We start from the raw sequence: 55,141 nt of genomic DNA, 5'->3' as shown, positions 1-55,141 counted from the left end.
GACGCACTTCTACGGCGCCGTGGTGGCGGCGCAGCTCAAGTTCGGCGAGTCGCGCACGAAGCTGGAGCTGTCCGGCGGCTTCGGCCGGGCGCACTCGGGTGACACCAGCTGGAACGCGCCCGTGGCGGGCGTACGCGGAGGACGCTGAGCATGGAAGCCCTGGACCTGTGGGTGCGCAACACCTCCGAAGTGCTCACCGTGGAGGGCACCCACCGCGAGCCTGCGGAAAGCGCCCTCACCCCGCGCCCGGGAGCGGGCATTGGCGTGAAGGACGGACGCGTGGCCTACGTGGGCCCGGAGTCCGGCCTGCCGAAGGGCGCGCTCACGGACGCGACGGAGATCATCGACGCAGAGGGCGGCTTCGTGGGCCCGGGCTTCGTGGATCCGCACACGCACCTGGTGTTCGCGGGCGAGCGCTCCGCCGAGTTCGACCTGCGCAACCAGGGCGCCACGTACCTGGAAATCGCCAAGGCCGGCGGAGGCATCGCCAACACGGTGAGCGCCACGCGCGCCGCGAGCGAGGAGGAGCTGGCCACGCTCGCCCTGCCCCGCCTGGAGCGGCTGCTCTCGCAAGGCGTGACGACCGCCGAGGTGAAGAGCGGCTACGGACTGAATCTGGCGGACGAGCTGAAGATGCTGCGCGCGGTGCGCCGCTTGAGCGCGCAGTCACCGCTGGAGCTGGTGCCCACGCTGCTGTGCGCGCACTCGGTGCCGCCTGAGTACAAGGACCGCCGCGCCGAGTACCTGGACCTCTGCATCAACGAGATATTGCCCGCCGTGGCGCGCGAGGGCCTGGCGCGCTTCTGCGACGTCTTCACCGAGGACAGCGCCTTCACCGTGGATGAGTCCCGCAGGCTGCTCAACGCGGGCAAGGCGCTGGGCCTCACGCCGCGCCTGCACGCGGATCAGCTCACCGCGTGTGGCGCTTCGGCGCTCGCCGCGGAGGTGGGCGCCGCCAGCGCGGACCACCTGGAGCAGGTGACGGACGAAGGCATCCGCGCGCTCGCCGCCGCGAACGTCACCGCCGTACTCGTGCCTACCTCCACCCTCTTCCTGCGCATGCGCCCCTACGCGCCCGGCCGGAAGCTGCGCGATGCGGGCGTCAACGTTGCTTTGGGTTCCAACGTGAATCCCGGCTCATCCATGACGGAGAACCTGGCCCTGGTGCTGGGGCTCGCCTGCCTGGAGAACGGCCTGTCAGCCGCGGAAGCCTACTGGGCCGCTACCCGAGGGGCCGCGCAATGCTTGGGGTTGCAACGGCAGGGGCGGCTGGCCGTGGGTGATGCGGGCGACCTGGTGGTGTTCGCCTGTCGCAGTTACCGGCATCTGCCTTATCATCTGGGTATCAGTCACGCGCGCGTGGTGGTGAAGGGCGGACGTGTGGTGTTTCGCGCGCGTATGAATCACTGTCCCTGAGTGGATGCCGCTGAACAACTGGCATCGGCCGAGGGGGCAGGTGGAACTTCCCTCGTGGGCCGGCCGTTGTAGAGATCAGCTGCCACCATGTGCCGATTATTTGGATTCAGGAGTGCTGTTCCCGCCGCTGTCCATACCGCCCTGGTGACGGAGAGGAATTCCCTCCTCATCCAGTCGCGTGAGCACAAGGACGGTTGGGGTATCGCCACGTACGGGCAGGAGTCCTCACCGCTCGTCGCGCATGGCGTGGGCCCCGCGCACTGCGACCCCGACTTCGAGCGTGTGTCGAGCCAGGTCTCGGCGCGCACCGTGGTGGCGCACATCCGCCTGGCGAGTGTGGGGGCGGTGGAGCTGCGCAACTCGCACCCGTTCCACTTCGGCCGCTGGTCCTTCGTGCACAACGGCACGCTGCGCGAGTTCGCGAAGCACAAGGCCACCGTGGAAGGGCTCATCCACCCGGAGCTGCGCGTCAACATCAAGGGCACCACGGACAGCGAGCGCTGCTTCTATCTGTTCCTGTCGCGGCTGTCGGCGCGCGGGCCGCTCGACGGCACGGTGAGCGTGGAGGCGATGGCGCAGGCGCTCGCGGAGACGATGACGCTGGTGTCCACGCTGACGGACGTGCCGGGAAGCCGCGAGCCGAAGGAGCGCTCCGCGATGAACTTCCTCGTCACGGACGGAGAGGCGATGGTGGCCACGCGCCGCAACCGCACCCTCTTCATCTCCTCCGGAATCAGCGGCTGCCCGGAAGCCCTGCGCACGCCGAACACGGGGGTGCCGCTCCAGCAGTTCCTCGTCTCCAGCGAGTCGCTGTGCGGCGGGCCGCACTGGGTGCCGGTGGATGAAGAGGACGTGGTGGGCGTGGACTCGCGGCTCACGTTCCACCGCTGGAAGGTGCAGACGCTGGCGGACGGGGTACTGAACCCGCGGCCGCCAGAGCAGCACGCCCTGGTCTGACTCAGCCCAGCCACGCCTCGAGCAACGCGGCGGGACGCGCGCCGAAGGCCTCCACGTCGAGGCTCCGCGCGTCCTCTCCCTCATGGCGGAGCGTGACGCGCAGGAAGTCGCGCGGCGCGGCCTGGGGGATGCGGTCCAACCACTCCACCAGCATCGCGTGGTCACCGCCCACCAGGTCCAGGAACCCGGTGGCGTACAGCTCGTCGTAGTCCGTCAGGCGGTACAGGTCCGCGTGGTACAGCGGGATGCGGCCGGCATACGGGTACACGATGGCGAAGGTAGGGCTGGCCACCTCCGACTGCGCCACACCCGCCCCTTCCGCCACGCCGCGCACCAGGTGCGTCTTGCCCGCGCCCAGGTCGCCAATCAGCCCCACGAAGTCCCCGGGCTGGAGCAGCAGTCCCAGCTTCACGCCCAGCCGGTGCGTCTCCTCCGGTGACGGAGACACCAGCCGCCGCGAGCGCGTGGGCTGCGCATCTCCGCTCATCGCGCCCTCCGCGCCGCGACAAGGCCGCGGCCCACGAGCACGTCCGCCTGGTGCGGAGCCATGAGGCGCGACATCAGCGCGCGCATCGCGCCCTCCGAGCCGAGCATCGGGTCCGCCGCGCCGTGTTCAGGCCGAGGCCCACGTGCACGTCTTTCAGGCGCCGAGGCATGAAGTGCCGCGTCCGCGCAGCTCATCGCTCCCACCGCGTCCAGACGTCGCCCAGGCCCACCAGCAAGTCCGTGGCGATGAGGCCCATCAACCCGCGCTGCTGCGCCATCAGGTCGCCCGCGAGCCCGTGCGCATAGACGGCCGTCCACGCGGCCTTGGGCAGCGGAATGCCCTGCGCGAGCAGCGCGCCGCACACGCCCGACAGCACGTCGCCCGTGCCGCCGGTGGCCATGCCCGCGTTGCCCGTAGGGTTGATGAACACGCGCCCACCCGCTTCCGCGATGAGCGTGCGCGAGCCCTTGAGCACCACCGTGCAGTTGAGCGACGTGGCCAGGTTGAGCGCCACGCCCACGCGGTGCGCCTGCACGTCCTTCGTCGTCCGGCCCCACAGCCGCGCCATCTCCCCGGGATGCGGCGTGAGCACCACGGGCCCCTTCGCCTCCCGCAGCACCTTGAGATCCTCCGCGACGGCATTGAGCGCGTCCGCGTCCAGCACCGCGGGCACCTCCACCGCCGCCAGCAGCTCACCAATCAGCGCGCCCGTCTCCGGCCCGCGGGGGATGCCCGGCCCCATCACCAGCGCGTCCTTGCCCTCCAGCGCGGACTTGAGGGCCTCCAGGTCGCCCTTCCCCAGCGGGCCTTCACCCGGCAGCGGAATGCCCATGATCTCCGGCGAGTGCGCCATCACCCACGGCAGCGCCGCAGGCCGCGTGGCCACCGTGACGAGCCCCGCTCCGCTGCGCAGCGCGGACAGGGCCACCATCGCCGCGGCGCCCGTCTTGCCCGGGCTGCCCGCCACCACCAGCACGTGACCGTAGGTGCCCTTGTGCGAATCCGCGCGGCGCTTGGGCAGCGCCTCACGCGCATCCTTCTCCTCCACGCGGAACAGCTCCGCGCCGGACACCGCGCGAGTGGACTCACCCCCCAGGCCAATGTCCACGCGCCGCACGTCGCCGCACAGCGAAGCGCCGGGCTCCAGCTCATGCGCGGGCTTCACGAAGCCGAAGGCCACCGTGACGTCCGCCTCCACGCAAGGCGAGAAGGGCTCCGCCGTGTCGCTCTGGAGTCCCGAAGGCACGTCCGCGGCCACCACCTTCGCCCCCGCGCGCCGCCACCGAGCCACCGTGCCGATGGCGTCCGCGAAGACGCCCTCCGGCGCGCGCTTCAGGCCGGTGCCGAAGAGGGCATCCACCACCACGTCGCCCGGGCCCGCCTCCGGCAGCGCCTCAAAGGCGCGCGGCGACTCACCGAAGCCCTCCAGCGCCTGGAGGTTACGCTTCGCCTCCGACGTGAGCTTGCCGGTGTCCCCCACCAGCGACACCACCACCCGGGCGCCTCCCTCCAAGAGGAAGCGCGCGGCGACCAGGCCATCCCCGCCGTTGTTGCCGGGGCCGCAGAGCACCGTGAAGCGCCCGCCCGCGCCCGCGATGCTCCGGGCCGCTTCCGCGAGCGCACGGCCCGCGTTCTCCATCAACAGCCCGGACGGCATCCCGTGCTGGTCCTGGGCGGCCTTCTCGGCCTCTCGCATCTGGTTCGCGGTGAGCACGCGCTGCATGGCTTCCAACCTCCCTACTTCGTCTGGAGCACCACCGTGGCAGCGGCCACGCCGGCATCATGGGTGAGCGCGAGCATCGCGTCCCACCCCCGCGCTTCCATCACTTCACGGGCCACGCCGGAGAGCACGAAGCGCGGCGGGCCGCCCTCGCGCACCACCTCCATGTCCCGCCACTTCACGCCCGGAGGCACGCCCATCGCCTTCACCAGCGCCTCCTTCGCCGCGAACCTCGCCGCGTAAGCGCTGGCCGCGTCATGCCGGGGCGCGCAGTACGCGCGCTCACCGTCGGTGTACACGCGCTGAAGGAACGCCTCCGCGCGCGGACCTTCGAGGATGCGCTGGATGCGCTCGATGGAGCAGAGGTCCAACCCCAGTCCGACGATGGGCATGCGGGCCTACCCCGGGTCGCGCATCAGTTCGAGCATCTCACGCACCGCGCGCTCGAAGCCCACCAGCACCGCGCGCGCCACGATGGCGTGCCCGATGTTCAGCTCGTCGATCTCCTGGATGCGAGCGATGGCCTGCACGTTGTCGTAGTTGAGCCCGTGCCCGGCGGCCACGCCCATGCCCAGCTTGGCGCTCGCCTTGGCCGCGTCCACGATGCGCGCCAGCTCCCGCGCGCGCTCCTTCTCGTTGCGCGCCTCGCAGTAGCGGCCCGTGTGCAGTTCAATCCGGTCCGCGTTCACCTTGTGCGACGCGCGCACCTGGTCCAGGTCCGGATCGATGAACAGCGAGACGGCGATCTCCCCGTCCTTGAGGTTCTTGATGATCTTCGCGATGGACTCGCGCTGGCCCGCCACCTCCAGGCCGCCCTCGGTGGTGAGCTCCTCGCGCCGCTCGGGGACGAGCGTCACCACGTCCGGCTTGTACTCGTAGGCGATCTTCACCATCTCCGCGGTGGCGGCCATCTCCAGGTTCAGGAGCGTCTGCACCGTCTCACGGAGGATGCGCAGATCCCTGTCCTGGATATGGCGCCGGTCCTCGCGCAGGTGGATGGTGATCTGCCGGGCGCCGGCCAGCTCCGCCATCGCCGCGGCCGTCACCGGATCCGGATACACGGTGCGCCGCGCCTGCCGCAGCGTCGCCACGTGATCCACGTTGACACCCAGTCGCTGTCCCATCGTCCCGCTCCTTGCGCTGGCGCGGTGCGGGATTGTCCAGGGACCCGGGCCCGCGCCGGCCCCTCTATTCGTGGCCGGCGTCCGGAAGTCAACCGCTGTCGCTAGCCGTTGAGCGCCTTGGACAGCGCCTCGACGATTTCGCGGGCGTACGCCTCGTTGCGCGCCGCGTCCTCGCCTTCAATCAGCACGCGGGCCTTGGGCTCCGTGCCGGAGAAGCGCACCAGCACACGGCCGTTGTTGCCCAGCTTCTGCTCCACGTTCTTGATGGCCTTCATCACCGTGGGCAGCTCACCCAGCTCGCGCTTCTGCTTCACCACGACGTTGAGCAGCGTCTGCGGCACCGGCTGGAAGATGGAGGCCAGCTCCGACAGCGGCTTCTGCTGGCGGCACATCACGGCCAGCAGTTGCAGCGCCGCGAGCGTGCCGTCGCCCGTGGTGGTGTGGTTCAGGAAGATGAGGTGGCCGCTCTGCTCGCCGCCCAGGCTGTAGCCATTGCGGCGCATCTCGTCCACGACGTGCCGGTCGCCCACGCGCGTGCGGACCACCTTCACGCCCCACTGGGACACCGCGCGCTCCAGGCCGATGTTGCTCATCACCGTGGAGACAAGCGTCTTCTTCTTCAGCTCCTTGCGCGCGACGAGCTCACCCGTGCAGATGGCCATGATGGCATCGCCGTCCACGACGTTGCCCTTCTCGTCCACGACGATGAGGCGGTCCGCGTCTCCGTCCAGCGCGACGCCCAGGTGGGCACCGTGCTTCACCACCGCCTTGGCCAGGCCCTCCGGGTGGAGCGCGCCGCACTTGTGGTTGATGTTCTTGCCGTCCGGGGACACGCCCAGCGCGATGACCTTCGCGCCCAGCTCCTCCAGCACCGCGGGCGCCGTGCGGTACGCCGCGCCGTTGGCGCAGTCCACCACGATGGTCATCCCCTCCAGCGTCAGCTCCCGAGGGAATGTGGCCTTCAGGTAGACGATGTAGCGGCCGCGCGCGTCGTCCAGGCGGATGGCCCGGCCAATCTTGGTCGCCGTGGGGCGGATGTTGTCGATTTCGCCGCTGGAGACCAGCTCTTCAATCTTGGCTTCCGTCTCGTCCGGCAGCTTGAAGCCGTCGCGCCAGAAGAACTTGATGCCGTTGTCCTGGTACGGGTTGTGGGACGCCGAGATGACGGCGCCCGCGTCCGCGCGCATGGAGGTGGTGAGGTTGGAGATGCCGGGCGTGGGCAGCGGGCCCACCTGCTCCACGTCGACGCCCATGGAGATGAGGCCGGCGGACAGGGCCTGCTCCAGCATGTAGCCGGAGAGGCGCGTGTCCTTGCCCACGATGACGCGGTGGCGGTGCGGACCGTTGCGGATGAGGTACGCCAGGGCGCGGCCGAGCTTCATCGCGACCTCGGCCGTCATCGGATAGACGTTGGCCACGCCACGAACGCCGTCCGTGCCGAACAGCCGCTCCGTCTTCTGAGCTTCCTTGGGGGGCATGTCCATCCTGTACGCCATGTGTGCCGCTCCACCTTTCCCATTGCCGGAAGGGCTCCGGCCACTCGCGTCCGGGGCTTATACCCCGTCCGGCACGTGGGCCCGAAGCTAGGGATGCGGTGTCACCCAGGCAAGCGCCCAGGCGTGCGGACCTGGCCTGTTTACGACGTTGGGGCTTGCCCCCGTCAGCCGCCGTACAGGTCGCCGCCACCCCGAGCCCGCCGGATGGCGTCCGCCACCGCCAGCGCGTCCCGCGCCTCGCCCACATCGTGCACCCGCACCACGTCCGCGCCGCCCAGGATGGCCATGGCCGCCACGGAGCCCAGGGTGGCCGCCAGGCGCTCCTGGGGGTCCTTGCCGCCCGTCAGCTTCCCGAGGAAGGACTTGCGGCTGGTACCCACCAGCAGGGGCTGCCCCAGCCCCCGCAGCTCCTCCAGGCGGCGCAGCAGGAAGAGGTTGTGCTCCAGCGTCTTGCCGAACCCGATGCCCGGGTCCAGGAGGATGCGCTCGCGCGGGATGCCGGCCTCGGTGGCCTGGAACATCCCCTCCTCCAGGTAGTCCATCACCTCGCCCACGACGTCCTGGTAGCGGGGGTCCTGCTGCATCGTCTTCGGCATGCCCTGGGTGTGCATGAGGCAACACGCGGCGCCCGCGGCGGCCACCACGCCGGCCAGCGCCGGCTCCGAGTGGAAGCCGGTGACGTCGTTGATGAGGTGGGCGCCGGCCTTGAGCGCCTCCTTCGCCACCGCCGCCTTCGTGGTGTCCACGGAGATGGGCACGGTGGAGCGGCGCTTGATGCCCTCCACCACCTGGAGGATGCGCGAGAGTTCTTCGTCCGCGGACACCGGGAGCGAGCCCGGCCGGGTGGACTCGCCGCCCACGTCGAGGATGTCCGCGCCCGCGTCCACCAGCTTCATCGCGTGCTCCACGGCGCTGATCGCGTCCGGGAAGATACCGCCGTCGGAGAAGCTGTCCGGCGTCACGTTCACCACGCCCATGAGGTACGTGCGCGTGCCCCACTCGAACCGGCGCCCGCTCAGGGTCAGCGCCGGCATGGGCGCGGGGGACAGCGCTTCCTCCAGCACGCGCGCCAGGCCGTCCGTGCGGGGGGATTTGCGGGCGAGCGAAATCAGCCGGTCGAACTGCTGGCGGCTGCCGGACAGGAGCACCTCGCCCGGGTGGTCCACATGTCCACCCGGCGTCCAGGTGGGCAGCTTCTCCCGCTCCTTGGAGCCGTACGGCGGCACCAGCTCCTCCTCGTAGGAGGGACGGCCCCCGGTGACGAGCACATGCGCGTAGCCCAGCTCGCGCGCCAGGTGCTCGCGGTTGCGAGGAGACAGGTTCAAGCGGCGGAGGACCAGCGACAGGTCGTCGGGGCGGTCGCGGGAGATGAGGCGTGCGCGCAGCACGGTCAGGACCCCTTCAAAGCGTGTGGACGGCGGTGAATCAGTGTCGCCGCTTCGCCGGGTCCAGGGAAGGGAGGACGACAGGAACGCGCATGGCGTCACGGCGAAAAGCAGAAGGCCCTCCCCGGTACGCGGGAAGGGCCTTCGTCACTTCAGGACGGAACCTTGAGAGGCGTTACGCCTTCTTCGGCTCCATGTTGGGCAGGCCCTCGAGCGCGTCGAGGATCTTCCGCTTGTCCTTCTTCTCCGTCGGCTTCGGCGAGGAGCTCACGCGCGGCGCCGGGCGCTCACGGGTGAGCTGGCCACCCTGGAGGATGATGTTCACGTCCTCGGCGTCGAGCGTCTCGTACTCCACCAGGGCGTCGGACACGCGCTGGAGCACGTCCAGCTTGTCCGTGAGCAGCTGCTTGCCGGTGGTGTAGCAGCCCACGACGATGCTGCGGACCTCCATGTCGATCTGCCGGGCGGTGTCCTCGGAGTAGTCCTTGGACGAGTTGAAGTCGCGGCCCAGGAAGACCTCGCCGTCGCTCTTGCCGAACGCCAGCGGGCCCATCTTCTCGCTCATGCCCCAGCGGCACACCATGGCGCGCGCCGTCTCCGTCGCACGCTCGATGTCGTTCGCCGCGCCGCTGCTCATCTCGTTGAACATGAGCTCTTCGGCGATGCGGCCACCCATGGCCATGGTGATCTGGTCGAGGATCTGCTTGCGGTAGCCGTTCACCTTGTCCTCGGTGGGCAGGCTCCAGGTGACGCCCAGGGCCTGACCGCGCGGGATGATGGTGACCTTGTGCAGCGGGTCGCAGCCGGGCAGCAGCTTGGCGAGGAGCGCGTGACCGGCCTCGTGGACGGCCGTGTTCCGCTTCTCCTTGTCGGTCATGATCATGGACCGGCGCTCCGGGCCCATGAAGACCTTGTCCTTCGCCTGCTCGAAGTCCGCCAGGTCCACGCGCTCCTTGTTCTGGCGCGCGGCCATCAGGGCCGACTCGTTGACCAGGTTCTCCAGGTCCGCGCCCGTCATGCCGGGCGTTCCGCGGGCGATGACCTCCAGCTCCACCTCCGGAGCCAGCGGCACGCGGCGGGTGTGCACCTTCAGCACGCCCAGGCGGCCCTTGAGGTCCGGACGGGGAACGATGATGCGGCGGTCGAAGCGGCCCGGGCGCTGGAGCGCCGGGTCCAGCACGTCCGGACGGTTGGTGGCGGCGATGAGGATGACGCCGTCGTTGGACTCGAAGCCGTCCATCTCCACCAGCAGCTGGTTGAGCGTCTGCTCACGCTCATCGTGACCGCCGCCCAGGCCCGCGCCACGGTGGCGGCCCACGGCGTCGATTTCGTCGATGAAGATGATGCAGGGGGCGTTCTTCTTGCCCTGCTCGAACAGGTCGCGCACGCGGCTGGCGCCGACGCCCACGAACATCTCCACGAAGTCCGAGCCGGAGATGGAGAAGAACGGGACGCCCGCTTCACCGGCCACCGCGCGGGCGAGCAGCGTCTTGCCCGTACCCGGAGGGCCCATCATCAGGACGCCCTTGGGGATGCGGCCGCCCAGCTTGGTGAACTTCTTGGGGTCCTTGAGGAAGGCGACGATCTCCTCCAGCTCCTCCTTGCACTCGTCCACGCCGGCCACGTCCGCGAACGTGACCTTGTTGTGGCTCTCGCTGAGGAGCTTCGCCTTCGACTTCCCGAACGTCATCGCCTTGCCGCTGCCGCCCTGGAGCTGGCGCATGAAGAAGATGAAGAACAGGAACAGGAAGACGACCGGCATCCACTGCCCGAGGATGGTCAGCCAGAGGCTGTTCTGCTCCTCGCGCTCGTACTTCACGTCCACGCCGGAGGCGCGGAGCTGGTTGAGCACGGCCACGTCCGGCGCGGGCCCCGTCGTCCGGAACTTGTCGTTCGAGTCGCTGAACGTACCGGAGTAGGTGTTGCCCTTGACGGAGACGGCACGGACCTTCTTCTCCTCCACCTTGGTCAGAAGCTGGGTGAAGGTCGGTTCCTGCACCTGCTCGTTGCCTTGCGAGAAGAAATTGTAGAAGGCGACGAAGAGGACGATCAGGATGACCCAGAGCCCGATGGTCTTGTAGGTCGAACGCACGTTTCAGCTGCCCTTTCGGTACTCGGCGGGATGAGGGCCGTGCCAGGAGGAACCCTGGCGAAGTTCGTCATGTGCCCGGCGCCCGCCCGTGTGCAGGCCAGCGACGGACCGTATCAGCAACAGCAAAAAGCCCTCAACTATTTAGGGGACCGCGACCATCCCCCGTTTCGAAGCTTCGACTCTATAACGGAGGGGTCTTCCGTTCGCTCGTGAGCGGAGGAAAGGCCCACAGCGAGTGTCGGGAAGCCATCTCGCGCGAAGCCGCACCCGGTTCGACGAAGCGCGGCAGGACGCCGGGAAGCCACAGCGGTTCCCCGCGCGCGTCCACCACCACCGGCTGCGCGTCGCGCGCCTCCGAAGGAACGCGGGCATCCACCATCACGTCCTGCACCTTGCGGTGGCCCGCGCGCGTCCGGACGCGGTCGCCCTGCTTTCTCGAACGCACCATGAGTGGCCACGCCGTCCCCTCCTCCAACATCAAGGCCAACACGCCTGGGGGCGGAAATCCTTCCGCGACCACCTGGAAGCGCCACGCGCCGAAGTCCCCCTGGGCTCCCGGCCCCGCGAGCACCAGCGGCGCGGGCGGTGATTCCCCTCCAGGTCCCACACAGCGCACCCGCCCGCCGGTGGCCTTCAGGAGGAAGCCGTCGCTCAGAGGAATGACGCCCCCGCGCGCCACCACCTCCCGCGCGCGCTCCAGCGTGGCGTGGTCCACCCGGGCGCCCGCCGTGCCCAGCAGCCGTGCGAGCACGCGGCGCCACAGCGGCGGCTCCAGCGCGCGAAGCCCTACGGCGTCCAGCCCGCCCCCGGACAGCGCCAGCCGCTCCCACGCCGCGTCCGCCAGCCCGTCGAGCAGGGCTTCGTCCTCGGAGGCGAGCCGCGCGAAGGTGGCCAGGTGCGCCACGGTGCTGAAGCCCGCCGCGCGGTTCAGCGCGGGGAGCACGTCGTGGCGCACACGCGTGCGGAAGTAGGAGGGGTCCGCGTTCATCGGATCCACCACGAACCCCACCTCCTCGGTGGTCAGGAAGGCGAGCACGTCCTCGCGCGAGCACGCGAGCAGCGGGCGGAGGAGCGTGGCCGCACGGGCGTGGATGGAGCGTGCGCCCCGGAGCGCCGTTCCCCGGGACAGGCGCATCAACAGCGTCTCCGCCTGGTCGTCGAGCGTGTGGCCTGTGGCCACGAAGTCCAGGCCGCGCTCCTGTCGCAGGACCTCCAAGGTCGCGTATCTCGCCTCGCGCGCCCGCGCCTCCAGCCCCACCCCGGGCGACAGCGTGAGCCGCCGGACGTGGCAGGTCAGGCCCAGGCGCTCGGCCAGACCTACGACGGAGGTCACTTCCTCCGCGGCCTCCGCTCGGAGGCCATGGTCCACCGTCGCCACCTCCACGCGCAGCGCCAGGGCCTCGCGCACGCGCGCCGTTCCCACGAGGAGCGCGGTGGAGTCCGCGCCTCCAGAGACGGCCAGCAGCACCGAACGCGAGCGGGCGCCGTGCTCGGAATACGAGCGGGCGAGCTTGCCGGGCAGCGAGGAGCTTTCAGGAGACGCGCGAGGCATGGCGCCAGCGTTCGGAATGGAGTGTCAGATGACCGGGTTACAGATTCGCGGTGACGGAAGGTGTGGGGATGCATTCCATGATTCCCACAACGGAAGGACGCGGGGCGGAAATAGAACGGCGCTTCGCGGTTGTTGGTCGGACGTTCTGGACTTCATGACGTTGGACCTAGGGGTCCCCCCCCTCCCCCTCTGGGTCCACGGGGCCGCTCGGAGATTCGCTCCCTGCGGTCCCTCTTTACGAAACGCCCCGGTCTCCCCTGTGGAGGCTGGGGCGTTTCACTTTTTTGACCGGGGCACCCTTTGTCGGAAGTGGAGCGTTCAGCCCTCGGGCGCACGCTTGAGTGCTCCGAAACCGTTGACCCTTCAGGGCGTCTGTCGGATAACCGCTCCGGTGTGTTCAGGTCGTCACCTCGAATCCGCCCCGGAGACCCAGGCATGGCAGGCACCGACAAGCGCAAGCAGTCGCTGTACTTCCCCGAGGAGATGCTGAAGGAGATCCAGGAGGAAGCGAACAGGCAGGACCGTTCTCTCTCTTGGGTGGTGCAGCAGGCCTGGAAGATCGCCCGCGACCGCATCAAGTCGTTCCCTGCCGTGAATGACGTCACGGGCGACGAGCGCACGGACCCGCGCGAAGAAAGGCCGTAAGGCAGGGCAATGGCCACCACGGATCACCGCAAGCAATCCCTCTACTTTCCCGAGGACATGCTGGAAGAGATCCAGCGTGAGGCAACGCGGCAGGATCGTTCCCTGTCGTGGATCGTCCAGCAGGCATGGAAGGTCGCCCGCGCTGACATCCGCCGCATGCCCTCGGTCAACGACGTGCTGGGCCCCCTGCCTCCAAGGCCGGTGGCCGCCGCGGCGCAGACAGCCACCTCCGCTCCCGCGGTGGTGACGTCCAGCGCCCCGGCATCCTCGGACGAGCCCTCCAAGCCGTAGGGCTCCATCCACCCCGGCCCCCGTAAGTCCGACACCGCGCGAGACGTCAGCGCGGGGCGGGCCGGGAGGGCCGGGCACAGTTAGCGAAGACGATGCGCGGGGCTTCCTTCAGCGCCTGGACCGGGCTGGGGTACGTGCTCTTCATGTACGCCGCCGCGATGTTGGCGTCCGTGCCGCCCAGCTTGCGCGCGGTCACCGGGTTGCGGTCCGGGTCCTGACCCGCGTTGCCCAGGATGCCGCCGTAGCCGTCTCCTCCCGACAGCAGGAACGTGGACATCGCCACCCGGTAGCGGATGGACGCGTCGTCGCGCGCGGGGATGGACACGGCGCGGCCGCGCACGCGCAGCTCCGTCACGCGCTGGCCCGCCGCACGCGCGCAGTCCACGCGCATGCTGGTGCCGTCGGACACGTGGAGGAACGCGCCGGACGGAGACACGATGGCCTGCCCCTCCACGGCCAGCGTCTCCACGGAGTGCTCGAAGAGGTCCACGAGCTGCTTCTCCGTGAGGTCCACCGTCACGACGAGGTTCTCGAAGAGGATGACCTCGTGCAGGACACCGTCGGTGAGCGGCCCCGTGCGCAGGGACGTGCGGGTGACGCACAGGCCCTCGTCGCGCAGCGAGCCGCCGTTGATGATGCCCAGCTCCGTGGCCTTCGAGGCGCCGTCCTCCGCGTGGAGGAACGCGTCCGCGGCCAGCTGCCCCAGCGCGTTGTTGTCATGGCGGGTGAAGGCGGAGCCCAGCTGCACCTCCTCGCCCAGGTAGCCCACGACGGCGTCGGGGTCGTCCACCAGCGGGGTGCAGGAGTCGTTGTACGCGAGGCACCCGGGTAAGAGCGCGAGTGCCGCGAGCGCGGCGGTGAGGTGGCGGCGGTCCATCAGTAGAAGGCCCTCAGGGTGAGGTAGCCGGACACGCCCTCGCGCGGCAGCAGTCCGGTGACGCGGTCCGGCCGGGGCACGTCGTCGCGCAGGTCGTGGTCGAAGAGGTTCTGTGCGTAGAGCGTCACCTCGAAGTGCTCCCAGATGGGCTCGGTGCGCAGCTGCGCGGTGATGAGGCTGTACGCGGGAATCTCATAGCGGCGGATGAGCTCCAGCGTGGACCGGTTGTTGTTGCGCCGCTCGGCGCCGGAGCGCACCACCACGTCCAGGTTCACCCAGTCCCCCAGGGGCATGGACACGCCCGCGTTGAAGCGCGCCTGGGGCACGTCCGTGAGCAGTCGGGCCTGCTCCGGAACCTCCAGGTCCTGCGCGCGGGACAGGCTGGCGTTGACCCACGCGGCGGCGCGCTTGGACGCCTCCAGGCGGGCCTCCGCCTCCACGCCGTACACGCGCACGCCCAGCTCGCGGTTGCGCAGGGGGACGATGTTGCCGCTGGTGTCCACCGGGGTGATGGGCGAGGCGAAGTTCTGCAGGAAGGCGTTGGCGCGCACGCGCACGCGGGTGTCGCCCGCGGCCTGGACCAGGTCCATGCCCAGCTCGAAGGTGTCCACGGTGGTGGGCTTCAGGAGCGGGTTTCCCTCGAAGCGGCCCTGGTTGTAGTCGGTGTCGGGGATGCGCTCGACCAGCTCCTGGGGCGTGGGGGCGCGGAAGGCGCGGCCGTACAGCGCCTTGAGCACCAGCGCGTCCGACGCGGCGATGACCAGGCCCACGCGCGGGTTGACCCGCACCACCATCTTGCTGGCGTCGAGCGTGCCTGACGCCTCCGCGTCGGGAAGCTGGATGGCGTCCAGGCGCAGGCCGAAGGTGAGCGTGAGCGCGGAGAGCACGGTCCACTGGTCCTGCGCGGAGAGGCCCAGGTTCAGGCGGCTGGAGGCCACGCCCTTCGTGAGGTCCACCAGCCCTTCAGGGGCGGCGGGGCTGGGACGCAGGCGGCCGTCGAGCGTGTAGTTGGTGGTGTAGTCGTACTGGGACAGCGACTGCTGTTCGGCGACGAAGCCCAGGGTGAGGTGGTTCTCCTTCGTCAGCGCGAGGTCCGCGTCCACGGAGGCCGTCACGGTGCGCACGGTGACCTGCGTCTGCTCCTGAAGTCCCTCGGGGAAGAGGCGGTCCGCGCCGTCGCCGGTGCGGAACTCCAGGGGCGTGAGCTGGAACATGCGGTCGGTGGACTGCTGATCGAAGCCCAGCCGGGCGCGCACCTGGCCGCCGTCGGAGAGGGGCCGCTCCCAGGTGAGGTCCGCGAGGAGCACGTCCCAGGACAGCTGGGAGTCGTTGCCCACAGTGTCGAACAGACCGACGAGCGCATCGCGCTTCTCTGAGAGGTAGCGCGCGGTGATGCCCACGCGGCCGGCGCTATCCAGGCCGTAGGACACGCCTCCGCCCGCGTTGAGGAGGAAGCGGCCGTCACGGGTGCGACCCGCGGGCTGGTCCACGTCGCGAAGGCCCTGGGCCACGGACTCGTCATCGAGCGCGTCGTGGTCGATGACGAGCGAGTCGCCTTCCTGCGTCCAGAGGTCCAGGTCCGCGAACAGGCGCAGGTCGCCGGTAGTGTGCGCGGCGGACAGGTGGCCGTCGGTGGCGAGCGCCAGGCGGCCGTCGTCGCGAGGGACACCGCCGGTGGTGATGGCGCCGCGGACGCCGTCGGCGTGGTTGGTGACGAGGTTGACGACGCCCTGGAACGCGCCCGCGCCGTAGACGGCGGAGCCGGGGCCGCGGATGACTTCGATGCGCTCCAGGTTCTCCACCGGCAGGTTCATGAGCGCCTTGCCGTCGAAGAAGTTGTTGAGGCGGTGGCCGTCGAGGAGGAAGAGCACCTCCGCGTCGTTGCGCAGGCCCCGGATGGCGGTGCGATGGAAGCCCTGCACGTCGCGGCTGACGGACACGCCGGGAACCACGTCCAGCACGTCCGCCACCGTGCGCGCGCCCAAAGCGATCATCTGCGAGCGGTTGAAGGACGCGCCGATGGCCGGCACGGTGCGGACGGACGCCTCCTGGAGGGTCGTCACCGCGAGCACGTCCTCCGCGCTGTAGAGCGCCAGGTCGTCGTCCATGGCGGTGGGGGATGAGGAGGAAGCGCGGGAGTCGGCGCGAGGTTCCGGAGGAAGATCCGCGTTGAGCGCGGCCATCGCGTCGTCGGAGCTGGAAGCGCGCGTGTTGCTTCCGTCAGCACGGCCGGGAGCCCGCGAGTCCGTACCGCTCGTGCGAGCCGTTGCGCGCGGGTCGGCTGCGTCCGTTCGGGTCTGCGCGCGCGAACCGTCCGTTCGGGCCGTGCGTGAATCCGGTGCATCCGTCCGGCTCGAGGCTCGCGAATCCGTGCCGTCCGTGCGGCTTGGGGCTCGCGAGTCCGTGCCGTCCGTGCGGATCGAAGCGCGTGCATCGGGCGCGTCCGTTCGGGACGAAGCACGCGAGTCCGTACCGCCCGTGCGGCTCGAAGCACGTGGATCCGTACCGCTGGGCGTGCTCGATGCGCGTGGGTCGGAAGCTCCCGAACGGGAGTCCACGATGTCCATTCGATTCGAAGTCCGCGAATCGGGGGTCCCCGTGCGTGCACCCGCTCCATCCGGACGACTCGCGGGAGGAGGCGGAGTCGGAGCGCTCCCTGAGTCATCGTCCTCCCCTGCCCCCGACGGCGGCGCGAAGGCATCGATGTCCGGCGTGGACTTCGTGGCGTCACGGGTCCCCTTGCGGACCGGCGGCGCGCGGACCGGCGGGGGCTCCGCGGTCTGCGTCCCCACCATCACCCGCGCGGGCCGGAGCGCGGACATGAAGAGCGGCGCGCGCTCCCCATTCACCATCGCCGCTTCGACGAAGTACTCCACTCCGGGTGGCACCATGTGCTCGGCGGGAATCACCGCGCGGTACAGGTCTCCATACTGCCGCTCCATGGCGACCTGGACGTACGGCTCGCCCGGGCCGCGATAGCGGACGAAGAGCTCCAGCACCTTGGCGCCATCCACCAACGTCGCATCCAGTTGGAGGGGCTGTCGGGCCTCGGCACGAGGCGGCGATGCGTGAAGCAGCGCGGCCTCTTGCGCGTGGACGGAGGCCGCGGCGAACACCACGGCACAGAGGATGAGCGTGCGAGGAAGAACGGTCTGCAAGATTGTCGGCGATGGTCCGTTGCAGGGCCATGCGAGTCAAGCAAGCCACCCGCCCGCGTCCCGCCGATTTTTTGCCGCCCCCGCGAGCGCATGCGACGGTGCCTGTCGCTCCATGCGCGCGTCGCTTGCCCTTCACCTCGCCCTCTTCCGCCGCCAACGCGCCCAGATCGCCCGGGTGGTCGAAGGCCGCACCGAAGCCTTCCGCGCCTACGAGGCCCGGTACCGTCGGCGCACGAGCACCTACCAGAGCCTGGTCTCCCTGCCCCACGTGCACCAGCGCATCGCGGCGTCGGACCTCGTCTACGTCGGCGACTACCACACGCTGCCGCTCGCCCAGCAGACCTACCTGGACCTCGCCGAGCGCGCCCTCTCCTCCGGCCGCCGCGTCGTGCTGGCGCTCGAGTGCGTGGAAGGCCGTCATCAGGCCGCCCTCGACGCGTACCTCGCGGGACGCCTGCCCGAGCGCACCCTGATGTCCCGGCTGGGCCATGGCCCTACTCCGGGCTTCGGTCCCGGCGCCGGCATCCGCGCCGTGCTGGCCTTCGCGAAGCGCCTCAAGCTCCAGGTGGCCGCCATCGACCGGCGGGCCCAGGGAGAGCGTTCGCTCGCACTGCGCGACGCCTTCGCCGCGGAGCGCATCGCCCGTGTGGCCCGCGCGGAGGACGTCCCGCTGGTGATGGTGCTGGTGGGCCAGTTCCATGCAGCGCCCTGCCACCTGCCCGCGCAGGTGGAGCGCGCATTGGGAGACACCCATCCGCGCCGCGGCCTCGTCGTGTACCAGAACGCCGAAGGCCTCTGGTGGCGCCTCGCGCGCGAAGGCCGGCTGGGCAGCGCGGAGGCCGTGGAGCTGGCGGACGGCGCGCTGTGCCTGATGAACGCCTCGCCCGTCCTGTGCCAGCAGAGCTTCCTGGACTACCTGGAGGCCGAAGGCGACGACGCGCCCCTGTTGGACCGCAGCGCCGCGGAGCGCTTCCGGGACATGGCGGAGCTCATCGGTGGGCTCGCGGGCGTGTCCGTCGGGCGCGAACTGGATTCGGTGGAGGTGACGACGGCGGCGGACGGCGACGTGCTCGCCCGCATCCGTCGGCGCGGCCGCTTCACGCAGGCGGAGCTCTCCCAGCTGCGCAAGCACATCCTGTCGCGTGAGAGCGGCTACATCCCGCGCGCGCGCACGGCCTACCTCGCGTCACTGTCCCTGAACCACGCTGCGGAGGAGGCCGCCCACTTCGTGCGCCACTGCGCCGTGGGCGACGCCATGGACGCCCCGCGTGGCGCATCCGAGGCCTTCTACGCACGCTGTCTGGAAGAGGCCCTGGGCTTCTTCGGCTCCAAGCTGATCAACCCGCGCCGCACCTGCCCCAACGTCACGGAGTGGGCGAAGCGCTTCGGCGAGGCCCGGGGCCTGGAGCGGCAGATCGCCGCCTTCGTCCTCGCCCACAAGGCCACGGAGTCCGAGGCCCCCGACGAGGCCGTGAAGCTCCTCCCCCTGCGCCGCGACCGCCTGTTCCACGGCGTCAGCCACGCGCTCGGCTATCTCCTGGGGGACAGCCTCTACCGCGCCTTCGACGCCGGCCAGGTGGACATCGCCGACATCCGCGCCCTTTTCCGGGATCCGCTCGTGGATCCGCGCGGCGCGTACCTGGCCTGGGCCGCGCGCCTGCGGGGCATCTAGTCCTCCGGTGGCATCGTGGCTGCTGAATTCCGCATCCGCTTGACGCTACATTCCGGCGGATGAATCCATCCCCTCGCCCGCTCACGGGCGTTGTGTCCGCTGTCCTCCTGTCCCTCGCCGTGAGCCTCGTGCTGCCCGGGTGCTTCCCCACTCAGGGCGCCTGCGTCCATGGCTCGTCCATCTACTTCTGCAATGAGGACACCGAAGACGAGTGCCGCGACTTCTGGTGCGACGGCTGGGACTACTGCGGCTACTTCGACGGCGACTCGTGCGAGGACGTGGGCTTCTCTGACGGAGAGGTGTTGCTGAACAGCTTCTCCGAGCCGAGGACGCCCGACTGGAGCTGGGGAACGCCTTCCGGCGGTGGTGGCGGCGGTGGCGGTGGCGGCGGCGGCAACGGTGCGTGCGCCTACTACGATTCGAACCTGAACCGCGTGCTCTGTGATCAGCGCACTTCGGCCTCCAGCTGTTCGGGCAAGTGGATGGGCAACGGCACCAACTGCTCCACGCTCAAGTGCACGAGCAACACCGACCCCAACAGCTGCACTGTGTCGGGTGGAAGCTCGGGCGGCACCTGCACGTCCACCTACCAGGGGCCCACCGGCGACGCGCAGGTCTACACGCAGTGCGCTTCCGTGTGGAACTACCGCTGCCAGCAGAAGAACGACAGCGCCGCGGACCAGAACTGCCTCGTCTACGACTCGCTCGAAGCGACGGTGGAGTGCCCGTACTGCCCTTGAGCCACCAGGCCGGCGGGCCGCGAGACCGCGGTCCACCGGCACCGGGAGCGCTGAGACTCAGGCGCGGTTGGCGATGGTCTTCGGCGGCAGCTTGAGCACCTGGCCCACCTTGATGTGGTCCGGGTCCTTGAGCTGATCCTTGTTGGCCTCGAAGATCTTCGTGTACAGCTTCATGTCCCCGTAGATGTCCTTGGCGAGCTTGCTGAGCGTGTCGCCGGACTTCACGGTGTGCACGCCGTAGGGCTCGGCGTGGGTCACGGTGAGCATGACCATGACTTCATCGTTCCACTTCGGGTGCTTCGCCTTGATCTGATCCCACATGCGATCACGGTCGAAGGCGTGGTCGACGGTGCCCTTGATGACGAGCTTGCCGTTCTCCTCGCGCGCTTCGACCTTCGCGCCCACGTTCTTCGCCACGTCCAGCACGTCCTGGTAGTCGTTCTGCAAGGCCATCCGTGTTCTCCTGTCGTGAGGGCGCGAACTCAAGCACTCCGCCCCCTGGCCATGACGGACCGCCGGGAAGGACGTGAACGAAGCTCAACACTGCGGAGTCAGGAGCTGTTCAGAGCACCACGTCCGCGCCGGGCTCCGGTGCGACGTTCAGCTCTTCGGGCGGTGCGAAGGTGCCGTCCGGGCGCAGCTCACGCAGGACCTCCTCGCGGCTCAAGCGCACCTCGCGGATGGTGCCATCTGGCGACAGCGCGTAGACGCGGTCCTGGTCCTCCACGCCCACGAAGAGGCCGCCCAGCGCGGGATGGAGCATCACCAGCGCGAGTTCCGTCTCCAGCGGCCCCGGGAAGAGCACATGCGCGTGCGCGGAGAACTGGGGCCGCTCGCCGTCCGCGTCCGGCGCGACGGACACGGGGATGAGCCCCTGGTGCAGGGGCAGCTCCTGGAGCTTCTGGCGGCCGTCCTTGCTGAACTTGAAGCGGAAGTCGCCGCCCAGCAGGTACAGGTTCGAGTCGTCGAAGCCCTGGAGCACGTAGACGGTGATGCCGTCGTCCTCCTCCAGCACGACGGGCTTGAGCTGCTTGCGGCCGTGCACCTGGTAGACGCGCTCGCAGGCGGCGCTCGCTGCGCGGGCCAGAGCGTCCATGCCTTCGGGCAGGGACTCGGCGGGGAAGTCTTCCATCTCGCCGGAGAACTCGATGGGCGCGCGGTACGCGTACGCGGGAACGAACGCGTCCTGCTCATTGAAGCGGCCGAAGACGGAGTACCAGGCGTTGCCGCGCGGCACGGTGAAGACCCCGTTCACCCGCGAGCGGTCCACATCCGGACGCGCCTGCAGCAGGTCCGTGGCGCTGAGGGTGCCCTTCTCCGATTCGGCGATGTACTGCGCGCGCTTCTGCACGCGCTGGAGTTCCTTGTCCGCCACCAGCTCCACCGGTGACTCCGCCGCGTCCGGCGTGCCCACCGGGGCCTGCGCCGCTTCCGCCTGGGTCGCGCTGGAGTGCGCGCGGCAGCCGGCGGTCAGGGCAACGAGGGCGACGAGGAGACTGCGAAGCATGGGGACTCCCGCGGACGTAAGGGCCCGGTCAGTCTGTGCTGGCCGAGGCCCTCGCGTCACGTCCTCCAATCACGGCGGGACCTCAGGCGCCCTGCTGCGTGGGCGCCAGCGCCGCCTTGATCTTCTCCTTCAGGGCCTTGCGGCGCTCCTTGAACTGCGAGCGCGTGGTCTCGTCGACCTGGCCGTTGTTGGAGGCGCGGGCTGCCTTCATCTCCTCTTGGAGCTGCTTGGCCTCCGCCTTGAATCCGTCCGCCTGGGCCTGCGACAGGCGCCCTTCGGCGACCTGCTTGTCCAGCCGGTGATCCATGCGGCCGAACTTGTGGCCCCCGCCGCCGTGCTTGCCCCGGCGGCCCTCGCACTGGCCGGACTTGGCGTTGGAGTCGGACGGCGCGGCCGTCTGCGCGAGCACAGGCACGGCGAGGAGCAGCGTGGCGACGGCGGTACCGCGAAGGATGGACTTGAGCGACATGGTGTGTGGACTCCGGGTTCAGGTCAAAACGCTCCGGGAGCAGCCGTGCAGCCTGCTTCCCGTCGCGCTCTGACACTCAAAACCCCGGAGCCCGCCGAAGGTTAAATCGCCTCCGGAAACCGCCGGCTACTGGCAGTCCGCCAGGCCGTAGGTGAAGTCCTGGCGAGGCGTGTGGCCCGGGTCCTGGTTGATGGCCGCGATGCTCAGGTCCGTGTACGACACCGTCTGCGTGCTGCCGATGACCATCTGCGTGCGCTGCACGCGCGTGGTGGACAGCACCACCTTGCCAATCGAGCCACCGGGCTCCACGCGGTAGCAATTCATGATGCGCGGATCCACCGTGGAGCGCAGGCACTGCGTGTACTGCCCCAGCACCGTGCGCTTCTCATACGTGCAGCGGCAGTCCCAGGGGTCATAGGCCTCCACCACCGTGGCGGCCTCGTAGCCCGTGGCGGTCTGGACCACCTCCAGGTAGCTGCCATCCTGCGGCTGCGTGCAACGCATCAGCGTGTCACCCACGGCGCCCTGCTTCACCTCCGCCAGCGCGGGATCCACCTTCACCTGCGCGCCCGCCTCGATGGCCTGCAGCGGGTCCCTCGCGTCCGCACCCTCACAGCCCAGGCCCAGCAGCGAAACACCCAGCATCACGACCGCGGAAAGACGCAGCGACACCTTCATGGACGACTCCTACGAATGGGGGGATGTCCGGGAGGACCCGGACATCTCACCTGTAGGCTTTCGCGGCGGCCAGGTGCAACGCCCTTCTGTGTCACGAACGCGATACAGGCTTCAGGGCACGCGTGGCCATGAAGGTGGGCAGGAACGTGGAGAGCAGGTCCTTGCCCCCCTCGTACTTGTCCTCGAACAGGTTCGTGAGCACGAAGCCCGCCTCCATCTGTCCGCCCAGCTGCTCCTCTAGCGAATGGCCCACGACCATGGGCTCATCCTTGTCGGTGTAGCGGCGGCGCTCCTCGACGGTGAGGCTGGTGAAGTCCGAGTACGGCATCGTGTACTTGAGCCGCATCACGCCCTTCTCTTCGTCCACCGGGTCGAAGAGGTAGCGCACCGGGTTGCAGATGCCCGACAGGAGCACGCCGCCCGGACGCAGCACGCGGAAGGCCTCGCGCCACACCGAGAGAATCTCCTCCGCGAAGCAGTTGGAGCACGGGTGGAAGATGAGGTCGAAGCTCCCGTCTGCGAACGCGGACAGGTCGCACATGTCGCCCTCCACGTATTGGAGCGACAGTCCCTCGCGCTCGGCCACCTTGCGGTCCTGCCCCAGTTGCGAGGGCGAGTTGTCGAACACGGTGACGTTCGCGCCCGCGGCCGCGAGCACCGGACACTGCTGGCCGCCCGCGCTCGCAAGGCCCAGCACGTCCTTGCCCTTCAGGTCCCCGAACCACGCGCGCGGCACGGGCTTCGTCGGGGTGAGCACCACGCTCCAGTCACCCCGTCGCGCGGCGGCGATGACCTCTGGAGCCACCGGCAACGTCCACCGGTTGCCGCGTCCCACCTCGCCGTTCCACGCCTCGCGGTTGTACGTCCGCACGTCCAGGTCAGTCTTCATGCAGCACCCGTCCTTCCATGCCCCCGGCCACGGTGACGACCTCGCCCGTCACGTGTCCGGAGATGCGATCCGACGCAAGCGTCACCACGACGCGCGCCACGTCCTCCGGCTGCCCCACCTTGCGCAGCGGCATCGTCCGCGTGACGCGGCCGACGAACTTGGGGTCCCCCAGCTTGTCGCGGTTGCGATCCACTTCCGTCCAGCCCGGGCACACCACGTTGACGCGGCCCATGGGCGCGATGCGGTGCAGTTCGTTCTTCAGGCTCTTCACGAAGCCCGCCGCGAGCGCGCCCTTCGCCGCCGCGTAGTCCGTGTGGCCCGCCTCACCGAAGAGGCCCGCCGTGGAGCTGATGATGACGATGGTGCCCGTGCCCGTGGTCTCCACGTGGCGCAGGAACGCGCGGCAGCTCAGGAACACGCTGTCCAGGTTTTGCGCCAACGTGCGCCGCCAGCGCTCCAACGACATCTGCCACAGCGGCTCATCGGGCGCGGGATACACGCCGGTGTTGCACACCAGCACGTCCAGCCGGCCCAGGTCCTTCACCGCCTGGGGCACCAGCGCGTCCACGTCCGCTTCCACCGTGAGGTCCGCGCGCACGGCCGCGCCGCCCACCTCGCGCGCGAGCGCCGCCGCCTTGTCCTGGCTGCGGTGGTAGTGCACCGCCACCTTCGCGCCCTCGCCCGCGAACGCCCGCACCAGCGCGGAGCCGATGCCGCCCGCGCCGCCCGTCACCAGCACGCCCTTGCCCTGCAGTCCCGTGTCCATCGCTGCGCGACTCCTCATGGGCTCCCGTCAGAGCGGGAGGAATGCGCGGCATGATGCCCGAGCCATCCGGCGCGGACAGCCGGGACGTAGGGGCGGTGTCGGCGGGTGCGCTGCGTGCCGGGCAGCGGGACGAAATGCGCGGCGAGAACCTGACAGCGACGCGCTACGGCGTGGACAGCCGCTCGCGGATGCCCGCGACGAGCAGGTCCAGCCCGAAGGCGAACCGGCGCTCGAAGTCGCGGTCCAGGATGGCGTCCACCGCGCTGGCCGCGTGCGGATAGCGCGCCGAGGCGAGCTGACGCAGCGCCCCTTCCCGCTCCTTCGCTTCGGCGTCCTGCGCGGTGAAGCCCTGCTCCTCGATGGTGAAGCCGAGCACGTAGTCCAGCACGGTGAAGGCCGCCCAGCCCGCCGCTCGTGAGTCGAACCCCGCCCGCGTCAGCGCGCCAATCACGGTGTCGGAGACGCGAAGCGTGTGCTCGGACACCACGATGGTTCCGGCGTAGACGCGGGCGCCGTCCCGGTGGGCCAGGAACGCGCGCCGCAGCTCCTCCGCCACGGTGCGCACCACCGCCTCCCACGGTGACTCCGGCGTCAGCGTGCGCGCCACGTCCCGCACCAGCGTGTCCGCCATCGCGTCCAGCAGGGCCTGCTTGCCCGGGAAGTGCCAGTACAGCGACGGGGCCTGGATGGAGAGCGCCTTCGCCAGGACGCGCATCGTGAGGCCCTCCAGGCCGTGCTCGTCCAGCAGCGTCCACGCCGCCGCCACCACCTGCTCCCGCTGGATTCGCATGCCCGCGCTGCCCCTCGCTGGCTTGACAATCTAACGCCGTTAGTTGATCCCTAACAACGTTAGTTTAACGCCTTCGGGCGGGAGGTCGGTCATGGCGGAGGTCCTCGATGTGGCGGTGGTGGGAGGAGGTCCCACCGGGCTGTGGCTCGCGTGCGAGCTGGCGCTGGCGGGCGTCCGGGTGGAGCTGTTCGAGCGTCGCGTGGAGGCCGTGCGCGAGTCCCGGGCGCTGACGCTGCATCCGCGTTCGCTGGAGGTGCTGGCGCTGCGAGGGCTGGAGGGCCGGTTCCTGGAGCGGGGACGGCCGCTGCCCACCGGCCACTTCGCGATGCTCGACACGCGTCTGGACTTCAGCGTCCTGGACACGCGCTTCCCCTACACGCTGTTCCTTCCGCAGGCGGTGACGGAGGCCCTGCTGGAGGAACGGGCGCGGGAGCTGGGCGTGGCCGTGCGGCGCGGCCACACGGTGGAGGCCCTGCGACAGGACGACGAGGGCGTGGACCTGGAGGGCTCCACGGACGCGGGCACGTTCCGCATCCGGGCGCGCTTCGTGGTGGGCGCGGACGGAGCCCGGAGCGCGGTGCGGAGGCTTTCGGGCATCCCGTTCCCGGGGACGGACGTGACGCGCACGTCGGTGTTGGGCGACGTGACGTTGGGCGCGCCGCCGGCCCAGCCCGCCCTCGGCATCGCGAACGAGCGGGGCGGCGTGATGGTGGTGCCCATGTCACCGGGCGTCCACCGCATCGTCGTGAATGATCCGCTCCGAGAGAAGGCGCCGGTGCGCGAGCCCGTCACGCTGGAGGAGCTGCGGGAGAGCACGCTGCGCATCGCGGGTTCTGACTTCGGCATGCGTGAGCCCCGGTGGCTGTCCCGCTTCGGCAACGAGACGCGGCTCGCGGAGCGCTACCGCGAGGGACGCGTGCTGCTCGCGGGCGACGCCGCGCACATCCACTTCCCGGCGGGAGGACAGGGGCTCAACGTCGGCCTGCAGGACGCGATGAACCTGGGATGGAAGCTCGCGGCGGTGGTGAAGGATGGTGCGCCGGAGGCATTGCTCGACAGCTACTCGCGCGAGCGCCGTCCCGTGGGTGAAGCGCTGATCCACAACACGCTGGCGCAGACCGCGCTCATTGGCGCCACGCGGGAGACGCTGGCCCTGCGCGAGTTGCTGAGCGGCCTGCTCCGCGAGCCCCGGCTGAACCGCCAGCTCGCCGACAACATCGGGGCGCTCGACGTGAGCTACGCGCCGCTGGACGTGCCCGCGCCCCAGACACCGTCACCGCTGCTGTCCGAATGGTGCGGCCGACGCCTGAGCGACGTGGAGCTCGGCACGGACGCGCGGCTCTACGCGGCGCTGCATCCGGGCCGGTGGTTGCTGCTGGGGCTGGGCGAGGACGACGCACGCCCCCTGCCCCGCTGGGAACCCGGCTGGCCCTCCCAGGTGACGACGCTGCGAGGTCACCTGCGACGCGCGGACTTCGAAGGCGTGGGCGGCATGCTGGTGCGCCCTGATGGCCATGTCGGCTGGGCCTGGGCCGCGTAAGCAGCCGGGAGGCCGTACCGCGTTCGAGCATCACGGAGAAGAAACACGAAGGCCCGGGGCGAATCCGCTCCCGGGCCTCAAGTGACGGCTCAGCGCGTGAAACCTCAGCCCAGGCGCAACAGCTGCCGGGCCTGCTCGGGGGAGGCAATCTCACGGCCGGCCGCACGGGCCCGCTTCGCGGCCTCCGCCACCAGCTCGAAGTTGCCCTTCGCGAGCACGCCCTTGGACAGGTAGATGTTGTCCTCCAGGCCCACGCGCGCGTTGCCGCCGCGCTTCGCGGCCTCTTCTACAAACGGGAGCTGCTGGCGCCCCACGCCCGCCACCGTCCAGGAGCTCCCCTCCGGCAGCGAGGCGATCATGAAGTCCAGCACCTCCGGCCGCGCCTGCAGCGTGCCCGGCACGCCCAGCACGAAGTCGAAGTGCGCCGGCAACTCCACCAGCCCCTCCTTCGCCAGGTAGCGCGCCTCGTCGATCATCCCGACGTCGAAGCACTCCAGCTCCGGCTTGAGGCCGATGCTCTTGATGCGCTTCGCGATGTCGCGCACCAGCGGCCGGGGATTCCAGAACACCTCTTCCCCGAAGTTCACCGTGCCCGTGGTGAGCGTGGCCATGTCCGGCTTGTCCGCACCGGTGAGCGTGAGCCCGCCGCACCGCTCGTCCACGCCCATGCCCACCGCGCCGCCCGTGGACACCTGGACGAGCACGTCCGTGCGCTTGCGGATGGCTCGGATGGCCGCGCGGAACAGCTCCGCGTCCTGCGACGGCTTGCCCTCCGCCGTGCGCACGTGGATGTGCACCATCGCCGCGCCGGCCTCGCGGCACTTCGCCGCGTCCTCCGCGATCTCCTCCGCGGTGATGGGCAGGTACGGCGTCTGCTCGCGCGTCGTCTCCGCGCCCACCAGGGCGGCGGTGAGGACCATGGGCCTGCTCATCGCTTCACCCGCTGCTTGTCCTTCGGAACGACACAGGTGCCCGAAGCGCGGCACACCACCACCGCCTCCGGCAGCACGTCCGCCGCCGAGTCATTCACGTCCGTCCGGGGCTTGATGACCTTGCGAGCCTCGAAGCGCATCTTCCGCGACGTGTTGCCCTCGCTGATGATCTCGCCCTCCGCCTCGATGAAGTCGCCCGCGTACACTGGGGCCAGGAACTCCACGGAGTCGTAGGCGCGGAACAGGCCCTCGTCCCCGTCCGAGCGGATGCACAGCTCCGTGGCCACGTCCCCGAACAGACCGAGCATCCGCGCCCCGTCCACCAGGTTGCCGCCGTAGTGCGCGTCGTGGCTGCCCATGCGCAGCCGCAGTACCGCCTTGGTGCCAGTGCTCACGTGGGTTCCCCCTGGTAGTGGGAGTCGGCGGACTCCGTGCCCTCTTTCTTCATCACCGCGTGCACGATGTAGTTCGCCACGTCGGACGGCTTGGTGCCCGCCCCGAAGCCCGCGTCGAAGCCCAGCTCCAGCGCCAGCTTGTGGTCCACGCGCGGCCCGCCCAGCAGCAGGAGCGTCTTGCCGTGGATGCCCGCCGCCTTCGCCGCGTCGATGAACTGGCGCGAGTTGTCCTTGTGCACGTCGCGCTGCGTGACGACCTGGGACACCAGGATGGCGTCCGCGTGCTTCGCGGTGGCCTTCTTGATCAGGTCCTCGTTGGGCACCTGGCTGCCCAGGTTGAACGCCTCGAAGCCGGGGTAGCGCTCCAGGCCGTAGTCGCCCGCGTAGCCCTTCATGTTGAGGATGGCGTCGATGCCCACCGTGTGCGTGTCCGTGCCCGTGCACGCGCCGAAGACGACGATGCGCCGGCGCACCTTCTCCTTGATGAGCGCGTTGAGGTCGTTGAACCCCATCTTGCGCACCACCACCTCCGGCACGTCGATCTCCGCGTAGTCCAGCGTCACGTTGGAGCGGGCGTAGACGACGAAGAACGTGTACTGGTCCGCCGCGCGCTCGGCGGCGGCCACCTTCACGTCCGTGAAGCCCATCTTCTTCGTGAACTGGGCGGCGGCCTCCTTGGCCTTCTCCGACAGCGGCACCGGCAGCGTGAACGACAGCTGCACCATGCCGTCGTCGCGACGGTCGCCGTAGGGGCGGATGATCTGCTTGCTCGGCTTCACCATCGAACTAGCCCTTCTTGCCCTTGGGCGGCGTGAACGACACGCTGGTGCCCACCTTCTCGGCCACCGCGGCGAAACGGTCCTTCTTTCCCTGCTCCATGTAGAAGACCACCGACCAGGTCGTCTTCCCGTTGCAGCCCACGTACGTCACCGTGTCCACGTTGCCGCTGCCGTCCGGCGCCGCGTCCGTGTCCATCTTCGTGGCCGCCGGCTGACCGCCGACCTTCAGCATCGTCCAGCTGTCCCCGCCCATGTTCGCGAGGATCTTCGTGCGGCACAGCTCCGCCTTCATGCCCGCGGTCTGCACCGCGCCCACGTCCACCATGAAGTACGCGTCGCCAGAGGGCGCCAGGAACTTCTCCGAGCCGTCCACGTTGGAGCGCGTCCACGCCGCCGGGGCCTTCAGCGCGATGTTCTTCACCGTGACGCTGCTCAACGCATCCGCGCTGCCGCCCGCGGCCACCATCACGGCAACAAAGGTACTCAGGATCATGACGCCTCCAGCATTTCCAGGAACGGATTGAAGTAATCCGGCGCCTTCTCCAGCACGCCGTCCAGGCCCTTGCCACCGGTCTCCTCGCGCTTCACGTCGCCGAAGCGCCCCTTGCCGATGGCCGCCACCATGCCCTCGGTGTGGCACTCGCGCAGCAGCTCCTCCGCCTTGGCGAAGACCTCCCGCGCGCGGTTGGCGATCTTCCCGTCCTCGCGAACGGTGAACTCCTCGTCGATGCCCCGCGCCGCGCGGTGGATGTACGACGCGGACTTGAGCGCCACGTACCGGTCCGCGAGCAGCGGCGTGTGCATGGCCTCCGTCATCATGCCCAGCAGCTGGATGCCCTGCCGCGTCCAGATGGCCACCAGGTCCGCCATCACGTCGTACGCGTGGCTGAAGAAGATGTCCGTCTCCTTGTGCTTCGTGGGCGGCATGTACTTGAGCGGCGCGTCCGGGAAGCAGCGGCGCACCAGCATCGCCTGCGACAGCTCCAGCAGCAGCGTGTCGTCGCGGTACGGGTCGATTTCGTACGAGTGCCCGATGCCCAGCTGCCAGTCCTTGAGGCCCGCGCGCTTGGCGAAGCACTCGTTGATGAACTGGCTGGCGATGACGGTGTGGGCCGCGTCGTACGCGTCCGCGGTGGTGATGTAGTTGTCCTCGCCGGTGTTGATGATGATGCCGGCCAGGGCGCAGATGCGGCGGCTGAAGTACTGGTCGATGAACGTCCGCCGCATGTTGATGTCGCGGAAGAGGATGCCGTACATCGCGTCGTTGAGGAGCATGTCCAGCCGCTCGTACGCCGCGCAGAAGGCGATCTCCGACATGCACAGGCCGGACGAGTAGTTGGTCAGCTGGATGTAGCGCTTGAGCTTGCGGCTCTCGTCATCCAGGGCCTCGCGCATCACGCGGAAGTTCTCCTGGGTGGCGTAGGTACCGCCGTAGCCCTCCGTCGTCGCGCCGTGGGGCACGTAGTCCAGCAGCGACTGCGCCGTGGAGCGGATGACCGCGATGACGTCCGCGCCTGCCTGCGCCGCCGCGCGCGCCTGGTCCACGTCGTCGTAGATGTTGCCGGTGGCGACGATGACGTACTTGTGCGGCGCGGGCGACATGGGGAACTGCTCACGCAGGGCGTTGCGCTGGGCGATGCGGGACTTCAGCTCCGCCATCGCCGCACGGGCCTCCTCGCGCACGGCGTCGCGCAGGTTGGCCTCCATCTCTGGAGACAGCGCGCCCAGCTTGTCCGTGGGCAGCGCGGTGATGCGCTCCACGGCGTCCAGTGGACTGCTGGCGCCCAGCTGCAGCGCGCGGCCGTACCAGTACGCGGCGCCCCGGTTGAGCACTCCGGCGGACTGAAGCTTGTCCACCATGAGGTTGGCCAGGGGTACGCCACGCGTACCCGCGCCGGAAATGCCAAAGAAGCGCAAGACGGTGCGCTCATTGGAAACAGTGGTGTTGCGTTGGATGAGGTCGAAGATCGGATTGACGATCTCGTCCGCCAGCTTGCGCGCCTCGGCAATCCGCGCGTCGTCGATGAACGGGCCTGACATGCGCGCACCCTACCCGAGCCCCGCGCCCTTCTGCGCAAGAACACAGGCGCCCGCACCGCCAGCAAACGATGCCGCACCGCGCCTCTTGAATGGCGAGACGCATCACACAAAAGCCTTCTCACCGAAATGTCGCTGCCTACTTGAGCACCGATAAAGCGGTGAAGAATGCCACCGCCATTTCGGTTCAAACACCGAAAGGCCGGTGAACAGACTGAGGCCTCCACACTCAAACCATTGAAATCACAGGACGCAAACGTTCGGCACGAGGCGTGCTTTAGGGGTGGCCCGGTTCCCCCGTAACCCAAGGAGTTCCCCTTGAACCGACGCTCGTTGATGCTCGCCGTCCTGCTGTCTGGCGCCCCTGTCCTCGCCGCCGGCAATCCTCCGCCCATCACCACCGACTCGGGCGCGCCGCTGGGCACGAACCAGAGCTCCAAGACGGCCGGCCCGCGGGGCGGCATCCTCCTGGAGGACTTCGCCCTCATCGAGAAGCTCGCGCGCTTCGACCGTGAGCGCATCCCGGAGCGCGTGGTGCACGCGCGCGGCGTGGGCGCGTACGGCTCCTTCGAGAGCTACGGCGACTTCTCCAACCTCACGCGCGCGTCCGTCTTCGCCCAGAAGGGCAAGAAGACGCCGATGTTCGTGCGCTTCTCCACGGTCATCCACCCGAGCGGTTCACCGGAGACGCTGCGAGATCCGCGCGGCTTCGCGCTGAAGTTCTTCACGGACGAGGGCAACTGGGACCTGGTCGGCAACAACCTGCCCATCTTCTTCATCCGTGACGCCATGAAGTTCCCGGACATGGTGCACTCGCTGAAGCCGTCCCCCATCACCAACCGGCAGGACCCGAACCGCTTCTTCGACTTCTTCAGTCACCAGCCGGAATCCACGCACATGCTCACCCAGCTCTATACGGAGCTGGGCATCCCGGCGAGCTACCGGCAGATGGACGGCAACGGCGTGCACGCGTTCAAGTTCGTCAACGCCAAGGGCCAGGTGAAGTACGTCAAGTTCAACTGGAAGTCGCAGCAGGGCGTGAAGGGCCTCACCGTGGAGGAGGCCACGAAGCTGGGCGGCGAGGACTTCCAGCACGCCACGCACGACCTCTACACGAACATCCAGGCCGGCAAGTTCCCCTCGTGGGAGCTGAGCGTGCAGGTGCTGGATCCCAAGGACCTGGACGGCTTCACGTTCGATCCGCTGGACGCCACCAAGGACTGGCCCAAGGACAAGCTGCCCCCGGTGAAGCTGGGCAGGTTCACCCTCAACAAGATGCCGGACAACTTCTTCGAGGAGACGGAGCAGTCCGCCTTCTCCCCGGGCGTGATGCCGCCGGGCATCGAGCCGTCCGAGGACCGGCTGCTGCAGGGCCGCCTCTTCTCCTACGCGGACACGCAGCGCTACCGCCTGGGCGCCAACTACCTGTCGCTGCCGGTGAACCGCGCGCGCGCCGCGGTGGAGAACAACAGCCAGGCCGGCGCGATGAACAGCGGCAACACGAAGTCGGACGTGAACTACGAGCCCAGCATCACGCGTGAGACGCAGGACACGCCCTCCGCCCTCTTCTCCAACGCGCCGCTCACCGGCACCACGCAGCAGCGCCCCATCGCGAAGACGGACAACTTCGCGCAGGCGGGCGCCTTCTGGACGGCGCTCGACGCGGTCGGCAAGGAGCGGCTCATCCAGAACCTGGCCGGCGACCTGGGCCAGGTGCGCGACGCGAAGGTCAAGGCGCGCATGGTGGGCCACTTCTACGCGGCCAACGCGGACTACGGCACGCGCCTGGCCAAGGCCGTGAACGTGAAGCTGGACGACGCGAAGGCCACCATCGCCCCGCTCGCCACCACCGGCCAGCCGTGACCTGACGCACCGGGGCCGCCGGTGACACGACGGCGGCCCGCTCTCCCCTCCACTCTTCCTCCCCTGGAGACGCCCTCATGGTTCGCAAGCTGCTGCTCGGTTCGTTGGGTCTGGTGATGCTGGTGTGCACGGTGCTGACCGCCGCGTGGATGTCCCTGCGCGCTCCGGCGACGCCCGCCGGACGGCTGCTCGCCACCAGCGATGCGGAGCGCTACCTGCTCGCCGCCGCGCGCGAAGGCGAGACGGACATCGTCCAGGGGCTCGTCAAGGCCGGCACGCCCGTGGAGGCCCGCGACAAGCGAGGCTTCTCCCCCCTCATCCTCGCCGCCTACCACGGCCACACCCGGACGGTGCAGGCGCTGCTCGACGCCGGGGCGGACGCGTGCGCGGGTGACAGCCGGGGCAACACGGCCCTCATGGGCGCCGCCTTCAAGGGCTACGCGGACGTGGTGAAGCTGCTCTCCGCCCAGCGCTGCGCGGTGGACCAGACCAACCGGCTGGGCCAGACGGCCCTGATGTTCGCCGTCCTCTTCGGCCGCACGGAGGTGGCCGACCAGCTGCGCCACCAGGGAGCCTCCCCCGCTGTGCGCGACGCCAGCGGTCGCTCCGCCAACGACTGGGCCCAAACCCAGGTCCCCGCTGCCCCCGTGGCGCCCGCCGTACCCACCGACTCCACCGCCCAGGCGAGGTGAAGCAAGACACCCGCTGGCAGCCCCCACACCAGCCGTCCTTTGGAGGCCCATTTCCCATCCGCTGAGGTTTCGTGATTCTCTGGAGGAATGGGATTAGTCGGTTTAATATACGAATTCCAATTCATACAAAATTGCCACATTTTTCCAGGTAGCCTTGACTCCGAGTGGGGGGTTGGCCGCATAACATCCCGCGTTCTTCCAGGAGTGCAGGGATGAAAAGCCATCGGGCAATGCCAATGCGTGGGTGGGTGGGGTTGGCCCTCGCGGTGATGTTGAGCGGTTGCGATTTTGGCGGAGGTCCGGACACACCCCCACCTCCGCTCACAGCCCCCGAAGCACCGAAGCAGGTGGTCGCGCAGGCCGGTGACGCCTCCGCGTTGGTCACGTGGACGGTGCCGCCCGGTGATGGCGGCAGCCCGCTGCTCTACTACGTGGTGCGCTGCGTGCCTGAGTGCGGCGGCGCGCTGGTGAAGGTGCCCGACACGCAGGCCACGGTGCTGGGGCTGAACAACGGCTTCACCTACGTCTTCAAGGTCGCCGCGGTGAACGCGATGGGCGAGGGCCAGGCCTCCGTGGAGACGGACCTGGTGACGCCCAAGGCGGGCATGAGCATCCCGAACCCCACGGTGCCGGGACAGCCGCGCTCGGTGGTGCCCACTGCGGGCAACGGCCAGGCGTACGTGAGCTGGCTCGCGCCCGCGAGCTACGGCGGCCGGCCGCTGTCGTACTTCAAGGTCATGGTGGAGCCGGGCGGCCGCGTGCAGCGAGTGGACGCGCCGTCGTCAGGCACGCTCATCGAGAACCTCGACAACGGAACGGCGTACACCTTCACCGTCTGCGCCGCCAACGAGATGGGCGAAGGCCCCTGCACGCGCCAGACGGCCCAGGTGACGCCGCGTCCGGGTGGCGCGCCCACCCAATGGGTGATGGGCTACTGGGTGGGCTACCAGCGCGACCTGTACCCGGTGGAGGCGGTGGACATGTCACTGCTCACGCACATCGTGGTGGGCCGCATCCGTCCGCGCATCGACGGCACGCTCTACACCGACTTCGACGTGGACCCCGTGCAGGGCCCGGCAATGGCCCGAGCGCTGGCGGTGCGGGCGCACGAGGCGGGCAAGAAGGCGCTGCTGATGCTGGGCGGCATGGGCGAGTACGACGGCTTCCGCGCCGCGACGGAGACGCTGGAGAAGCGCCGCAACTTCGTGCGCAACATCATCAACACCATGCACGAGCTGCAGTTCGACGGCATTGACGTGGACTGGGAGCCCATCCTCCTGCCGCAGGACAGCGCGCCGTTGCTGGCGCTGCTGGATGACCTGCGCGCCGCGGACGAGAACATCATCATCACGGTGCCGGTGGGCTGGGTGAACTCCAACTTCCCGCTGGGCAAGGTGGACGCGGAGTTCCACCGGCAGCTGGCCGCCCGCGTGGATCAGATGAACATCATGGCCTACAAGATGAGCGGCCACTGGGGACAGTGGGCGAGCTGGCACTCCAGCGCGCTCTTCGGTGAGAACCCCGGACACCCCAGCTCCGTCGCCAGCTCCGTGCAGGCGTTCCTGAACGCGGGCGTGCCTCCTCAGCGCATGGGCGTGGGCGTGGGCTTCTTCGGCACCTGCTGGAAGGGCATCACGGAGCCGGGCACCCCGCTGGACGGGCGCGACGACATCGCGGAGGAGCAGAGCGACAACGCGATGAGCTACGCCAACATCCAGGCGCACTACTACCAGCCGGAGGCGTACCGCTGGGACGACGCCGCCAAGGCGCCCTACCTCTCCTTCCCCACCGCGTACGGCCCGCAGGCCTGCAACTACATCTCCTATGAGGACGTCGCGTCCGTGTCGGAGAAGGGCCGCTGGGCGAGGGAGAAGGGCCTGGGCGGCAGCATCATCTGGACCATCAACCAGGGTCACATGCCCAAGACCCTGGTGGGTGGCTCCAAGGATCCGCTGATGCAGGCCGTGCACACGGCCTTCCTCAAGCCCTAGACGTAGCGGGACTCGAAGAGCTGGCGCAGCGACGGTTCGGTGCGCAGCAGGTCCAGCGTGAGGGTGGCGTGGCCGGGCACGTAACCATTGCCCACGAGCATGGTGACGTCCTTGCCCACGCCCTCCGCGCCCAGGGCCGCCGTGGTGAAGCTGGTGGCCATGGAGAAGAAGATGACCGTGCCGCCGTCCTTCACGGACAGCAGTGACGCCATCTCCGTGTTGCCCACGCTGGCGCAGTTGACGACCAGGTCGCAGAGCTGACCGTTGGTCGCCTTCGACACGGCCTCCATCACGTCTACGCCCTGGGTGGCGTCCACCTTCATGGCCTCGTCGCACAGGCCAATGGCGGACAGCGCGTCCAGCGCCTTCTGGGAGATGTCCAGCGCCAGCAGCTTGCCGCGGCTCTCCAGGCTGCGGCGGGCCTGCGCCAGGCACAGCGCGCCGCTCTTGCCCGCGCCCAGCACCGCCACCGTCATGCCCGGGCGCACGTAGCGCGCCACCAGCGCGGGCGCGCCGCAGACATCCAGCGCCGCCAGCGACAGCGTGTCCGGCATGTCCGTCGGGAGCTTCGCGTAGATGCCGCTCGCGAAGAGCAGCGCATGTCCGCGGATGTCCACGCGGTCGATGTCCGCGTGCACCGCCTTCACCTCTTCGATGACGAGCGGCGTGAGCGTCAGGCTCACCAACGTGGCGATGCGGTCCCCCGGCTTGAGCACGCCGTTGGCGGGGTGCTTCGCGCCCAGCTCCTTCACGCGGCCAATGAGCATGCCGCCCGAGCCGGTGACGGGGTTCTGCATCTTGCCGCGCTCGAGGACGATGTCCTGGATGCGGGATGCGATGCGCGCGGGGTCGCCGCCCACGTCGTCCTTGATCTGCTTGAAGGACGCGGCGTCGATGTTGAGGCTCTCCACGTCGATGAGCAGCTCCGCCTCGCGGCACGGCAGCGAGGGGTCCAGCTTGCGAGCGCGCTGCGGCAGCACGCCCTTCTCCGCCACGACGCGCGACAGTCCGTAGGTATCCATGGCGTCCCCCTTATCAGTCCCGCGCCAGGAGCGGCACCAGCACGGACAGCGACCGCTCGAAGCGATACGAAACGCCCGAGTGTCCGTCCTCGAACTCCTCGTGCGCCACGTCCACGCCGCCGGCCTTCAGGTCGTCCGCCACCATGCGCGTGCCCCAGCGCAGGTTGAACTCGTCGCGCGTGCCGGCGTCCAGGTAGACCGTCTTCAGCTTGCGGAAGGAGTCCATGAACTTGGGCACGAAGCGCACGGGGTCGTGCACGAGCCACCGGTTCCACACGTCCAGGCGCAGCTTCGCGTTGTGCTGCTCGAAGGGCAGCTCCAGGTTGAGCGGCTCGCCCTTCTTCGGCGAGTACGCCGCCGCCATGGCCAGGATGTTGATGACCGGGAAGTCGTCGCCGCGCACCTTGGTGGCCACGGCGCGCTGGCGCAGCTCCGTCACCCAAGCCTCCACGCCGCCCGCCTTCATCAGGGACGTGGCGGCCTTGGGCAGGTCCGGCATGTACGAGTATTCGAAGTAGGAGTCCGGGGCGTGCGCGCCCAGCAGGGAGAAGACCTCCGGGTGGTAGCGGCCCATCACCAGCGCGCCGTAGCCGCCGGAGCTGTGGCCCACCACCGCGCGGGACGCGGCCTTGGGCAGCGTGCGGAAGGTCTTGTCCACGAAGCCGACGATGTCCTTGACCAGGTAGTCGCGGTAGCGGCCGATGGCGTCGCTGTTCACCCACTGGCTGCCGCCCAGCTTCGTCCACGCGTCCGGGAAGACGCCGATGACGGGCGGGATGGCGCCCTGTTCGATGAGCGCGTCCAGGCGGTCCGGAACGGTGGGCGAGAACCCGGACACGTTGGTCCACGAGCCGCCGCCGTTGCCGAAGGCGTGCAGGAAGTAGACGACCGCGTAGCGCTGCGTGCCCTCCGCGTAGCCCGGCGGCAGGTACACGGTGAGCCGGCGGCGGGCCGGATCTCCCAGCGGGTTGTTCTCCAGCGCGGGGGAATGCACTTCACGCGTCTCGAGCACGCCCTTCATCGGTGCCTCTCCTAATCGCGGTGCGCCGCGCGTTCTACGCGCTGGAGCCCGGGTGCTTGCCGAACAGCTTCATCACCTGTTGCAGGTCCGCCCACGCATTGCGCTTCTCCGCGCTGTTGCGCAGGAGGTACGCGGGGTGGAAGGTGGGCATGAGCTGGATGCCCTCGTATTCGCGCCACTGCCCCCGCATGCGAGTGATGGGGGTGGTGTCCCTGAGCAGCGTCTGCGCCGCGAACTTGCCCAGCGCGACGATGACCTTGGGCTGGATGGCGAGCAGCTGCGAGCGCAGGAAGGGCTCGCACGCGGCGATCTCATCCGGCTCCGGGTTGCGGTTGCCGGGCGGGCGGCACTTCACGACGTTGGCGATGTAGACGTCGTTGCGGGTGAAGCCCATGGCGCCAATCATCTTGGTGAGCAGGTCTCCGGCGGCGCCCACGAAGGGCACGCCCTGGAGGTCCTCGTTCTCACCGGGGCCCTCGCCCACGAACACCAGGTCCGCGCGAGGGTTGCCGGAGCCGAACACGATGTTCTTGCGGCCCGAGCACAGCTTGCAGCGGCGGCAGTCGCCCAGTTCGCGGCGGACCTGATCCAGCGTGGGGCGTTCGCCCTCCACGACGCCGGGCAGCGCGCCGTTGTAGCGGGGCGCCGACTTGGGCACGTCCAGGAGCATCGCCGGGGCCGGGGCCGGAGCCGGTGCGGCGCGGGGTGCGGCGGGAGGCGGCGTGGCGGCGGCCAGTGGACGGGGAGCGCCCAGGGGCTGCTTCATCGCGGCGTGCAGGGTGTCGCGCGACGGGGACTCCGGCGGGGGCCGGGGAGGCGTGGGTGCGGCGGCCGGCTCGGGGGCCTTGGTCCGGGCGATCATCGTGCGCACGGACGAGGCGGCGGCACGCTGCTGCTGGAGCTCGGCGGCGACCTTCGCGTCGACGAGGATCGAGCGGCCCGCGCTCTCCTCCTGCCAGAGCAGGTGGCGGCGCACGTCCTGGAGCACGTCGGCCAGCTCCTGCATGGAATCAGGCGTGTCGTCGTTCACGGTGGTGGATCGGTATCGGAGGGACCGTCCCGGCGCAAGGAAGCAGCCGGAGAAGTTGCCTGTACGCTTAGCCCAGGGTTGGGGCTTGCGCCACCTTCCGGGCGGAGGCCCCGGGCTCTGGTCGAATCAGGACACACCCCCGGAGTAACGCCCTTGGCCACCGGGCGGACCTGGGGAAGATGGCGGGCGCTGGTTCCACGCCCTTTCCCAGGAGTTCCTCGCACATGATCAAGGTGGCCATCGTCGTTGGAAGCACGCGGCCCGGACGCAAGGCGGACAAGGTCGCGGCCTGGGTCCACGACATCGCGAAGAAGCGCAGCGACGCCACGTACGAGATCGTCGACATCCAGGACTTCAACCTGCCCCTGCTGGACGAACCCACTCCGCCGTCCATGGGCAAGTACACGCAAGCCCACACGCAGAAGTGGAGCGCGGCGGTGGAGGGCTACGACGCGTACGTGTTCGTCACGCCCGAGTACAACCACGGCACCTCCGGCGCGCTGAAGAATGCGCTCGATTACGTCTACAGGGAGTGGAACAACAAGGCCGCCGGCTTCGTGGGCTACGGCAGCGCGGGCGGCGTGCGCGCGGTGGAGCAACTGCGCCTGGTCGCCGCGGAGCTGCAGATGGCCACGGTGCGAGCGCAGGTGCAGCTGTTCCTCTCCACCGACTTCGAGCACTACACCGTCTTCAAGCCGGACCCGGCCAAGGAGAAGCAGGTGAACACGCTGCTGGATCAGGTCGTGTCCTGGGGCACGGCGCTGCGCACGGTGCGCGTGAAGCCGTAGCGGCTGCTCAGGTGTCCTGGCGGGCCCGCTCTGTGGCGGCCCGCCGCAGTGCCTCGGCCGTCTCCGGGTCCGCGGGGAAGAACGACTCGATGGCCAGCTCCGCGAGCGTGATGTCCACGGGCGTGCCGAACACGGTGACGGTGCCGAAGAACGACAGCGTCCCCAGCGACGTACGGATGCGCAGCGGCACCACCACGCCGCCGAAGTCGCGAGTCCTCGCGTCCGGGGTGGGCTCCGGTACCGGGTAGCCGCGCAGCTCCTCCAGCAGCGCCGCGAGCGTGGCGTCCGCGGAGACGTCCACCTGTCGGGCCAGGCGGTGGAGGACGTGGTCGCGCCACTGGCGCAGGTTGTCGATGCGGGAGGCCAGCCCCTGGGGGTGCAGGCTCAGGCGCAGGACGTTGATGGGGGGCTCCAGGAGCTCCTGCGCCAGGCCCTCCATCAGGATGCCTACGGCGCGGTTCGAGGTGACGAGCGTCCAGTGCCGGTCCACTGCCAGCGCGGGGTATGGCTCATGGCCCGCGAGCACCAGCTCCACGGCCTCGCGCGTGGCGTTGAGGGCGGGGTCGTCCAGGGGGCGTTCGGCGAAGACGGGCGCGAAGCCCGCGGCGACGAGCAGGCTGTTGCGGTCGCGCAGGGGCACGTCCAGTTCCTCCGCCAGGTGCAGCAGCATGTCGCGGCTGGGCTGGGAGCGGCCGGTCTCCAGGAAGCTCACGTGGCGGGTGGAGACCTCCGCGCGCAACGCGAGGTCCATCTGGCTCAGCCCGCGCCGCTGACGCCAGCCGCGCAGCAGTTCTCCAACGGGGCGGCTCTGCTGAAGGCTCGTCATGGAGGGGAAGATAGGGGGCGCACGTCATCGCATCCATTCCCTCGGAGGTAATCGACGCCGCGTGTCTGGCCTCGCATCTTGTCCATCAACGACGGACGGCCTTCTCAAAGGCCCGCGCCGTCGCGTTCATCCATTCCACTGAAGGGAACGTGTGCCATGAGCAAGACGAACGTGTCGGGAAGCCTGTTGCGCCGCGTGCTGCTGCTGGACGGCGTCGCCAGCGGAGCGACGGGCCTGTTGGGAGCGCTGGCCGCGGAGCCGCTCGGGGCGCTGACGGGCCTGGATCCGGCCATCCTGCGCCCGGCGGGGCTGGGGCTGGTCCCCTTCGCGCTGCTGCTGGTGTACCTGGCGTCGCGCGCCACCCTGCCCGCCTGGCCGGTGTGGTGCGTGGTCGCGATGAACGTGACGTGGGTGGTGGACAGCGTGCTGCTACTGACGCACGGGCCGACGACACCCACGGGCCTGGGGGTGGCGTTCGTCATGGCGCAAGCGCTGGCGGTCGCGGTGTTCGCGGCGCTGGAGTACGCGGGCCTGCGGCGCGGTGCGACGGTGGCTACGGCCTGAGTGTCCGGTCCGCGCGGTCCGCGCGTCACGCCGTGCCGCGCGGACAGGCTGGCGTTGTTATCGTGGCGGGACATGGCTTCCTTCGCGCGCCCGTGGCTCTTCATCGCAGCGCTGTCCTCCGGAGTCTTCGGCTGCGCCACGCTCGGCGGTGCGCAGGGGAAGGACCTGGTGACGCTGCGCTACGCCTGGCCGGAGCAGTCCACCATCCGGGTGATGCACACGGTGGACGTGCGGACGGACTGGAGCGGCCGACAGACGGCGCAGCGCCGGTACGCGATGCGGATGGGGGCCGTGGATGGGGAGGGCCGTCGGCGGTTGGTGTTCCAGGACGTGGAGATCATCGAAGCCCCCTTCCCTGCCTTCGTGGAGCCCCTGGCCGCGTCCATCATCGACGCGCAGGGAGACTTCCAGGGGATTGATCCGCTGGAGGACGGCCCCGGTCAGGACCTGCTGGACGCGCTGCCGGTCAGCCCCATGAAGAAGGCCCAGATGGCGAAGGCCCTCAGCAACGGTCTGGAGCGCGAGGCCCGCAACCGGTGGAACGAGTGGGTCGGAATCTGGCACGGGTCGAGACTCAGTCCAGGGAGGACGGAGGTCGTGGCGACGACGATGTCCGTGGGCACCGGCCGCAAGAAGACTGAAGAGGTCCCCGCGGAGGAGCGTGTCCGGCTGGACGCGGGAGTGCCCTGCTCTGAGTCAGTGCCGGAGCCCAGGTGCGTGAAGCTGAAGCTCGTGCGGGAACCTGTCGGACAGACGGACGAGACAAAGGGAAGGTACGCGCACGTGGAACTGGAGCTGGTGACGGATCCGGCGACGCTGCTGCCCTATTCGTCACGCGTCATCCGCATGGACCGCGTGGACTGGAATGGTGGGCGCGGTGAGCCGGATTTCCATGAGGCGGTGCATGTGGAGGTGCACACGTTCATTCATGGAGTGGAAGGAGCGCCGGGGCAGGTCGCGGCACTGGGCTTCGGTCAGCCCGTGCCCACTTCACGGAAGTAGCCCGCCACCTTGCAACGCTGTGTCGGCCGGTTTGGTAGACGCGCGCACGCTGCGCTATCACCCGTTGCCGTGACAGCCATTCCGCCCATCCGGCATGCAGCTCTTGCGGCCATCGTCCTTGCTCTCTTCGGATGTGGCTCGGCCACCGTCGGCTCTATTGGGAGGCCCGCCTCCGCCAAGCACGTGGGCCCGGTTGTCACCACGCCGGACGGAGGCCAGCTCCGCACGACTATCTATTACGGACCCTGGCAGTGCAGCGCCGCGTTCCTTTCGCGCTGCGAGTCCAAGTGCGCGGCGCAGGGGCATGCACTCATGGGTTGCATGTGGCTGGCCGACATCAAGGGGGACTGGAAGGGACGTTACCTCTTCATGCCTGCGGAGGCCGGTGGGCGCATGGCCATCACCCACTGCTGCTGCGACTACCCGAAGGTGGCGGACCTGCAGTGGCGTAGAGACACGTGGGACAACGCGCGCAAACGCTTCCGGCAGGAATGGGGTTCCGAATTCGGTGCATGGCCCTCAACGGGCGGAACCCTCTGGACTGGCCATCACATCTTTGACCTGGCGCACGGAGGAGCGCCGACAGCCACGGGCAACGTGCTTCCCGTTCCCGACGCCATCCACAAGGTGTTCAACGCCGAGTACCCTGCCTGCTACGCACCGGGCGGCAAGTGGCTGACTCCTGGTCCTGAATACCCCTACGTGGATTGAGTGCCACCATGGCAATGAAGCAGTTGCTGACTGAAGTCTCCGCCAACCACTTCCCCAACCCACCGGCAACGCCCGCACAGATTGCCGCCTTCGAAGTACGTGTTGGATGGAAGCTGGATGAGAACCTTCGCACCTTCTACCTGCACTGCAACGGGGCCGCGCTGTTCGAAGCTCCGCCCGACATGAACTACCGCATCCTCCCGCTTGAGCGAATCGAGCGAGCCAGCGTCGCCATCAGGGGCAGCGAAGAGGACGTGGATGGCTCGCCGTCGCACTTCACGTTGGTGGACATGCAGGACACCAACTTCGTCATCCTGGACGTGGCCACGCCAGTGACCGGCTGCTACCCACTACTCGATGCCTTCCACGAGACGTATCCGGATGAAGCTCCGCGCATCGCGGGATCCTTCGAGGAATTTCTGGAGAAGGCCCTGCGCAGCGGCAACCGCTCGTTCTGGCTGAGCAGCGAACCGCCGGAGAAGTAGGACGTGGATTGAGGAACTGCCATGTCCATGGAAAGTCTGCTGGCCGAGATCTCCCGACTCCACTTCCCTCGTCCACCCGCCACACTCGCGCAGGTTGCTGCCTTTGAAGCGCGCATGGGGTGGAAGCTGGACGAGGACCTGCGAGCCTTCTATCTGCACTGCAATGGAGCGACGCTCTTCGCCCCGCTCCCAGATGTGAACTACCACCTGCTGCCGCTAGAGCGCATTGAACGAGCGCGCGCTGCCATTTTTGGACGAGACGAGGACAGCGCTGGTCCGGCCACGCACTACTGTGTGGTGGACATGCAGGACGGCGACTACGTCCTCGTGGATGTCGCGCAGCAGGCAGACGGAAGCTATCCGCTGCTCGATGCTTTCCATGAAACGTACCCAGAGGTGGAACGTATCGCGTCGTCCTTCGCGGAGTTCCTGGAGAAGGCGCTTCGCAGCGGCAACCGCTCGTTCTGGCTGAGCACTGAGCCTCTGGAAGGATAGGAGTGAGCAATCAGCCCATGCCCACTTCGGCGAAGTAGTCGAGGAACGCGCGAATGCGCGCAGGAAGCTGTTTCGCGGGATCGAGGAACACCGCGTGGAAGACCACGGTGTCTCCGGGGTTTCGCTCCTCAAGCACCGCAACCAACCGCCCGGCCTTGATGTCCTCACGCACCTGGAAGGCGGCGATCCGCGCGAGCCCCGCCCCCACGAGCGCCAGGTGCCGCAGCGCTTCGCCGTCGCTCGCGAACAGGGTTCCGGAGACGGGGACGTTCACCACGGAGCCACGCTCCATGACGGGCCACTGCTCCAACGCGGGCGTATGGCTGGCGCCCATGCGCGTATGCCGCTCCAGGTCCGCGGCGGACTTCGGCGTTCCCACGCGCTTCAGGTACGCCGGTGAACCCACGATGACCTTGCGCGTCTCTCCGAGCCTGCGAGCGACGAGGTTGGACGACTTGAGCGGACCCGCGCGGATGGCCACGTCCGCGCGATCCTCCAGCAGGTCCACCACCTGATCCGTGAGCCCGATGTCCAGGCGGATGCCGGGGTAGCGGGCCTGGAACGCTGGCACCTGTGGCAGGAGGACGTGCGTGCCGTACGGCACGTTGGTGTTCACGCGCACGCGGCCCGAAGGCGCGTCATGCGACGTGACACCGCGCTCGGCGGCCTCCAGTTCCGCGAGCACCTGCACGCTTCGCTCGTAGAAAACACAGCCCTCGGAGGTCAGCTGGAAGCCTCGGGTGTTGCGGTGGATGAGCCGCGCACCCAGGCGGGCCTCCAGCCGCGCGACGAGCTTGCTGACCGCCGACGGCGTCATCCGCAGCGTCCGCGCCGCCGCGGAGAACCCCTCCTGCTCCACGACCCGGACGAAGACCTCCATCTCCCCAGAGCGATTGATTTCCAGACGCGCCATTGAATTGAACTCACAAGCCTTGTGCCTGGGACGGCTCTACCTCGGGACAGGGCACGCGAATACTAGACCCGTGCGGCCCGGAAACGGATCCACGTGGGGCCGCATGGAGAACCCCATGTCTTCCCCCAAGAACGTGGCCCTGGTCGTCGGGGCCAACGGAATCGCTGGCCTCAACCTCATCGAACATCTGGAGTCGCTCGGCGGCTGGGAGGTCATCGGCCTGTCGCGACGCGGAGGAGACGCGCGCGAAGGCGTGCGCTTCATCTCCGTGGATCTGCTCGACGCGGCCGACAGCCGCGAGAAGCTGAGCGGCCTGACGCAGGTGACGCACATCTTCTACGCCGCCTACCAGGACCGGCCGACGCCCGCGGAGCTGGTGGCGCCCAACGTCGCCATGCTCGTCAACGTGGTGAACGCGGTGGAGCCTGTCGCCAGGAACCTCCAGCACATCAACCTGATGCAGGGCTACAAGGTCTACGGCGCACACCTGGGCCCGTTCAAGACGCCGGCCCGGGAGACGGACGCGCACCACATGCCTCCTGAATTCAACGTGGAGCAGCAGGACTTCCTGGAACAGCGGCAGCGGGGCAAGTCGTGGACGTGGTCCGCGCTCCGGCCGTCCGTCGTGGTGGGCTACGCGATGGGCACGCCGATGAACGCAGGGCTGGCCATCTCGGTATACGCGTCCATGTCGAAGGAACTGGGCCTTCCGCTGCGATTCCCCGGGCCGCCGTCCGCGTATGACATCCTCATGGACGTCACGGACGCGAGGCTGCTGGCGCACGCCATGCTGTGGGCGGCGACAAGCCCGAAGGCAGCCAACCAGGCTTTCAACATCAACAACGGCGATCAGTTCCGCTGGAGTGAGCTGTGGCCGAAGATCGCCCGCATGTTCGACCTGGAGGTCTCCCCTCCCCTGCCCATGTCACTGGTCGATGTGATGGCGGACAAGGCTCCGCTCTGGGACAGGATGGTGGCGAAGCACGGGCTCGCGCCCCATCCGTACACGGACATCGACCCCTGGCGGCATGCCCAAGGGGTGTTCTCCTTGAACTTCGACTTCCTGGCAGACCCATCCAAGGCGCGCCGCCACGGGTTCCCGGGGCACATCGAAACAGAGACGATGTTCCGAGAGGTCTTCGCGGACTACCGCCGCCGCAAAGTCATTCCCTGAGCGCTTCGACGACGAGCGAGCGGAAATAGCGTGCCCCCGGGTCCGCATCCGTCCGGGTGTGCCAGATGAGGGACTTGGTCATGCGCGGGGAGGGAAAGGGCATCTCCACCGTGCGCAGGGGCAGCATGTCGCAGAAGGCCTTGGCGACGCGGCGGGGCACTCCCGCGATCAAGTCGGAGCGGGCCGCCGCCATCGCCGCCGCGAAGAAGTGCGGGACGGCGAGCCCCACCTCCCGCGTGAGCCCGTGCTCCTTGAGGATGCGCGCGTGCTGCTGGTGTCCGATGCCCGGACGCCCTTCCGCGAGGTGCAGGTCGATGTGCTTCGACGTGTTGTAGAGCGCCTTCGTCAGCGTCTTGCCCCGGATGCGCGGATGGTCGCGCCGCACGAGCAGCACAGCGTCATCCGTGTACAGCGGTTCGGCGTGGCACCCAGGCCCCGTGGCCTCCGGCGGCCCCAGGGCCACGTCCACCGCTCCCGTGGTGAGGCCATCCCGCTCCACGAGGTAGTCGATGCTCACGACGCGCAGGAGCGCGGCAGGAAGACGCTTCGCGAACAGCGCCGCTAGCTTTGGCACATCGGAGACACCGTGGTGGTCCGCGCCCGCTACGGTGAAGGTCCGAGTGCACGTCTCCGGCTTGAAGCCCTGGCCTCCCTCCAACGCCAACTGAAGCTGTCCCACGGCGGACGCGATGAACGGCCTCAATTCCTCGCATCGTGGCGTCGGCACCAGCCCCCGTCCGCTGCGCACCACCAGCGAGTCGCCCAACACATCACGCAGCCGGGCCAGCGCATTGCTCACCGCTGACTGCGTGACGTGGAGCTCTCGCGCAGCACCGGTCGCGCTGCCGGACTCCAGCACCGCGTGCAGCACGAGGAACAGGTTGAGATCGATGGCGGAGAGATTCACAGCCGTGATTCTAACCATCATGGACCATCACTGGTGGAGAGAGCCCCAGGGGCCGTAGTCATGGGCGCAGAAAGCGAGGTCCCATGTCATCCCCCACCGAAGCCGCCGCCATTCGCGAGCGCATGCAGCGCCTCTACGAGTGCTGGAACCAGGGCGATGCCCAGGCCTACGCCGCATGCTTCACGGAGGACGTGGACTACGTCGCCTTCGACGGCAGTCACATCCAGGGACGACAGTCCAACGCCGAAGCCCACCAGGCCCTCTTCGACGGGGTCCTCCGGGGCTCCACGCTCGACGGTGAGGTGAAATCCATGCGCTTCCTCGCCCCGGACGTGGCGCTCATCCACACCGAAGGCGTCATCAAGCTGCGCTGGCAGCGCAAGGCTCCCAAGGGACGCCGCTCCATCCAGACCATGGTCGCCGTGAAGCGTGAGGGCGTCTGGCTCTTCACTGCCTTCCAGAACACCCGCATCCAGCCGCTCAACGCCTTCGCGCGCCTGATGCTGCGGCTGATGACACCGAAGCGCTCAGCCTCGCGGTGACACGAGCAACAGCGACAGGATCTCCCCCGCCACCGCGCGCTTGCTGCCCTCCAGCACCCAGTCCGGGCCACTGCGCGAAATCACCGTCACCCGGTTCGTATCCGTCCCGAACCCCGCGCCCTCCGCGGTGACGTCGTTGGCGACAATGGCGTCCAGCCCCTTGCGCTCCAGCTTCTCGCGCGCGTGCTCCACCACCCGCTCCGTCTCCGCAGCGAAGCCCACCAGCACCGGGCGCTTCGCCTTCCCCGCCACCTTCCGCGACGCCTCAAGCAGAACATCAGGCGTGCGCACAAGCTTCAGGTTCTCCGGGCCCTCGCCCTTCTTCACCTTCTGCGGCGCGCGCGTCTCCGGCCTCCAGTCGCTCACTGCCGCCGTGGCGATGAACGCGTCCGCGGACTCCACTCGCGACAGCACTTCGCGCGCCATGTCCTCCGCGCTCACCACGTCCACCACCTCCAGGCCCGTGCGGTCCACCGCGCCCACCGGGCCCAGCACCACCGTCACCTTCGCGCCCAACGCCCGCGCCTCGTGCGCCAGCGCCATGCCCATCTTCCCAGTGGACGGATTGGAGATGAACCGCACCGGATCCAGGTACTCGCGCGTGGGGCCCGCCGTCACCAGCACCGTCTTGCCCGTGAGCGGACCGCCTCCCAGCCGCGCCGCCACCGCGGACACGATGGCGCCCACGTCCGCCAACCGCCCCGCCCCCACGTCTCCACAGGCCAGCATTCCCGCGCCCGGCCCCACCGTGCTGAACCGCGACTCCGCCAACAACGACGCCACGTTCTCCTGCGTCCGGGTGTTCTCCCACATCGCCACATTCATCGCGGGTGCCAGCACCACCGGCCCCTTGAACGCCAGCAGCGACGTCGTCACCGCGTCCCCGCCGAAGCCCGCTCGAATCTTCGCGATCAGGTCCGCCGTCGCGGGCGCCACCACGTAGAGCTCGCCCCAGCGGGCCAGGTCCAGGTGGCCGAAGTTGCCCTCCTGCGCCGGGTCAAAGTAGTCCGTGAGCGGCGGGTGCCCTACGAGCGCCTGGAAGGTCAGCGGGGTGACGAACTGGCGTGCGGCCTCTGTCATGGCCACCCGCACATCCGCTCCCGCGCGGCCCAATTCACGCACCAGCTCGCAGGCCTTGTACGCCGCGATGCCTCCACCCACGCCGACGATGATCCGGCGACCCTTCAATGCGGATGCGTCCATGCGGCTTCATTACGCGCCAGCCAGCCCGGTCGCAACACGACTACCGCAGGGACACCTCGCCCTGGGTGGGAACATCCACCGAGCGCACCACCGGGCCCGCCCCGGGCATCTCCGCGTGGAAGTAGCCCCACACCAGCGTGTACCTGCCCGGCCGCAGCCCCTGCACCACCACCCGCTCCGACATGGGCTGGTACACCAGCTGCGCGAAGCTCGAGCGCAACAGCTCCGTGGGCGGATTGCCCACCGAGCCCACCTCCCCTGGCACCACCCACAGCGCCTTGCCCCGCTCCGGCTGGATCAACACCGTCACGGAGCCCGTCCCCGGCACCGGGCCCAGGTCCAACGTCATGTCCGTGCCCGCCACCTGCACCACCACCGCCGGCTGGCCCGCGCCACGCCCGCCCACCACGAAGCGATAGTTGCCCGGCGACAGATCCGCGCTGTAGCTGCCATCCGCGCCGGTGATGAGCGACACCGACTCGCTGCGGTCCGCGTTGAGCCCCTCCACCTGCGCGCCCGCCGCGGGCTTCCCATCCGCCAGGTACACCCGGCCCTTCAGGTGCGTCGCGGGCTTGAGGGTCAGCTCCACCGGCGCCGTGTTGCCTCGCGGTACCTCCTGCGTGCCGCTCACCTTGCCCTTGCGCGCGGACAGCGTGAAGCGCGGCACGAAGGGCGGACTCGCCAGCGTGAAGTTGCCGTCCGGCCCGGACAGCACCGACCCGTCGCACACGTCGCACGTCACCACCGCGTCCGGCACCGCGCCGCCCGACACATCCCGCACCCGTCCGGACACCGATGGCGCCTTCACCAGCACGATGTCGCCCATGTCCTGCGGCGTCGCGGGGCGGTCCACCACCTGCGGCTCGTACCCCGCCGCATCCACCGCCGCGATGAGCCGGTCGCCCGCCGTGGACAGCGGCAATTCGAAGCGCCCGTCCGGGCTGTTCACGTCGTGCTCGTCCACCCGGAAGCGGCGCACCGGCTGGCCCGAGTCATCCACCACGCGGCCCCGGAACGTCGTGCGCCGACGCATCTTCACCTGCACCGGCGGCCCGCCCGGCTTGCCCTGCGGCCGCTCCATCGGCTCGTAGCTCGCGTGGCGCGCCTCCACCACGTAGGTGCGGTCCGGCCTCAGCGCGCGGAACTCGAAGTGGCCGCTCGAATCCGACTGCGTCGGCTCCGCCACGCGCGGCGCCACGCTCATCGCCGCGCCCACCACCGGTTGGCCGTCCTCGTCCACCACGTCGCCCGTCAGCTGCGCGCCGGCCTCCAGCTCCACCGTCACCTGCTGCTTCCCACCGTCCTGCACCGTCACCGACTTGGGGCTCGACGGCAGGTACTCCGGATGCGACGCCACCAACTGGTACGTGCCCGGCGGCAGGCCCCGCATGGGCACCACGCCGTCCGGCCCGGAGGGGCGGTCGCTGCGGAAGATGTTCTCCGGATCCGCCCACATCGTCACGTCCGCGCCCTCGACCCGCCGGCCGCCGCTCGTGACCGTCACGTCCGCGCCCGCCTTCGCCTCCAGCGACAGCGTCACGTCCGTCGCGGGCGCCGACGCCTGCACGCTGCCGCCACCCCATTCCGAGTGGTGCGCGTGCAGCGTGTAGAGCCCCGGCATGGGCACCTGCGCCATGAAGTGGCCGTCCTCGCCCGCGTTCACCACGCCGCCCGTGGGCTGCACCAGCACGGACACGCCCGCCGCGGGCCGGCCGTACTCGTCGATGACCTGCCCGCTGATGACCGTGGCCTTCGCCAGCTCCAACTCCAGCGGCGTCTCGCCCGGCGCCACGCGCGCGGGCAACTGCGCAGCGGTGAAGCCCTCCGCCTGCCCTTCCAGCACGTACTCGCCCGGCGCCAGCGGCCCCAGCTCCGCCAGGGCTCCGGTGGGCACCGCGTCGCGGCGGATGAGGTCGCCCGCCACCGTGCGCAGGAGCAGCTGCGGGTTGGGCACCGGCTGGCCCTCCTCGTCGACAATCGTGACGAGCAACCGGCCCGCGGCTTCCAGCACCAGCGTCACCTGCGTCACCCGCTGCGACAGCGTGAGCGTCTGCGGCGCGGAGCCGAAGCCCGGCGCCTCCGCCGTCACCACCACCTCGTCCGGGTACAGGCCGTTGAAGCGCACCGGCCCGCCCTGCGCCTCCGAGTGCTCCTCGCGCGTCAGGTGGTCACCACGCAAGCGCACCGTCGCCGCCGCGGGCGCACCGTCGCGCAGCACGCGCACCTCCAGCGTGCGTGACGGCGTCAGCTTCAGGCGCAACGGCTGCGAGTCCGCCTCCACGTGCTGCGCCACCGCGGGCTGGAAGCCCTCCGCGTCCGCGAGCACGTAGAAGGGGCCCTCGCCCAGGCCCGACAACGTGAAGGCCCCACCCGCGCCCGCCACGGCCTCGAAGGGCAACGGCACCTTGCGCGACACCGCGCGCACGCGCGCCCCGGGCCTCGCATGGCCGGAGTCATCCACCACCGTGCCGGCGATGCTCCGCAAGGGCGGCAGGTACAGCTCCACCGCCTCCCCCGGCGCGGCCCGGTCCTTGAGCGCCACGCCCAGCCCCGCCGAGCGCGCCCACACCGTGAAGGACACGCCCGCCAGGTGCTCGAAGCGGAACTTCCCCTCCGCGTCCGTACGCACCGTGGCGCGCGCCGTGAGGAAGCCCTGCTGCTGTTCGAAGAAGGCCCGCGTGTGCAGCGCCGTCTCGTGCGCGGTGCAGGCGAGCAGCGCCAGTCCGCACTCGTCACAGCGCACGTCCGCCAGCGTCCGCTCCGCCGATGCCGCGAGCGACACCTCCGCGTCCGCCACCGGCCGGCCGTTGCCGTCCAGCACTCGCCCGGTGAGCGTCAGCCCCTCCTGCGCACCAGACGACACCGCCACCGCGTTGAAGGCGGGCATCCCCTGGCGGATGGAACTGGCGGAGACGGGAGAGACGGGGCGCGCGGCCGGACCGCCCCACCGGGGCCCCAGCACGATGGCGGCGAGCGCCAGCACGGCGGCCACCACGATGAAGACCCATTTGCGCATGTGTACGCGGCCGGGACCTTACTCCCAGGCCGGCCCCCCAACGACGGTTTCCCCCGGGAAATTCCAGAGCGTCCTCTTGAAGACGCCCCGGGGGCCGGTGGAGTTCCCGCTCAGTCCTCCGCGAACGGCTGGATGGCCTGCGCCACCGCCAGCTCCTGCCGGGCCTCGCTCAACTCCGAGTTGGTGGCGCGCAGCCGGTCGCTCAGCACCTGCACGAAGCTCCAGAGCATCTTCACCGCCAGGATGGCCTCGCGCTTCATCAGGCCCATCAGGTCCGAACGGGCGATGACCATGGTCCGCGTGGGCTCCGTGGCGCGCACGGTGGCGGAGCGGGGCGCGTTGTCGATGAGGCCCATCTCTCCGAAGTGCCCGCCCGAGCGCAGCTCCGCGATCTCCACGCCGTTCTTCTCGATGGCCACCCGGCCCCGGATGACGACGAAGAGCTCCTCGCCCGGCTGCCCCTCCACGACAATCTCCCGACCCGCCGGGTAGGTGCGCGTGGTGGCGATGGACAACACCGCCGTCTGCTCCTTGTACGTGAGGTGGCGGAAGAGCGGGATCTTCCGCAGCGCCTCCATGCGCGACTGCGCCTCGCTCGTCTCCTCGCTGGCGAGCGCCGCGCTGTCGCCGGCCACCTTCACCACCACCGCGGTGATGTTGTCCTTGCCGCCGCGCTCGTTGGCGATCTCCACGAACTTGCGCGGCAGGTCCCCGGGCTGCAGCCCCGCGACCAGGGGGAGGATCTCCTCATCCTCGACGTAGCCGTGCAGGCCGTCCGAACAGAGGAGGAACACGTCGCCGGGCATCAGGTCCACGATGAGCGTGTCGACCTGGACGGACTCCTGGATGCCCACCGCGCGAGTAATCACGTTGCGGTACTGCGAGGTGGCGGCCTGCTCCTTGGTGATGGTGCCGGCCTTGAGCTGCGCGGCGACGAGCGTGTGGTCCTCGGTGAGCCGGTGACACTGCCCGTGCCGCACCAGGTACACGCGGCTGTCGCCCACGTGGCCGATGACGCCCTTGTTGCCGCCCACGGCCAGGCACACGAACGTGGTGCCCATGCCTCGCTTGGAGGCGTCCGTCATCGCCGTGCGGTAGATGTCCGCGCACGCGCGCTGCACCGCCACCTCCACGAGCGCGGCCGCGGCGGAGCGGCTGTCCGCCGTGGGGTTCTGCGCCAGGTCCTTGAGCAGGTGCCGGTTGGCCGCGATGTGCTGCTTGACGACCTCCGTGGCCCGCGCGCTGGCGACTTCACCCGCGGCGTGTCCGCCCATGCCATCGGCGACCATGAACAGGCCGAGCGACGCGTCCACCATCATCGCGTCTTCGTTGTGTTGCCGTTTCCGGCCGACATCGGTCAGCCCGAAGGCTTCTGTGGTCAAGGCCACCGCGAACGCTCCCATCCGTGCCTAGAGGGTGACTCCGCACGTTACGCAGGCCGCCGAAGACGTGGCAAGGCTTCAGGATTGCAGCCGCACCGACAGCAGGCGCGCGAAGCCTCCAGCCGTGTAGAAGCTGACCTCCACCTGGCCGAAGCGCAGCCGCATCCCGTCCTCCAACACCCTGGGTTTGCGAGCCAACAGCCGGCTCCCGACCACGTACGAGCCGTTCTTCGAGCCCGCATCCGTCAACCGAAAACCGGTATCCCCCGCGTCCCGGGAAAACCACGCGTGAAACCGGGACACACTGCCGTCATCCAGGACGACGTCGTTGTTGCTGGTGCGCCCCACGGTGATGCCCCGGCCGAAGGCGTTGCCCTGGGACTTGAGCAGCGGGAAGACGATGGGTTCGTCCTGACCGAGCGTCGGCGGACCGGCGTTGGTCACCGTCCGCACGGGGTACTCCTCCAGGTCGGAGGGGGGCACCGTGCCCAGGGGAGGCGTGAAGAGGAGGAGACCCGCCGGGAGTCCCCGTTCGAACTCCTCGCGGTTGCGCAGGTAGCGCGCGACGTGGGCACTGAGCAGCTCGGCCATGGACGTGGAAGCGGCGCCCTACCCGCACCGGCAGGCGGGGCCGCTCTCGCTCATGGAGTGTACCGTGCCCCTACCGCCAATCCGCGAAAAATCCGATGTTAACGCCACCCACGAAGTCACGCGCGAAGCTGCGGTTCTTCAGGCCGAAGGGCTCCGCGTAGCTCAGGGCCAGGCCGACGCCCACGTCGCGCGGCAGCTGGTAGCCAATCTGGACGCGGCCCTGGACGGTGCCCGCGACGCGGCGGTCCGGGGGCTGGGTGGTGAAGTGGGCGCCGTAGAAGGTGGGGCCGCCCGTCACCTGGAAGCCCCAGTGGGCCTTGCCCGGCAGGTGGTTGCGGTAGCCGAAGCCCACCTGCGCCGTGTGCTCGTAGTAGGAGGACACCGGCAGGTAGAGGTTCCGGTCCGCCAGCGCGCTGTCGGGCAACGACGCCGCCCACCCCACCCCACCCTCCAGGACGGCGATCCACGCGTCCTTGCGGTCCTGGAAGATGGTGAACTCCCACTGGATGCGCAGGTTGGGGATGATGGCGCCGTTGTTGATTTGAGTGCCCAGGAAGATGCCCCGGGGCAGCCAGGCGGGCGTGGGCGACACGTGGCCCCGCAGGTCCAGGGCTTCGCGCGACTGCGCGGCGGCGGTGGTGGAGACCAGGGCAAGCGAAACAACCAGCAATGCGCGAGCGAGGTGGAGCATGACCTCTATCCACCGTGGCAGCGCGCACTTGTCAACGAAGTGTTCCCTTGGCTATGACACGCAACGCCCTTCCTGCCGTCGCGGGAGGTCACCAGGAGCGGAACACCGAATGCCAGTCGTCACGGTCCGGGCCAGCAGCAAGCAGGGTCCGGCACAGCTCGACACGCTGGTCCGCAAGGTCACGCAGAAGACGTCGGGGCTCCTGGAGGAGAACGACCGGGTGCTGGTCGTCTACGGCGAGGGGCGCGCCAACCTCTACTACGAGGGTGAGCCCCGCCCGCGCACCGTGCCCCGGCCGGCCTGACGTTCCGGCTTCCCCTCAGTCGTCAGGACCCAACCTGCGCGCGCGCTGAAAGAGCGCCGGCGGGTTCCGCTCCACGGCGGCGATGAGGCGGTGTCCCAAGAGCTCGTAGGTCTCCGTCTCGATGGGGCCTCGGCCCGGGGCCTCCAGCCCGTCGAAGTTGCCCACGCGGTAGCGCGAGGCGAAGACGAAGTGGAAGTCCGGCGGCGCGAAGAGATGTTCCGGGTCCCCCGCCGGGTGGACATCCATGGCCCAGCGCGGTTCGAACGACGGCGGGTGGATGCCTCGCTCCACGCGCTCCATATGTTCGCGCGTGTAGAGCCCGGTCATCTCCTCCAGCGTCGCGCCGGCCTCGAAGCGGACGTGAGGGTGGAGGCGGTAGCAGGGGTGATGCGGATCCAACGCGTAGAGCCAGCCGCCGGGCGGGGTGAGGTCGCGGAACACGGCGAGCATCCGCTCCGCCAGGTCGCGGTAGAGCTCCAGCCGGGCGTTGTGCTCCAGGCGGAAGAAGTCCTCGCCCACGACGAAGCGCACGCAGCCCTCTTCCGAGGAGGGCCACGGATGGTCCAGCGCGTGGCGCTCCGCATCGCCCGACAAGGGCATCCAGGCTTCGGCTTCCAGGTTGAGTTCGAGCACGACCCGGCCCCCACTTCGCGAAAGACAGGGTATGCGCGCAACGCAGGAATCGCGCAAGCACCTGACGGGAGGGGTCAATGCATGGCATCCGACGTCCACTGCGGCGTGGACCGGATGTGGAAAGCCGCTGGGGCCCGCCACACCCGGTGTCGCGCGGTGGACGACGGGAGTGCATCAGGGCAGTGACACCTCATTGCCCAGGAACGTGTAGCCGAAGGACCCCACGCGCGTGCCGCCGCCCGCCGCGAGTTCCTCCAGGGTGCCCCGCTGCACCGTTCCGGAGTAGTCGATGGTCAGCTGCTGGTTCTCGACGCGACCCGTGCCCAAGCGGAACTGCAGCCAGAGGTTCTCTCCCAACTCCGCGGGCACGGGGCACGCGAGGATCTGATCCGGGCGCACGTCGCGCAGCAGCTCGAACTCCACCTCGCCGCCTTCCGCGCCGGGCCCGGCGACCTTCCCGTTGTAGGTGGCTGAGAGGGTGCACAGCAGCTGGTTCATCGAGATGATGGCTTCATCGTCGTTGTAGACGCTGAAGCCCACGTCCAGGTCGCCCTCGGCCACCTTCGCGCCGGTGTCCAGCTGGAGATCCAGTTCGTACGTCCCCTGGTACTTGCGCTTGATGTCGTCCTCTCCGCAGCCGGTGAGCGCCGTCGCGGCGAGCAGCAGGCCCGCGATGATGGACTTCGAGCCGGAGTTCTTGCGTGCGTAGGTCATGGGATTCATCTCCAAGGTAGGGGTGTCTGTTCATGAAGGGCCTTCCCGCCCTTCCCTTTCCCTTGGTCGCCGCGAGCCTTTGAATTGATCAAACAATTCACGCCGCCAGGCTTCAAAACGGCGCGGGCGAGGTGAATGACAGACGCGCTCCCGTGCGTGGATGCACGAAGGCCAGCGCGTCGGCATG

Annotated in this window: 56 protein-coding genes (2 of these 56 only partly in view); 20 read left to right on the top strand and 36 right to left on the bottom strand. The window is 69.3% G+C overall.

Annotated features, from left to right (window positions below; translation table 11 throughout):
- The 3 genes from D7Y04_RS20945 to D7Y04_RS20935 form a co-directional block, all read left to right on the top strand.
- A protein-coding gene (locus tag D7Y04_RS20945) for a hypothetical protein (protein WP_120595765.1) crosses the window boundary here: on the top strand, positions 1-148 show its 3' portion. 572 nt of this gene lie to the left of the window's left edge; 148 of the gene's 720 nt are visible here — the last part of the coding sequence; the start codon falls outside the window, past its left edge; its stop codon occupies positions 146-148.
- Between the two features lie 2 nt (positions 149-150).
- The gene (gene hutI / locus D7Y04_RS20940; protein ID WP_121760464.1) at positions 151-1,416 is read left to right on the top strand and encodes an imidazolonepropionase; all 1,266 of its coding nucleotides are present in this window, start codon (positions 151-153) and stop codon (positions 1,414-1,416) included.
- Between the two features lie 87 nt (positions 1,417-1,503).
- Positions 1,504-2,373 carry a class II glutamine amidotransferase gene (locus tag D7Y04_RS20935; RefSeq protein WP_121760463.1) on the top strand — a complete coding sequence of 290 codons (870 nt, stop codon included), beginning with the start codon at positions 1,504-1,506 and terminating at the stop codon, positions 2,371-2,373.
- Position 2,374: 1 nt separating this feature from the next.
- On the opposite strand, the gene tsaE is transcribed toward D7Y04_RS20935, so the two are convergent.
- The 8 genes from tsaE to tilS form a co-directional block, all read right to left on the bottom strand.
- A complete protein-coding gene (gene tsaE / locus D7Y04_RS20930) occupies positions 2,375-2,860 on the bottom strand; it encodes a tRNA (adenosine(37)-N6)-threonylcarbamoyltransferase complex ATPase subunit type 1 TsaE (RefSeq protein ID WP_121760462.1) in 486 nt (161 codons plus the stop codon).
- A gap of 190 nt (positions 2,861-3,050) precedes the next feature.
- Positions 3,051-4,583: an NAD(P)H-hydrate dehydratase gene (locus tag D7Y04_RS20925; protein ID WP_121760461.1), complete on the bottom strand. Its 1,533-nt coding sequence runs from the start codon at positions 4,581-4,583 to the stop codon at positions 3,051-3,053.
- A gap of 14 nt (positions 4,584-4,597) precedes the next feature.
- Positions 4,598-4,972: a holo-ACP synthase gene (locus D7Y04_RS20920; RefSeq protein WP_120595761.1), complete on the bottom strand. Its 375-nt coding sequence runs from the start codon at positions 4,970-4,972 to the stop codon at positions 4,598-4,600.
- Between the two features lie 6 nt (positions 4,973-4,978).
- The gene (locus D7Y04_RS20915) at positions 4,979-5,704 is read right to left on the bottom strand and encodes a pyridoxine 5'-phosphate synthase (RefSeq protein WP_120550607.1); all 726 of its coding nucleotides are present in this window, start codon (positions 5,702-5,704) and stop codon (positions 4,979-4,981) included.
- Positions 5,705-5,805: 101 nt separating this feature from the next.
- Positions 5,806-7,200 (bottom strand): phosphoglucosamine mutase, encoded by a 1,395-nt coding sequence (gene glmM, locus D7Y04_RS20910; protein WP_120595760.1) that lies wholly within the window; start codon positions 7,198-7,200, stop codon positions 5,806-5,808.
- A 164-nt stretch (positions 7,201-7,364) separates the two neighbouring features.
- Positions 7,365-8,588 (bottom strand): dihydropteroate synthase, encoded by a 1,224-nt coding sequence (folP, locus tag D7Y04_RS20905; RefSeq protein WP_120595759.1) that lies wholly within the window; start codon positions 8,586-8,588, stop codon positions 7,365-7,367.
- A 172-nt stretch (positions 8,589-8,760) separates the two neighbouring features.
- Positions 8,761-10,677, bottom strand: a complete 1,917-nt coding sequence (gene ftsH, locus D7Y04_RS20900) for an ATP-dependent zinc metalloprotease FtsH (protein ID WP_120562694.1) — start codon at positions 10,675-10,677, stop codon at positions 8,761-8,763.
- 181 nt (positions 10,678-10,858) lie between these two features.
- Positions 10,859-12,229, bottom strand: coding sequence for a tRNA lysidine(34) synthetase TilS (tilS, locus tag D7Y04_RS20895; protein WP_121760460.1), 1,371 nt, complete (start codon positions 12,227-12,229; stop codon positions 10,859-10,861).
- A 435-nt stretch (positions 12,230-12,664) separates the two neighbouring features.
- On the opposite strand from tilS, the gene D7Y04_RS20890 reads away from it, so the two are divergent.
- Positions 12,665-12,874 carry a TIGR04563 family protein gene (locus tag D7Y04_RS20890; protein ID WP_014396356.1) on the top strand — a complete coding sequence of 70 codons (210 nt, stop codon included), beginning with the start codon at positions 12,665-12,667 and terminating at the stop codon, positions 12,872-12,874.
- A gap of 9 nt (positions 12,875-12,883) precedes the next feature.
- Complete coding sequence (locus D7Y04_RS20885; protein ID WP_014396355.1) at positions 12,884-13,165, top strand: TIGR04563 family protein; 282 nt, start codon at positions 12,884-12,886, stop codon at positions 13,163-13,165.
- Between the two features lie 46 nt (positions 13,166-13,211).
- Here the strand turns inward: D7Y04_RS20885 and D7Y04_RS20880 are convergent, their stop codons facing one another.
- The gene (locus D7Y04_RS20880) at positions 13,212-14,042 is read right to left on the bottom strand and encodes a 5'-nucleotidase C-terminal domain-containing protein (protein ID WP_121760459.1); all 831 of its coding nucleotides are present in this window, start codon (positions 14,040-14,042) and stop codon (positions 13,212-13,214) included.
- Complete coding sequence (locus D7Y04_RS20875) at positions 14,042-17,200, bottom strand: TonB-dependent siderophore receptor (protein WP_120600003.1); 3,159 nt, start codon at positions 17,198-17,200, stop codon at positions 14,042-14,044. The genes D7Y04_RS20880 and D7Y04_RS20875 overlap by 1 nt, the downstream gene beginning before the upstream one ends.
- A 112-nt stretch (positions 17,201-17,312) precedes the next feature.
- On the opposite strand from D7Y04_RS20875, the gene D7Y04_RS20870 reads away from it, so the two are divergent.
- Entirely contained in the window at positions 17,313-18,872 is a 1,560-nt protein-coding gene (locus tag D7Y04_RS20870) for a ChaN family lipoprotein (protein ID WP_120600002.1), read from the top strand.
- 59 nt (positions 18,873-18,931) lie between these two features.
- Positions 18,932-19,612, top strand: coding sequence for a hypothetical protein (locus D7Y04_RS20865; RefSeq protein ID WP_147477168.1), 681 nt, complete (start codon positions 18,932-18,934; stop codon positions 19,610-19,612).
- Between the two features lie 57 nt (positions 19,613-19,669).
- Here D7Y04_RS20865 and D7Y04_RS20860 read toward each other — a convergent pair whose 3' ends face one another.
- The 7 genes from D7Y04_RS20860 to D7Y04_RS20830 form a co-directional block, all read right to left on the bottom strand.
- Entirely contained in the window at positions 19,670-20,065 is a 396-nt protein-coding gene (locus tag D7Y04_RS20860; protein ID WP_120597998.1) for a LysM peptidoglycan-binding domain-containing protein, read from the bottom strand.
- Between the two features lie 109 nt (positions 20,066-20,174).
- Complete coding sequence (locus tag D7Y04_RS20855; protein ID WP_120597999.1) at positions 20,175-21,119, bottom strand: hypothetical protein; 945 nt, start codon at positions 21,117-21,119, stop codon at positions 20,175-20,177.
- A gap of 82 nt (positions 21,120-21,201) precedes the next feature.
- Positions 21,202-21,588: a hypothetical protein gene (locus D7Y04_RS20850; protein ID WP_120598000.1), complete on the bottom strand. Its 387-nt coding sequence runs from the start codon at positions 21,586-21,588 to the stop codon at positions 21,202-21,204.
- Positions 21,589-21,714: 126 nt separating this feature from the next.
- Entirely contained in the window at positions 21,715-22,266 is a 552-nt protein-coding gene (locus tag D7Y04_RS20845; RefSeq protein WP_120598001.1) for a hypothetical protein, read from the bottom strand.
- Between the two features lie 91 nt (positions 22,267-22,357).
- Positions 22,358-23,155: a class I SAM-dependent methyltransferase gene (locus D7Y04_RS20840; protein ID WP_120598002.1), complete on the bottom strand. Its 798-nt coding sequence runs from the start codon at positions 23,153-23,155 to the stop codon at positions 22,358-22,360.
- Complete coding sequence (locus tag D7Y04_RS20835) at positions 23,145-23,921, bottom strand: SDR family NAD(P)-dependent oxidoreductase (protein WP_120598003.1); 777 nt, start codon at positions 23,919-23,921, stop codon at positions 23,145-23,147. Before D7Y04_RS20835 ends, D7Y04_RS20840 begins: the two co-directional genes overlap by 11 nt.
- Before the next feature lie 163 nt (positions 23,922-24,084).
- On the bottom strand, positions 24,085-24,711 hold the full coding sequence (locus D7Y04_RS20830; RefSeq protein WP_120598004.1) for a TetR/AcrR family transcriptional regulator C-terminal domain-containing protein: 627 nt from the start codon (positions 24,709-24,711) through the stop codon (positions 24,085-24,087).
- Between the two features lie 91 nt (positions 24,712-24,802).
- Between D7Y04_RS20830 and D7Y04_RS20825 the strand changes: the two genes are divergently transcribed.
- Positions 24,803-26,251: an FAD-dependent monooxygenase gene (locus tag D7Y04_RS20825; RefSeq protein WP_120598005.1), complete on the top strand. Its 1,449-nt coding sequence runs from the start codon at positions 24,803-24,805 to the stop codon at positions 26,249-26,251.
- Positions 26,252-26,355: 104 nt separating this feature from the next.
- Here the strand turns inward: D7Y04_RS20825 and D7Y04_RS20820 are convergent, their stop codons facing one another.
- Genes D7Y04_RS20820 through D7Y04_RS20800 form a run of 5 tightly spaced genes read right to left on the bottom strand, consistent with a single transcriptional unit; the run spans position 26,356 to position 30,397 of the window.
- On the bottom strand, positions 26,356-27,183 hold the full coding sequence (locus D7Y04_RS20820; RefSeq protein WP_120574361.1) for a 3-keto-5-aminohexanoate cleavage protein: 828 nt from the start codon (positions 27,181-27,183) through the stop codon (positions 26,356-26,358).
- Entirely contained in the window at positions 27,180-27,578 is a 399-nt protein-coding gene (locus D7Y04_RS20815) for a hotdog fold domain-containing protein (RefSeq protein ID WP_199733715.1), read from the bottom strand. The genes D7Y04_RS20820 and D7Y04_RS20815 overlap by 4 nt, the downstream gene beginning before the upstream one ends.
- On the bottom strand, positions 27,575-28,360 hold the full coding sequence (locus D7Y04_RS20810) for an OAM dimerization domain-containing protein (RefSeq protein ID WP_120574362.1): 786 nt from the start codon (positions 28,358-28,360) through the stop codon (positions 27,575-27,577). The genes D7Y04_RS20815 and D7Y04_RS20810 overlap by 4 nt, the downstream gene beginning before the upstream one ends.
- 4 nt (positions 28,361-28,364) lie before the next feature.
- Positions 28,365-28,850, bottom strand: a complete 486-nt coding sequence (locus tag D7Y04_RS20805; RefSeq protein WP_120598007.1) for a hypothetical protein — start codon at positions 28,848-28,850, stop codon at positions 28,365-28,367.
- Positions 28,847-30,397 (bottom strand): lysine 5,6-aminomutase subunit alpha, encoded by a 1,551-nt coding sequence (locus tag D7Y04_RS20800; protein ID WP_120574364.1) that lies wholly within the window; start codon positions 30,395-30,397, stop codon positions 28,847-28,849. The genes D7Y04_RS20805 and D7Y04_RS20800 overlap by 4 nt, the downstream gene beginning before the upstream one ends.
- 315 nt (positions 30,398-30,712) lie before the next feature.
- Between D7Y04_RS20800 and D7Y04_RS20795 the strand changes: the two genes are divergently transcribed.
- From D7Y04_RS20795 to D7Y04_RS20785, 3 genes are all read left to right on the top strand, one after another.
- Positions 30,713-32,257 (top strand): catalase, encoded by a 1,545-nt coding sequence (locus tag D7Y04_RS20795; protein ID WP_121760457.1) that lies wholly within the window; start codon positions 30,713-30,715, stop codon positions 32,255-32,257.
- A 77-nt stretch (positions 32,258-32,334) separates the two neighbouring features.
- Entirely contained in the window at positions 32,335-32,949 is a 615-nt protein-coding gene (locus D7Y04_RS20790) for an ankyrin repeat domain-containing protein (protein ID WP_121760456.1), read from the top strand.
- A 230-nt stretch (positions 32,950-33,179) separates the two neighbouring features.
- Complete coding sequence (locus D7Y04_RS20785; protein ID WP_172816647.1) at positions 33,180-34,940, top strand: glycosyl hydrolase family 18 protein; 1,761 nt, start codon at positions 33,180-33,182, stop codon at positions 34,938-34,940.
- Here D7Y04_RS20785 and D7Y04_RS20780 read toward each other — a convergent pair.
- The 3 genes from D7Y04_RS20780 to D7Y04_RS45160 are packed head-to-tail and all read right to left on the bottom strand — an operon-like array spanning position 34,937 to position 38,013.
- A complete protein-coding gene (locus tag D7Y04_RS20780) occupies positions 34,937-35,962 on the bottom strand; it encodes an L-erythro-3,5-diaminohexanoate dehydrogenase (RefSeq protein WP_120598012.1) in 1,026 nt (341 codons plus the stop codon). The two genes, D7Y04_RS20785 and D7Y04_RS20780, sit on opposite strands and share 4 nt — an antisense overlap.
- Positions 35,963-35,975: 13 nt before the next feature.
- Positions 35,976-36,983: an esterase family protein gene (locus D7Y04_RS20775; RefSeq protein WP_120581499.1), complete on the bottom strand. Its 1,008-nt coding sequence runs from the start codon at positions 36,981-36,983 to the stop codon at positions 35,976-35,978.
- Positions 36,984-37,017: 34 nt separating this feature from the next.
- Positions 37,018-38,013, bottom strand: coding sequence for a uracil-DNA glycosylase family protein (locus tag D7Y04_RS45160; protein ID WP_199749706.1), 996 nt, complete (start codon positions 38,011-38,013; stop codon positions 37,018-37,020).
- Between the two features lie 224 nt (positions 38,014-38,237).
- On the opposite strand from D7Y04_RS45160, the gene D7Y04_RS20765 reads away from it, so the two are divergent.
- Positions 38,238-38,801 (top strand): NADPH-dependent FMN reductase, encoded by a 564-nt coding sequence (locus D7Y04_RS20765; protein ID WP_121760455.1) that lies wholly within the window; start codon positions 38,238-38,240, stop codon positions 38,799-38,801.
- A 7-nt stretch (positions 38,802-38,808) separates the two neighbouring features.
- On the opposite strand, the gene D7Y04_RS20760 is transcribed toward D7Y04_RS20765, so the two are convergent.
- A complete protein-coding gene (locus D7Y04_RS20760) occupies positions 38,809-39,627 on the bottom strand; it encodes a helix-turn-helix domain-containing protein (protein ID WP_121760454.1) in 819 nt (272 codons plus the stop codon).
- A gap of 156 nt (positions 39,628-39,783) precedes the next feature.
- On the opposite strand from D7Y04_RS20760, the gene D7Y04_RS20755 reads away from it, so the two are divergent.
- The 5 genes from D7Y04_RS20755 (at position 39,784) to D7Y04_RS20735 (ending at position 42,884) form a co-directional block, all read left to right on the top strand.
- Positions 39,784-40,191: a hypothetical protein gene (locus tag D7Y04_RS20755; RefSeq protein ID WP_120578901.1), complete on the top strand. Its 408-nt coding sequence runs from the start codon at positions 39,784-39,786 to the stop codon at positions 40,189-40,191.
- Between the two features lie 72 nt (positions 40,192-40,263).
- Entirely contained in the window at positions 40,264-41,193 is a 930-nt protein-coding gene (locus tag D7Y04_RS20750) for a hypothetical protein (protein WP_121760453.1), read from the top strand.
- A gap of 312 nt (positions 41,194-41,505) precedes the next feature.
- Positions 41,506-41,904 (top strand): hypothetical protein, encoded by a 399-nt coding sequence (locus tag D7Y04_RS45760; RefSeq protein ID WP_233601517.1) that lies wholly within the window; start codon positions 41,506-41,508, stop codon positions 41,902-41,904.
- Positions 41,905-41,912: 8 nt separating this feature from the next.
- A complete protein-coding gene (locus D7Y04_RS20740) occupies positions 41,913-42,389 on the top strand; it encodes an SMI1/KNR4 family protein (RefSeq protein WP_121760451.1) in 477 nt (158 codons plus the stop codon).
- Positions 42,390-42,410: 21 nt separating this feature from the next.
- Positions 42,411-42,884 carry an SMI1/KNR4 family protein gene (locus D7Y04_RS20735; RefSeq protein ID WP_121760450.1) on the top strand — a complete coding sequence of 158 codons (474 nt, stop codon included), beginning with the start codon at positions 42,411-42,413 and terminating at the stop codon, positions 42,882-42,884.
- 10 nt (positions 42,885-42,894) lie between these two features.
- Here the strand turns inward: D7Y04_RS20735 and D7Y04_RS20730 are convergent, their stop codons facing one another.
- Complete coding sequence (locus tag D7Y04_RS20730) at positions 42,895-43,797, bottom strand: LysR family transcriptional regulator (protein WP_121760449.1); 903 nt, start codon at positions 43,795-43,797, stop codon at positions 42,895-42,897.
- A gap of 115 nt (positions 43,798-43,912) precedes the next feature.
- Here D7Y04_RS20730 and D7Y04_RS20725 point away from each other — a divergent pair, with 115 nt between their 5' ends.
- Positions 43,913-44,971: an SDR family oxidoreductase gene (locus tag D7Y04_RS20725; RefSeq protein ID WP_121760538.1), complete on the top strand. Its 1,059-nt coding sequence runs from the start codon at positions 43,913-43,915 to the stop codon at positions 44,969-44,971.
- Here D7Y04_RS20725 and D7Y04_RS20720 read toward each other — a convergent pair.
- The gene (locus tag D7Y04_RS20720) at positions 44,961-45,899 is read right to left on the bottom strand and encodes a LysR family transcriptional regulator (protein ID WP_121760448.1); all 939 of its coding nucleotides are present in this window, start codon (positions 45,897-45,899) and stop codon (positions 44,961-44,963) included. The two genes, D7Y04_RS20725 and D7Y04_RS20720, sit on opposite strands and share 11 nt — an antisense overlap.
- 62 nt (positions 45,900-45,961) lie before the next feature.
- Here D7Y04_RS20720 and D7Y04_RS20715 point away from each other — a divergent pair, with 62 nt between their 5' ends.
- Positions 45,962-46,420, top strand: coding sequence for an SgcJ/EcaC family oxidoreductase (locus tag D7Y04_RS20715; protein WP_121760447.1), 459 nt, complete (start codon positions 45,962-45,964; stop codon positions 46,418-46,420).
- Here D7Y04_RS20715 and coaBC read toward each other — a convergent pair.
- The 5 genes from coaBC to D7Y04_RS20690 all read right to left on the bottom strand — a co-directional run bounded on the left by coaBC (position 46,406) and on the right by D7Y04_RS20690 (position 53,303).
- Positions 46,406-47,623, bottom strand: coding sequence for a bifunctional phosphopantothenoylcysteine decarboxylase/phosphopantothenate--cysteine ligase CoaBC (gene coaBC, locus D7Y04_RS20710; RefSeq protein ID WP_121760446.1), 1,218 nt, complete (start codon positions 47,621-47,623; stop codon positions 46,406-46,408). The genes D7Y04_RS20715 and coaBC overlap by 15 nt on opposite strands.
- Positions 47,624-47,663: 40 nt before the next feature.
- Positions 47,664-50,639 (bottom strand): carboxypeptidase regulatory-like domain-containing protein, encoded by a 2,976-nt coding sequence (locus D7Y04_RS20705; protein ID WP_121760445.1) that lies wholly within the window; start codon positions 50,637-50,639, stop codon positions 47,664-47,666.
- A 110-nt stretch (positions 50,640-50,749) separates the two neighbouring features.
- On the bottom strand, positions 50,750-52,042 hold the full coding sequence (locus tag D7Y04_RS20700; protein ID WP_120562662.1) for a Stp1/IreP family PP2C-type Ser/Thr phosphatase: 1,293 nt from the start codon (positions 52,040-52,042) through the stop codon (positions 50,750-50,752).
- A gap of 57 nt (positions 52,043-52,099) precedes the next feature.
- Positions 52,100-52,612, bottom strand: coding sequence for an FHA domain-containing protein (locus D7Y04_RS20695; protein WP_120598549.1), 513 nt, complete (start codon positions 52,610-52,612; stop codon positions 52,100-52,102).
- Positions 52,613-52,682: 70 nt separating this feature from the next.
- Positions 52,683-53,303, bottom strand: coding sequence for a hypothetical protein (locus D7Y04_RS20690; RefSeq protein WP_121760444.1), 621 nt, complete (start codon positions 53,301-53,303; stop codon positions 52,683-52,685).
- A 109-nt stretch (positions 53,304-53,412) separates the two neighbouring features.
- On the opposite strand from D7Y04_RS20690, the gene D7Y04_RS20685 reads away from it, so the two are divergent.
- The gene (locus D7Y04_RS20685; RefSeq protein WP_120578891.1) at positions 53,413-53,607 is read left to right on the top strand and encodes a hypothetical protein; all 195 of its coding nucleotides are present in this window, start codon (positions 53,413-53,415) and stop codon (positions 53,605-53,607) included.
- A gap of 15 nt (positions 53,608-53,622) precedes the next feature.
- Here D7Y04_RS20685 and D7Y04_RS20680 read toward each other — a convergent pair whose 3' ends face one another.
- The 3 genes from D7Y04_RS20680 to D7Y04_RS20670 all read right to left on the bottom strand — a co-directional run.
- Positions 53,623-54,240, bottom strand: a complete 618-nt coding sequence (locus D7Y04_RS20680) for a DUF2716 domain-containing protein (protein WP_121760443.1) — start codon at positions 54,238-54,240, stop codon at positions 53,623-53,625.
- A gap of 174 nt (positions 54,241-54,414) precedes the next feature.
- Positions 54,415-54,954 carry a hypothetical protein gene (locus D7Y04_RS20675; protein WP_120599293.1) on the bottom strand — a complete coding sequence of 180 codons (540 nt, stop codon included), beginning with the start codon at positions 54,952-54,954 and terminating at the stop codon, positions 54,415-54,417.
- 112 nt (positions 54,955-55,066) lie between these two features.
- A protein-coding gene (locus D7Y04_RS20670) for an RluA family pseudouridine synthase (RefSeq protein WP_121760441.1) crosses the window boundary here: on the bottom strand, positions 55,067-55,141 show its 3' end. The gene runs 1,380 nt beyond the window's last position; 75 of the gene's 1,455 nt are visible here — the last part of the coding sequence; its start codon lies off the right edge, out of view — the gene reads right to left on this strand; its stop codon occupies positions 55,067-55,069.

Source organism: Corallococcus sp. AB038B, assembly GCF_003668955.1.
Classification (GTDB): Bacteria; Myxococcota; Myxococcia; order Myxococcales; family Myxococcaceae; genus Corallococcus; species Corallococcus exiguus.
Note: the sequence above shows the minus strand (reverse complement) of the source record. Positions and strands in the feature narration are given on the sequence as shown.

Coding starts and splice junctions, on each gene's coding strand:
- D7Y04_RS20720 (WP_121760448.1), bottom strand. CDS start 45,899: ATGATGGTTAGAATCACGGCTGTGAATCTCTCCGCCATCGATCTCAAC.
- D7Y04_RS20695 (WP_120598549.1), bottom strand. CDS start 52,612: ATGGCCGAGCTGCTCAGTGCCCACGTCGCGCGCTACCTGCGCAACCGC.
- hutI (WP_121760464.1), top strand. CDS start 151: ATGGAAGCCCTGGACCTGTGGGTGCGCAACACCTCCGAAGTGCTCACC.
- D7Y04_RS20880 (WP_121760459.1), bottom strand. CDS start 14,042: ATGGACCGCCGCCACCTCACCGCCGCGCTCGCGGCACTCGCGCTCTTA.
- D7Y04_RS20870 (WP_120600002.1), top strand. CDS start 17,313: ATGCGCGCGTCGCTTGCCCTTCACCTCGCCCTCTTCCGCCGCCAACGC.
- tsaE (WP_121760462.1), bottom strand. CDS start 2,860: ATGAGCGGAGATGCGCAGCCCACGCGCTCGCGGCGGCTGGTGTCTCCG.
- D7Y04_RS20760 (WP_121760454.1), bottom strand. CDS start 39,627: ATGACGAGCCTTCAGCAGAGCCGCCCCGTTGGAGAACTGCTGCGCGGC.
- D7Y04_RS20685 (WP_120578891.1), top strand. CDS start 53,413: ATGCCAGTCGTCACGGTCCGGGCCAGCAGCAAGCAGGGTCCGGCACAG.
- D7Y04_RS20835 (WP_120598003.1), bottom strand. CDS start 23,921: ATGGACACGGGACTGCAGGGCAAGGGCGTGCTGGTGACGGGCGGCGCG.
- D7Y04_RS20865 (WP_147477168.1), top strand. CDS start 18,932: ATGAATCCATCCCCTCGCCCGCTCACGGGCGTTGTGTCCGCTGTCCTC.
- D7Y04_RS20735 (WP_121760450.1), top strand. CDS start 42,411: ATGTCCATGGAAAGTCTGCTGGCCGAGATCTCCCGACTCCACTTCCCT.
- D7Y04_RS20800 (WP_120574364.1), bottom strand. CDS start 30,397: ATGTCAGGCCCGTTCATCGACGACGCGCGGATTGCCGAGGCGCGCAAG.
- D7Y04_RS20920 (WP_120595761.1), bottom strand. CDS start 4,972: ATGCCCATCGTCGGACTGGGGTTGGACCTCTGCTCCATCGAGCGCATC.
- D7Y04_RS20755 (WP_120578901.1), top strand. CDS start 39,784: ATGAGCAAGACGAACGTGTCGGGAAGCCTGTTGCGCCGCGTGCTGCTG.
- D7Y04_RS20855 (WP_120597999.1), bottom strand. CDS start 21,119: ATGCTTCGCAGTCTCCTCGTCGCCCTCGTTGCCCTGACCGCCGGCTGC.
- D7Y04_RS20820 (WP_120574361.1), bottom strand. CDS start 27,183: ATGAGCAGGCCCATGGTCCTCACCGCCGCCCTGGTGGGCGCGGAGACG.
- D7Y04_RS20845 (WP_120598001.1), bottom strand. CDS start 22,266: ATGAAGGTGTCGCTGCGTCTTTCCGCGGTCGTGATGCTGGGTGTTTCG.
- D7Y04_RS20690 (WP_121760444.1), bottom strand. CDS start 53,303: ATGCTCCACCTCGCTCGCGCATTGCTGGTTGTTTCGCTTGCCCTGGTC.
- D7Y04_RS20730 (WP_121760449.1), bottom strand. CDS start 43,797: ATGGCGCGTCTGGAAATCAATCGCTCTGGGGAGATGGAGGTCTTCGTC.
- D7Y04_RS20885 (WP_014396355.1), top strand. CDS start 12,884: ATGGCCACCACGGATCACCGCAAGCAATCCCTCTACTTTCCCGAGGAC.
- D7Y04_RS45760 (WP_233601517.1), top strand. CDS start 41,506: ATGGGTTGCATGTGGCTGGCCGACATCAAGGGGGACTGGAAGGGACGT.
- D7Y04_RS20780 (WP_120598012.1), bottom strand. CDS start 35,962: ATGGATACCTACGGACTGTCGCGCGTCGTGGCGGAGAAGGGCGTGCTG.
- D7Y04_RS20785 (WP_172816647.1), top strand. CDS start 33,180: ATGCCAATGCGTGGGTGGGTGGGGTTGGCCCTCGCGGTGATGTTGAGC.
- D7Y04_RS20825 (WP_120598005.1), top strand. CDS start 24,803: ATGGCGGAGGTCCTCGATGTGGCGGTGGTGGGAGGAGGTCCCACCGGG.
- D7Y04_RS20805 (WP_120598007.1), bottom strand. CDS start 28,850: ATGATCCTGAGTACCTTTGTTGCCGTGATGGTGGCCGCGGGCGGCAGC.
- D7Y04_RS20725 (WP_121760538.1), top strand. CDS start 43,913: ATGTCTTCCCCCAAGAACGTGGCCCTGGTCGTCGGGGCCAACGGAATC.
- D7Y04_RS20935 (WP_121760463.1), top strand. CDS start 1,504: ATGTGCCGATTATTTGGATTCAGGAGTGCTGTTCCCGCCGCTGTCCAT.
- D7Y04_RS20890 (WP_014396356.1), top strand. CDS start 12,665: ATGGCAGGCACCGACAAGCGCAAGCAGTCGCTGTACTTCCCCGAGGAG.
- D7Y04_RS20765 (WP_121760455.1), top strand. CDS start 38,238: ATGATCAAGGTGGCCATCGTCGTTGGAAGCACGCGGCCCGGACGCAAG.
- D7Y04_RS20915 (WP_120550607.1), bottom strand. CDS start 5,704: ATGGGACAGCGACTGGGTGTCAACGTGGATCACGTGGCGACGCTGCGG.
- tilS (WP_121760460.1), bottom strand. CDS start 12,229: ATGCCTCGCGCGTCTCCTGAAAGCTCCTCGCTGCCCGGCAAGCTCGCC.
- D7Y04_RS20775 (WP_120581499.1), bottom strand. CDS start 36,983: ATGAAGGGCGTGCTCGAGACGCGTGAAGTGCATTCCCCCGCGCTGGAG.
- D7Y04_RS20830 (WP_120598004.1), bottom strand. CDS start 24,711: ATGCGAATCCAGCGGGAGCAGGTGGTGGCGGCGGCGTGGACGCTGCTG.
- D7Y04_RS20750 (WP_121760453.1), top strand. CDS start 40,264: ATGGCTTCCTTCGCGCGCCCGTGGCTCTTCATCGCAGCGCTGTCCTCC.
- D7Y04_RS20790 (WP_121760456.1), top strand. CDS start 32,335: ATGGTTCGCAAGCTGCTGCTCGGTTCGTTGGGTCTGGTGATGCTGGTG.
- D7Y04_RS20850 (WP_120598000.1), bottom strand. CDS start 21,588: ATGTCGCTCAAGTCCATCCTTCGCGGTACCGCCGTCGCCACGCTGCTC.
- D7Y04_RS20675 (WP_120599293.1), bottom strand. CDS start 54,954: ATGACCTACGCACGCAAGAACTCCGGCTCGAAGTCCATCATCGCGGGC.
- D7Y04_RS20740 (WP_121760451.1), top strand. CDS start 41,913: ATGGCAATGAAGCAGTTGCTGACTGAAGTCTCCGCCAACCACTTCCCC.
- D7Y04_RS20840 (WP_120598002.1), bottom strand. CDS start 23,155: ATGAAGACTGACCTGGACGTGCGGACGTACAACCGCGAGGCGTGGAAC.
- D7Y04_RS20700 (WP_120562662.1), bottom strand. CDS start 52,042: ATGGGAGCGTTCGCGGTGGCCTTGACCACAGAAGCCTTCGGGCTGACC.
- glmM (WP_120595760.1), bottom strand. CDS start 7,200: ATGGCGTACAGGATGGACATGCCCCCCAAGGAAGCTCAGAAGACGGAG.
- D7Y04_RS20715 (WP_121760447.1), top strand. CDS start 45,962: ATGTCATCCCCCACCGAAGCCGCCGCCATTCGCGAGCGCATGCAGCGC.
- D7Y04_RS20925 (WP_121760461.1), bottom strand. CDS start 4,583: ATGCAGCGCGTGCTCACCGCGAACCAGATGCGAGAGGCCGAGAAGGCC.
- D7Y04_RS20860 (WP_120597998.1), bottom strand. CDS start 20,065: ATGGCCTTGCAGAACGACTACCAGGACGTGCTGGACGTGGCGAAGAAC.
- coaBC (WP_121760446.1), bottom strand. CDS start 47,623: ATGGACGCATCCGCATTGAAGGGTCGCCGGATCATCGTCGGCGTGGGT.
- D7Y04_RS20810 (WP_120574362.1), bottom strand. CDS start 28,360: ATGGTGAAGCCGAGCAAGCAGATCATCCGCCCCTACGGCGACCGTCGC.
- D7Y04_RS20705 (WP_121760445.1), bottom strand. CDS start 50,639: ATGCGCAAATGGGTCTTCATCGTGGTGGCCGCCGTGCTGGCGCTCGCC.